Genomic DNA, 56,063 nt, shown 5'->3' on the forward strand with positions numbered 1-56,063 from the left:
ACACGGCGGCGACACATCGTTATCTGGAGCGTGTCGCCGAGGAGCATGCCGATATTCTCGAGGCGATTCTCGCCGGCGACTCGGACGCGGCCCGCGATGCGATGCGTCATCATCTGAGCCGTGCGAGTAATACCTATGCTTCTTATCGGACGTGACGCCTGGTTGGCGCATGGCGGCCCTTATCCTGCGACCTTGGCGTCTCGGATGGGGCCCGGGTCGACATGTTCATTCGAACGCTTGTGGGTAGCGACGCCTGGCGCGGGCCAGCCGATAGATGGTGATAGCGTTGGTAACGAATACCAGCGCCTCGGCGAGCATGCCGCCCACTGAGCCCACCAAGGCATGGCTGAGAAACCATGACAATGCTGCGAGCCCCAAGCAGATGCGCATGGATATGCCGTGGAATAGAAACATACCCACCGTTCCCACCGTCATCGCCACGATGGCAGGCACGTCTGCCCAACCTTGCCAGGTCAGCAGTGCCGCCAAGCCGCTGGCGACAAGCACGCCCGCCATGACACCCTTGCTGCCCGGATAGCGCCGGGCGAGTGCGATGCGCACGATCACCAGCACCGTCAACGCCGCTGCCGTCCAGCTCTCGAAGAGGATGAACTGCAACGCGAAGGCCACATTGGCGGAGAGCAATAGACCCATCAGCCGCTCATCCCGCTTACTGGCAAAGGCAAGCAGGCAGAGTATCAGCGAGATCACGCCAAAGAATTGCCCAGCGAGTGCGCTATAACTGTCAAGCATGCAGCGGCTGACTCCTTGTCATGGCCATATTCACTTAATCGCAGTTTGCGATAAGGGGCGCAAACCTTCGGCAAATATCGTGAGTGAGGTGATTAGTGAGTGGCCGGTTTTAGATCCAGCCTATCAATTTCAGTATGAACACTCCGGCGCTAAGGGTGAACAATGAGGCGACGGTAGTGATGACGATGATATTGGCGGCGAGTTTGGCGTTGGCGTGCGCGGCCTTGGCCATGACGAAACTCGCCGCAGCGCCGGGGCTACCGAAGAAGAGAAAGAGAATGCCCAGCTCGCGCCCACGATAGCCGAGCGCGAAGGCGCCCAATACGCCTAGAAGGGGGAGCCATACGACCTTCCAGAGGCTGGCATCCAGTGCAAGGCCGCTACTCTGTTTGACGGAGGTGAACGACAATGTACCGCCGATACAGACCAAGGCCAGCGGTAGAGACATGGCGCCGAAATAGTCGCCCGAGGTGAGCAGCCATGCGGGCAGGTCGATATGGAAATACGCAAAGGGAATCGCCAATAAGACACCCAGGATGAGCGGGTTCTTGGCAATATGTTTGAGAATCGCGCCGATGCCCGATCGTGCACCTGCGCTGTAATAGGCCAAAATGATCGCCGATAAGACGTTGTACACGATGATGATGCCGCCGACGAGGATGCTTCCTAGCGACAACCCGTAGTCGCCGTACTGGTTGGCGGCAAGGGCCAAGCCGACGATTCCGCAATTACCGCGGAAAGCTCCTTGCGTGAAAACGCCGCGCTCGGCATGGGGGCAGCGCCAGATGGACCAGCCCCAGGCAAGGAAGAAACTCAGTACCGAAAAGCCTAGGAAGTAGACGATCAGTCCCGGCTGCAGGGCGACGTCCAGATCGGCGCGCACGATACTCAGGAAAATCAGAGTCGGCATGGTGGCGCGAAACACCAATGCCGAGGCCATGGAAATGAAATGTGCGTCGATCCAGCCGATGCGTTTGAAGACGATTCCCAGAAACACCATGGCGAAGACGGGAAGCGTGACTTGCAGGGTATGCGAGAAGACGGCCAGCAGGTCCATGCGCGATCAGCTTCCTTGTCTTGCTAGTACGAAGCCCACGATGATGGCAGCGGCCACGACGAGCCAAAATAGGGTATTGCGCAGGCGAGTGGGACGGGGTGGTCGAGATTTTGGCACGCAGGATTCCTTGTTCCTTGGTCGGCTTGGGAAACGAAAAGGTTTATGGTAAACCCGTTAGCCTGCTAGGCCCAGTGCCGCGCTTCAAACGCCCCATGACCGATGAAGACGGTGGCGTGGCGAGCGGGCCCTCGATCGATCAATTATGGGAGTCCTCATGCGCGAACCCGAATCTCTGAATCTGGCCCATGGGCGCCTCGCGGCCCTGGCCTGGGGCGACGCTGACGCGCCCGTGTGGTTGGCGCTGCATGGCTGGTTGGATAACGCCGAAAGCTTTTCGCGCTTGGCCCCGTTGCTAGTCGAACGTCTGGGGATTCGCATCGTCGCGATCGACTTCCCTGGTCATGGGCGCTCGCAGCCGCGTGCCGAAGGCGGCGACTACCCGATCTGGGAATATACGTTGGACGTGTTGGACGCGCTCGATGCATTGGGGCTCGATAGTGCGCCGCTGCTCGCGCATTCGATGGGGGCGGCTGTCTCGTGTCTGGTGGCGGCCGCGATGCCGGAGCGTGTCGAGCGTCTGGTGCTGCTCGATGGCCTGGGGACATTGACTACCGAGGTCGACGATACCGCCAAGCAACTGCGCATGGGGTTGATCCAGCGCCGTCGCTCGCGTTCCACGGTGCCGCGCTATCCCGACGAGGCCACTGCGATCGCGGCACGCGTGGCGGGCGGTGTGACGCCCATCGATACCGACACGGCTACGCCCCTGGTGCGCCGCAACCTGGATGTGGAAGACGATGGCCACGTACGCTTACGCTCCGACGGTCGCTTGCTGCGCCCCTCGTTGGTGCGCTTTACCACCGAGCAGATGCTGTCGTTACTGAATAACATCGAAGCCCCGGTACTGTTGATCGAAGGCGAGCAGGGTATTCTCGCCGAGCGTGCCTACGCCCAACGTGCTCGTGACGCCATCGCTCGGCTCACGCGCGTGCTACTGCCCGGTGGACATCATCTGCATCTCGAAGCGCACGCCGTCGACGCCGTGGCCGAGGCTATCATCGCCGACTCGAATGAGACGACGAGGCGTCATGTTTGAAGGAGAAGGCTGACATGGGCAAGCGAGTGGCGTTGGTACTGGGCAGTGGTGGCGCGCGGGGCTATACGCATATCGGCGTGATCGACGAGCTAGTGGCCCGCGGATACGAGATCGCCGCCATTTCGGGCTGCTCGATGGGCGCCCTGGTGGGCGGTATTTATGCGGCTGGCCAGCTTGATCGATACCGCGACTGGGTGTGTCAACTGGATTACTTCGATGTGCTCAAGCTGGTCGACGTAACCTGGAGCCCGATGGGGGCGATGCGTGCCAGCAAGGTGATGAACAAGCTCGAGAGCCTGATCGGGGATATCCGCATCGAGGATTTGAGCATTCCGTTGACGACCGTGGCCACCGACCTCAATCGGCAGAAGGAAATCTGGTTCCAGAGCGGTCCGCTTTTGCGCGCGATCCGTGCCTCCATCGCGGTTCCTGGCATCATCACGCCGGTGCATCTGGATGGGCATGTTCTCGTCGATGGCGGTTTGCTCAACCCATTGCCGATCATTCCCACCGTGGCGGTTCACGCCGACCTGGTAGTGGCGGTCAACTCCACTGCGCAGACTTCCCGACAGGTGACGCTCGAGGAAATGCTGCCGCCCGAGGAAGCGGCCCAGGAAGAAGCACGCGAACGCGAGCGCGAATCGCGCGGACAAGGATTCGGCGGCTGGCTGGGCGGTGTGCGCGAGCGTGTGCAGCACATGTTCGGCAACGGCCAGGAAGACGGCGAGGATAGCGAGTCCTCCGAACAAGCGGCGACCGAACGCGCCTGGGGCAAGCTCGACATGATGCTGGCCTCATTCGATATCACTCAGGCGGCATTGGCTAAATACAAGGTGGCCGGGTATCCCCCCGATATCTTGATCGAGGTGCCCAAGAGCGTCTGCGGTGCCTATGAGTTTCATCGTGCCGAGGCGCTGATTCAACTGGGGCATCACCTGGCCGCGCAGGCCATCGACCGTTACGAGGGGGATCGCGACATGACCGTGACCGGAGGGGACGTGACTGAAGCCAAGTATCATCCACTGATGACCCCTGCCAGACGCAAGCCGAGTTGAAGCTTGGGTGTGTTAAAGCTTAGGTGTGTTACAACTTGGCTGTGTTGAAACTTAGATGTTGGATATTCGTGGCCGGTGGCGGTCGGTTATACGGCATCACCGCGCCGACGAAGCAGGATATAGACCGCCCCGGTTCCACCATCCGCATCGCGTGCCGAGCAGAAGGCGAGCACGGCGGGCCATTCGCGCAGCCATGCATTGACGTGGCTCTTGATGACGGGGTAATCATCGTCCTTACCCAGTAGCGATGCGCGGGCCTTGCCGTGTATGACGAGTACACAACGCCAGCGTTGCCCGTGGGCGTCGTGAAGGAACGTTTCGAGCTGCTCGCGCGCCTCGCTGACGGTGTAGCCGTGGAGGTCCAGGCCGGCTTCCCATTCGATATTGCCGCGCTTTAGTTGTGTCCGTGTGCGATAGGGAAGATCGGGGACCGCGAATTCCAGTGCCTCGCTGGGGCGCACCGGCTCGACGCGACCATCACTGGTGCGACTGGTGGGGGCTTGGGTGTCGGCGCTGGTGGCGGCGGCACGGCGCTCCGCCACGGCCTCGTCGTCGCTGCGACGCGGGCGTCCGGTATCGGCGCGGTTGGTATGCAGGCGGTGCACACCGGCGTCTTCCAGCGCTTGACGAAACACGTTGATCTCGGCGTCGTCGGGCTGGCCACGGCGTCGGCTCATGACGAAACTCCCCAGGCGGCACGGTCGGTTGAAAGGTTACCCAGTATAGCGACTTGCCCACGGCTGTGAACCGGCGCGCGCTCCGGGTACAATCGCCGATTCCATGGAACCGCTTAACAGGATGCTTCGTGCCCGCTTCCCGACCGACCGACGTTTCCACGCTGACCCTTGACGATGCGTCACTGGCCGAAGGGCTGGTGTCGCTGCGTGATTGCCTGCGCTGGGCGACCAGTGAATTCAATGCCCACCGCTTGCACTTCGGACATGGCACGGCGAGCGCATGGGACGAGGCGGTGGCACTGGTGCTGGGCGCGCTGCATCTGCCTTGGGATGTCGACCCGGCGGTGCTCGATGCCCGATTGTTGCCGATCGAGCGTCGCCGGGTCGTGAGCCTGGTGCGCCAGCGCATCGAGCAGCGCACACCTTTGCCGTATTTGCTGGGTGAGGCTTTCTTCGCCGGTTACCCTTTCGAGGTCGACGAGCGGGTACTGATCCCGCGCTCGCCGATCGCCGAGTTGGTCGAGGACGCCTTCGCAGCCTGGTTCCCCCAGTGGTCACCGACGCGGGTACTGGACTTGTGCGCCGGTTCCGGTTGTATCGGTATCGCCACGGCGCTTTACCTGCCCACGGCCGAGGTCGACCTGGTCGACATCAGCCCCGAGGCGCTGGCGGTGGCCAAGGCCAACATCGTGCATCACGATGTTGGTAAGCGCGTGCGTGCGGTGACCTCGGATTTGTTCGCCGGCGTTGCCGGTCAGCGCTATGACATCATCGTCTCCAACCCGCCCTATGTGGATGCGCGTGACCTGGCGGGCATGCCGGCCGAGTTTGGCCACGAGCCAAGCCTGGCTCTGGCGGCGGGCGACGATGGGTTGGATATCGTGCGCCGCATGTTGCGCGAGGCGCGTGAGCATTTGACCGACGATGGCGTGTTGATCGTCGAAGTGGGCAATTCCGCGCGGCATCTCGACGCGGCGTTTCCCGAAGTCCCGTTCTTGTGGCTCGAGTTCGAGCGGGGCGGCGAGGGCGTATTCGCGCTGACCGCTGCCGAGCTCGACCACTATGCGGCATCGTTCGCCTGATCGTTGAGGAGCGCGGAATGTCCGGCAATACCTTTGGCAAGTTGTTCACCGTCACGACCTTCGGCGAGAGCCACGGCGAAGCGCTAGGCGCCATCATCGATGGATGTCCGCCGGGGCTCGAGCTCGATGCCTCGGATTTGCAGCATGATCTGGATCGGCGTCGGCCGGGCACCTCGCGGCATACTACGCAGCGCCGCGAGCCCGATCAGGTACGCATCCTCTCGGGCGTTTTCGAGGGCGTTACCACCGGCACGCCGATTGGGCTTTTGATCGAGAATACCGACCAGCGCTCCAAGGACTACTCGAAGATCAAGGACCAGTTCCGCCCCGCGCATGCCGACTACACCTACCATCACAAGTACGGGATTCGTGACTATCGCGGCGGTGGACGTTCGAGCGCCCGCGAGACGGCCATGCGCGTCGCTGCCGGCGCTATTGCGCGCAAGTACCTAGCATCGCAAGGTATTCGCGTGCGCGGCTACATGAGTCAGCTGGGCCCCATTGGCATCGACTTCAAGCAGTGGGAAGCGGTCGATAGCAACCCGTTCTTCTGTCCCGACCCGGACAAGGTCCCTGAGCTCGAGGCCTTTATGGATCAGTTGCGCCGCGACCAAGACAGTGTCGGCGCGCGGATCACCGTCGTTGCCGAGGGCGTGCCGGTGGGGCTTGGTGAGCCGGTCTTCGACCGCCTGGATGCCGACCTGGCCCACGGCTTGATGAGCATCAACGCGGTCAAGGGGGTGGAGATCGGCGACGGTTTCGCCGCCGTGGCAAGCCGCGGCAGCGAGCATCGCGATGAGATGACGCCCGAGGGTTTCCTCTCCAACCATGCCGGGGGCGTGTTGGGTGGCATTAGTTCCGGTCAGGCGCTGGTGGCGCATCTGGCGCTCAAGCCGACCTCCAGCATCACTCAGCCGGGGCGTTCGATCGACATCCACGGTGAGGCCGTGGAGGTGGTCACCAAGGGACGGCACGATCCTTGTGTCGGCATTCGAGCCACGCCGATCGCCGAGGCGATGATGGCGCTCACATTGATGGATCACTTCTTGCGTCACCGCGCGCAGAACGCGGATGTCGAAGTGGACACACCACGCTTGTCGTGAAGGCTACTTGATAAGCGTCATGCATCACGAAGCCCGCCTTGCCCAGGCGGGCTTTTTCGTGGGGAACGCTCTCGTTTCGCGCAAGGCTCGCTACACTGAAAGGAGCAAGCAACGGGAGCGTCTCATGAAAGTCCATGTCGAGTTCGATCTCACCCCAGCCGAATTTCGCCAGGCGATGGGGTTGCCGGATGTCGAAGCCTTTCAACAAGAGTTGATGACCCATATTCGCCAGCAGATGGACGCTGGGGCGGAGGGCTACGATCCCTGGAGCCTCATGCAGCCTTTCCTACAGCAAGGCATGGCACAGGGTGTCGCCAATTTCGGGCACTACCAGCAGATGTTGATGGATATGCTGCGTCAAGCCGATACACAGGGTGACGAAACGGCTCACAATTCGAAACGAAAAAAGTCCTAGAGTCTTGACATATGGCAATTGCAAGCTCAAAGGGGTGGGACTATTATTTGTGCAGTGCAGCATAACGCGCACTGGCCTTGCCTAGATCCTCCAGGAGGAATCCGTCATGCAGGACAAAATGTTTAGTGCCTTCTCCGAACAGACGCGCGGCTTTTTCGAGCCCATGCGCAAGTTCAACGGTCTGATGCTGGACAACATGGAGCGGATGACCGAATACCAGCTCGATGCCATGAAGCGCTATAGCCAACTGGGCGTCGAGCGTATGCGGGCGGCTTCCGAGGTCAAGGATGCCGAGGACGCACGCGATTTCACCACCCAGCAGGCCGACATGCTGAATTCGCTTTCCAAGCAAATGCTCGAAGACGCCCGTGCGATGGCCGACATCAGCCTCAAGTTCAAGGCCGACCTGGAAGAGATGATGTCCGAAACGGGGCAGCAGGCTGCCGATCAAGCCTCTGAGAACATGAAGGCGGCGTCCGAACCCGCCAAGGCGGCGAGCAACAATAGCCAATCGTCCTCTTCACGCAGTAGCAGCACCAGCAAAAACAAAGAATAGAACAGCAGGCACCACGTGCCGTGTCCCCGGCAGTCGCGAAGACAGGCGGCTGCCGACGGCGCGCATGCGCGTGAACCGTTTTGCGATGCGGGGAGATGACGTATGTGGCAAGGGCCCGAGGAAGGCAATGATGCCTTCGCTGACCCGCACGCCTGGCAACGTCAGGTGAGCGAGTTCGGTGAGCAATACCAATCCCTCATGCAGGAAGCCTTCAATCGGTTGTGGCCCAGCGACGCGGGTGCTTCGGTGTATGCCGACATGCAGGAGAGTCTGCGTATCGGCGCCGAGGCCATGGTTTTCAATGCGCCGGCGGTCTATACCGTGCAGATGCGTCTGGCGCAGGATCAACTGCGTGTCTGGCAGAATGCTCTGCGGGAGCTCATGGGCGAGAATGTACCTGCAGTGATCGAGCCGAGTCCCGAGGATCGACGCTTTCGCGATGATGCCTGGCACTCGCATCCCTTCTATCGCTATATCCTTCAGCAGTATTTGCTCTTCGTGCGTGCCGTCGACGAGTTGTTGGCGAATCTCGGCGGATTGACGCCCGAGACACGCCATCAACTGGAATTCTATGCGCGGCAGTACGTCAACGCACTGGCGCCGAGCAACTTCGTCTCCACCAATCCTGAAGTGGTCCGCAAGACTCTCGAAACACGAGGACAAAACCTCGTCGAGGGCCTCAAGCGTTTGCGCGAGGATCTGGCCAATTCCGCCGAGGGACTCAACGTCGCGATGAGCGACCGCAGCGCCTTTCGGTTGGGTGAGAACCTTGCCATCACACCGGGCGAGGTGGTCTTCGAAAACGATTTGATGCAACTGATTCAGTACAACCCGAGTACCGAGGAGGTCTTCAAGACGCCGCTGCTGATCGTGCCGCCCTGGATCAACAAGTATTACGTGCTCGACTTGCGCCCGGATAACTCGCTGGTGAAATGGCTAGTGGCGCAAGGGCATACGGTGTTCATGATCTCATGGCGCAACCCCGGGCCCGAGCAGCGTTACCTGACCTGGGCCGATTACATGCAGTCGGGGCCGGTCGCCGCCATGGGCGCCATCGAGCAAGCCTGTGGTGAGAAATCCGTCAACCTGTTGAGTTACTGCATCGGCGGCACGCTGGCGGCGACCACGGTGGCGTATCTGACGAGTAGTCTGCGTGGTCGCAAGGTGCGTTCTGTGACCTACATGGCGACGCTGCAGGATTTCAGTGACCCCGGCGAGATTGGCGTGTTCCTCAGTGAGCCGGTGCTGGCGGGCATCGAACGTCAGCTAGCGCGTGACGGCTACCTCGATGGTCGTGCCATGGCGTTTTCCTTCAACCTGCTGCGCGAGAACGATCTTTTCTGGTCGTTCTATATCAGCAACTATCTCAAGGGCGAGGCGCCAGCGGCGTTCGATCTGCTGTATTGGAACAGCGACGGCACCAACCTGCCGGCGGGCACCCATGGTTGGTACCTGCGCCACATGTATCGCGAGAATCGTCTCGTCCAGCCCGGCGGCATAGAGCTCGATGGCGTCAAGATCGACCTACGGAAGATCTCGACACCGAGTTATTTCGTCTCCACGCGCGATGACCACATCGCCAAATGGCGAGGCAGCTATTTGGGAGCTCGACTGCCTAAGGGGCCGGTGACCTTCGTGCTGGGGGGCGCGGGGCATATCGCGGGAATCGTCAATCCACCGGCGAAACGCAAGTACGGCTACTGGACCCATGATGAGATCCCCGACGATCCCGATGCCTGGCTCGAGTCGGCGACGTTTCAGGAGGGATCCTGGTGGCCGCATTGGCAAGCCTGGATGACCGACAACCGCTATGCCGATCCCGACAAGACGGTCGCGGCGCGTCATCCGGGAGAGGGCGAACTGAAGCCCATCGAACCCGCCCCCGGCCGCTATGTGCGGCAGACGATTCCCGAGGTGTTGGGTGTTAAACCTGCTGAGGACGACAGCTCGTCGTCATGATGGCTGAGTGCCCTCAGCGCTTGACGGGAAAGAGGCGCACCGGGACCACCGGTGCGTCTCGCGACTGCAGGCGGTCGTCGCTGGGCGCGCAGCCGAAGAAGCGCCGGTAGGCACGGGAGAAATGCTCCAGAGAGCCAAAACCGGCGCAACTGGCGACTTCTGCCACGCTCAGGTCGGTCTGCTGCAGCAGTCGATGCGCGCGATTGATGCGCAGCCAGAGATAATAACGAATCGGCGTGACGCCGAGTTCTGCCTTGAAGCGCCGTTCCAACTGGCGAGCCGAGAGCCCGACGAGGGCGGCTAGTGCCGGCGCCGAGAGCGGCGTTTCCAGGGTGCGTCGCATGGTGCGAATCACCTTGCGCAACTGCGCCGACGTCTCGACATGGTGTTCGGGCGCCGCCGACAACTGTTCGCTGTCGTCGCGACGCTGGCGGCGTTCCAGCAAGTGATTGCGCAACTCCTCCATGTAGGGCGGCTCCACACGTGGCGTGAGCCAGGCGAACATCATGTCGAGCACGGCGGTGCCTCCGGCGCAGCTCAGCCGCTGGCCCGCGATGCGATAGAGGTCGCTGGTGGCCTGGATGCGCGGATAAAGCTCGCGAAAGCCTTCCAAATTATCCCAGTGCACGGCCACCTGATGCTCGTCGAGCACGCCCGCCGCGGCCAGTACTTCGCTGCCCATCTCGATGCCGCCCAACGCCACCCCGGCCGCCGCACACTGGCGAAGCCACATGGCGATACGCTTGTCGCCGGTATACGTCTTGGTCTCGAAACTGGCGAGGACGAACACGCTGTCCAGATCGGCCGGTGCCGGCCACTCGGTGTCCACGTTCAGGGGGACGCCGTTGGAAGCGGCGACCGTGGTATCGCTGCCCAATAATTGCCACTTGAAGCGCGGCTCTTGGGCCAGCCAGTTGATGATGAACAACGGATCCAGCATCGCCCCCAGACCGGCAAAGGAAAACTGCGGCATCAACAGGATCGCGATGCGCTCTGGGGTTGGCGTTGTGCGCTGCGTATTAATCACGATAGTCGGGGGCGTCGCGGTCGAGCAGGCGCATCAAGGCGGCAAGATGCATGTGCGCCGAGCCTTGCGTCAGATAGTCCTCCCATTGCTGGGCGGTCTTGCGCGCGACCTCGGGCGCGACGGGACGCACGGGAAGGCCGCTGGCACGGGCCACCAGATAGGAGCGGCAGGCGCGCTCGAAGTAATAGAGGTTGTCGAAGGCTTCGGCGACGTCGTGGCCGGTGGCGACCACGCCATGATTGCCGAGCAGGAGGATCGGCGCCGTGCCGGCCAACTGACCGAGGCGTTCCGCTTCTTCGTCGAGCCCCATGCCGTCGAACCCGGCATCGACATGCACTCGCTCGAAGAAGCGCATGGCGTTCTGTTCCACCGGGGGTAGCTCTGGCGTCTCCAGGCAGGCCAGGGCGGTGGCGTAGAGCGAGTGGGCATGCATCACGCATCCCACGCCGCGGCCCTGACGATGCATGGCGCCGTGAATGGCCCAGGCGGTGGGATCGATGGATTCGGGACGTTGTGCGGCGCTGGCATCCACCTCGACGAGGTCGCTGGCACGCATTTCCGCGAAATGACGCCCTTCGGGGTTGACCAGAAAGCGCCGGCCGTCCGCCTGGGTGGCCAGGCTGCAGTGATTGGCGACGCCTTCGTGCATGTCGAGGCGGGCCAGCCAGCGGAACGCGCAGGCCAGTTGTTCGCGGGGGGGTACCGGGAAGCTCGGTAGCGGTCGTCATGTATCGCTCCTGTGGCGATGGCGAAACCGAGGCCATCAATAGTGGATCCAGCGCGTCTTGAGCGCCATGTATTTGTGCATGCCGGCCAGCGCGTAGTCGCGGCCGATGCCGGATTGCTTCATGCCGCCGAAAGGCGTCTGCGGGCTGACGGCATCGACGCCATTGACCGTCACGGTGCCGGCCTGCAGGGCATCGCAAAGGCGATGGGCGCGTCCCAGGTCGGCGGTCCACAGGGACGCTGCCAAACCATACTGGCTGGCATTGGCCAATGTCACGCCCTGGTGCTCGTCGCTGAAGCACGTCACGCTGAGCACGGGACCGAAAATCTCCTCCTGGAAGAGCCGATGATGCGGTTCGACATCGGTGAATACCGTGGGGGCGACGAACAAGGCGCCGCCCGCCGCCTGCAGCGTCTCGCCGCCGCACAACAGCGTGGCCTCGCGCTTGCCGACCGCCAGATAGTCGCGAACCTTGTCGAACTGTGCCTGGCTGACGAGCGGGCCAAGCGTCGTCGCCGGATCGAGCGGGTCTCCCGGCACGAGCGTCGCGATACGTGCCTGCAGGGCCTCGAGGAAGCGCTCGGCGATGCCCTCTTGCAGCAACAGGCGCGAATGCGCCGAGCAGACCTGGCCGGCGTTGGTGAAGATACCGGCCACGGCGTTGTCCACGGCGGCCTCCAGATCGGGGCAATCGTCGAACACCAGATGCGGGCTCTTGCCGCCGCATTCCAGCCACACGGGTTTCATGTTGGATTCCCCCGAGTAGACCAGAAAGCGTTTGCCGATCTCGGTGGAGCCGGTGAAGCCGAGCGCGTCGACACCTGAATGCCGGCCCAGCGCTTCGCCGGCGACATGCCCGTATCCCGGCACGACATTGAGCACACCGGGCGGGAGGCCGGCCTGGGTCGCGAGTTCCGCCAGACGCAGCGCGGAAAGCGACGATTCCTCGGCGGGCTTGAGCACCACGCTGTTGCCGGCGGCCAGCGCGGGCGCCAGTTTCACCGCCGCGTTATGCAGGGGAAAGTTCCACGGGACCACGGCGGCAACGACGCCGAGAGGCTCGTGGGCCACCGTGGCCTGTACGTTATTGGGGCTGGGCGCGAGCTGGTCGTAGCATTTGTCCTGGAGCTCGCCGAACCAGTCGAAGAGCAGGGCCGCTTCCTCGACGTCGTCCAGGGCTTCGTGAATGCACTTGCCGACCTCCAGACTGTCGAGCAGGGCCAGTTCCTCGGCGTGGTCGCGCACCTGAGCGGCGAGCGCCTGCAGGCATCGGCGGCGTGTCGTCGGCTCGGCACGTGACCAGGCACCGAGCTCGAACGCGCGGCGTGCCGCGTCGACCGCGACATCGATATCCTCTGGGCCGCAGGCCGTGATATCTGCCAGCGACGTGCCCGTCATGGGGTTGATCGACGCGAGCGATTCACCCTGGCGCGTCATATAACGGTGACCGTCGATGTAGGCCGCGCCATCCAGCGAGAGGGCGGCGGAACGGTGTTGCCAGTCGGCGTGGGTGGTGGGTAGGGGAGAGGAAGACATAACGTACCTTGGCGATTGTTGAATGGGCGTGGAAAGCGCTCGCGCCGACCTTACAGGTCGAGCACCAGGCGTTCCCCCTTGGGACGCGAAACGCAGACGTAAATGATGTCGTTGGCGGCTTTTTCGGCATCGGACTGAAGAACGTCGCGATGCTCGACCTCGCCTTCGAGCACGGGGATGCCGCAGGTGCCGCAGGCGCCTTCGCAACACAGGCTGTCCGGCGCCGCGCCGGCGCGCGCGAGGCCGTCGAGCAGGGTTTCGTCCTCGGCGAGCGTGAACTGCATGTCGCTGCGTGCGAGCTCGATCCGGCAAGGCGTGGTACGCGCTGCCGGCGCTTGCGATGCGCCGCGGAAGCGTTCCATTTGCAGTGCGCCCGGGGGCCACGCCTGTGCCGCGTCGGTCAAGGCGCCCAGCAGGCTTTCGGGGCCGCAGGCATAGACCCCGGTCTCCGGCGCGTAGTTGCCCAGCAGCGCTCGCGGTGCGAGCCTTCCCTGCGTGGCGGAGGCGTGCAGGTGCAACTGCGATGCGGGCAGGAACGCGCGTAGTTCGTCGAGGAACGCCGCCTCGTCCCGGTGGCGCACCAGGTAATGCACCTCGACCGTATCGCCCCGCTCGACGAGTCGGCGCGCCATGGCGACGAGCGGCGTGATGCCGATCCCGCCTCCGATCAGCCGGTAGTGCTGCCGGTCGTCGGCGAGAGGGAAGCGATCCTGGGGCTCAGAGACGCGCAGCCGTGTGCCGATACCGGCCTGTTCAGCCAGGAAGGCGGATCCCCCGCGCGAGGCCGGATCATGCAGCACGCCGATGCGATAGCGACCGTGACGCGCGTCGTCCAGCAGCGAATAGTGACGTACCAGGCCATTGGGAAGGTGCACCTCGAGATGGGCACCCGCCGGGGCCGGCGGCAGGGCGTCGCCATCGGCGGCGGCCAACTCGATCTGGTAGATAGCGCTCGATAGCCGCTGGTGGCTCTCGATCACGACGTCGAATGGCGTCGCGGTCATGGCATGTCCTCCTCAACGTTGCTGGTGTTGCCAGTCGTCATGCAGCCAGAAGGGAGCATCCGAGGGCGCCGGCGGCGCATGGCCGAGGATCATGTCGCTGGCCTTTTCGGCGATCATGACGGTCGGCGCATTGGTATTGCCGCTGACCACGCGGGGCATGATCGAGGCATCGACCACACGCAGACCATTGATGCCATGCACACGAAGCTCGGGGTCGACCACGGCTTCCGGGTCGTCGGCTGGGCCCATCTTGCAGGTGCCGGCGGCGTGATAGCCGGTTTCGGTGGTAGCGCGCGCCCAGGCATCCAGTGCCTCGTCGCTCTGGCAGTCGGCACCGGGGGAAATTTCCTCGCCCCGCAAATCCGCGAATGCCGGCTGCTCGACCAGTTCCCTGACGCGACGCACGGCCGCGCGCATGTCGGCGCGATCGCGCTCGGTGGCCAGGTAGTTGAAGACGATCTCCGGCGCTCGTGCGGGGTCCGCGCTCCTGAGGCGCACGCGGCCCATGCTCGTGGGGCGCATCAAGTCGATGTGCACCTGGAACGCATGCTCGCGCAGGCTTTCGGTGGTGCCGGGCGCGATGGCCAGAGACATGAACGTCAACTGAATGTCGGGATGCTCGACCCCCGCCCGCGAGCGGATGAAGGCGCCGGCGTCGAACTGGTTGCTCGCCGCGAGGCCGCGCCGGTCGAGGAACCAGCGCATGCCCAGCCACCACTTGCGGGGGGCGTAGGTCCAAGGCGCATGCGAAACCGGCTGGCGGCAGCGGTACGCCACCACGGTATCCGGGTGGTCGCTGAGGCGGCGGCCCACGCCCTCGAGCGTATGCACGCGAGGAATGCCGCAGCGGGTCAGTTCGTCGTCGGGGCCGATGCCGGAGATCATCAACAACTGGGGGCTGTTGATGGCGCCGCCCGCCAGGATGACCTCGCGGGTGGCGCGTGCCCGGTGCAGAGTGTCGGCGTGGCGATATTCGATGCCTTCGGCACCGGTCTCGCCGATCAGCACGCGCTGGGCCAGTGCGTGGGTGACGACTGTCAGGTTGGCGCGCTTTTCGGCGCGCGCCAGGTAGCCACGCGCCGTGCTCCAGCGCCTGCCCGCGCGCGTCGTGCGATCGACACGACCGAAGCCTTCCTGACGATAGCCGTTGAGGTCGTCGCTGGCGGCATAGCTGGCTTCCTCCCCGGCGGCCAGGAAGGCTTTCGCCAGGGGATCCTCGGGGCGCCCGGCACTGACATGCAGCGGCCCCGTCTCGCCATGGTAGGCATCGGCCCCCAGTTCGTGGGTTTCAGCACGGCGAAAGTAGGGCAGGACGTGCCGGTAACCCCAGCCGGGACAGCCGGCGTCTTCCCAGACATCGTAATCGCGGGCATGACCGCGGATGTACACCATGCCGTTGATCGACGACGAGCCGCCTAGCGTGCGCCCGCGCGGCGTGGCAATGTGCCGTCCGTCGAGGTAGGGCTCGGGCCCCGACCAATAGTGCCAGTTGAAGCGTGGTCCATCGATGGCCGCCCCCATGGCGGCCGGCATGTCGATGGTCCATGAGCGATCGCGGGGGCCGGCTTCGAGCAGCAGCACCCGGGATTCGCCATCGGCGGTGAGCCGGTCGGCCAGCACGCAGCCGGCCGATCCTGCCCCGACGATGATGTAGTCGTAATCTCGATGAGTCGTCATGCAAGCATCCTGAGGCGAAGGGCGAGAGTTCAACGCGAGGCCTGGTAGGCGTCTTGTGCACTCGTATTACCATCCGCGGTGGTCACGCCCTCGAGCCAGGCGTTGACCCGCTCGGGATGCGACTGGATCCAGGTCGCGGCGACCGCTTCCAGCGGCTGGTCCTCGCGGCTGTAGGCGTAGACCCACTGGTCCTGGACGGCGATGGGCACGACCATGTTGTCGAGAAAGGCGATGACGTTGGGGTGGCGCTCGGCGAAGTCGCTGGCGACCACCGTGGACACCGAGCTGGCGTCGCCCCAGAGGTTCTCGGGGTCCTCCAGGTAGCGAATGTCGAAGTCGACGTTCATCCAATGCGGTTCCCAGCCCAGGAAGGCGACCCATTGCTCGTTACGGATGTCGCTTTCGACCTGCGACATCATGCCGGTCTCGCTGGACGCGGCGACCCGCCAGTCATCCAGGCCGTAGGTGCCGTCATCGATGGCGTTCTGCATCAATTCGTTGCCGACGTTGCCCGGCTCGATGCCATAAAAGGTGCGGCCGAAGCGTTCCGCGTGCTCGGCGAGATCGGCCATCGAGTGCACACCGGCGTCCCAGACGTATTCGGGCACCGCGAGCTGAAAGCGCGCGCCGTCGATGTTCTTGACGACTTCGACCAGCTCGCCGGCTTCCAGGCGAGGATCGAGCATGCCGCTTTGCGACGGCCGCCAGAGCGCCATGTTGACGTCGAGATCGCCGCTCGCCATGCCTTCCAGGATGATCGACGAGCTGGCTTCCCGCAGCGAGGTGCGATAGCCGAGCGTGTCCAGCAGTTGTCGCGCCACTTCCGACTTGACGGTGGCGCCGGGCCATTGCGGCGTGCCGAAGCGGACCGTGTCGTCCTCGGCCTGGGCGAGCCCGAAAGGCGCGAGCAGTAGCGCGCCCATGGCGCCGCCGAGCAACGTGGACGTCAAGCGGCCCAGCGGGGTGCGGTGTCGGGGGATAGCGGTCATGGGAGTCTCCTCGTGATGTGTTGTCGTTGTGTTGCCGTCAGGTGCGGCGAGCGGGCCTGCGCGAGCTCAAAAGCCGCACACGCCGCCACCGTCGACGGACAGGATGGCGCCATGGGTGAAACCGGCCTGGGGAGAGGCGAGATAGAGCACGGCATCGGCGATCTCTTGCGGTTTTCCCATGCGTTGCAGGGGCGCTCGTCGATGGGCCGCGTCCAGGTAGGCGTGTGGCTCGCCGCTGGCCTCGGCGGCGTGCTGGATCATGTCGGTCTCGACATTGCCCGGGCACACGCAGTTGATCCGTATGCGGCCGGCCAGCTCCAGGGCCAGGGCGCGGGTCAGGTTGACCACGGCGGCCTTGGCACCGGAGTAGACGCTGCTCGGTGGGAAGCCGATCAGGCCGGCATCCGAACCCAGGTTGACGACGTTGCCGCCACTGGCCTCCAGGTGCGGTAGCGCCGCCTGGAGGCAGAAGAAGGTGCCGCCCACGTTGACGCGGAACGTGCTGTCCCAGTGTTCCTGCGTGACCGCTTCGAAGGGCACTTCCTCGAAGACGCCGGCGCAATTGACCAGGATGTCGAGCCCACCGAGGCGCGCGACGGCAGTTTCCACGACCGCCCGGCACTCGGCCTGGGTGCCGATCTCGCCCACGGCGGATTCCACCGTGGCCGAGGCAAGCTCGGTATTCGCCAGCGAATCGCGGAACGCCTCGACGGAGGCCTCTCGGCGCGCGCCGATGGCGACGCGCGCCCCCTGTTCCAGAAAGCGCCGTGCCGTGGCGGCGCCGATACCGCGGGCGCCGCCGGTCACCAGCACGCGTTGACCGGTGAATGTCATGACGGCGCCTCCTGGGGCGTGCTGGCGTCACCGTGCAAGGCCTGGAACACCAGGCGGTGAAAGTGCAGCACCAGGTGCTCGCTTTCGTTGCTGCGTGCGGCATCGATCATGTAACGGCCTTGGTCGTAGCCCAGCGAGTGCAGGCCTTTCTGCACGCTGATGTTGAGCTCGATGTCCTCGGGGCCGAGTTCTTCGTTCATCCAGCGCATGCTGGCCTTGGTGACTTCCGGCAGCGTGTCGTGCGGGGTGTAATACCCGAAGCGCAGAATCGAACGCTCGGCATCCAGCGGGATGATCATGAACGTGCCCATGCACTGCGAGAACGGGAACTGGTAGAAGGTGTTGTGCGGCCAGATGCCGATGTTGAAAAAGCCGTCGCCGTTGCCGGGCGGGCGATCCAGCGACACGCCGTAAGCCTGCTTGGCATCGGCATTGGGCGGCGCGCCGTAGGTCCACCAGTTGTCGTGATGGGTCAGGCGGTAGCCATCGAAGTCGATCAGGGCGGCCAGGTCGACGTGGTGGGGCCCCGAAAGCTGGAAGTGATAGCCCTCGATGGAGTTGTCCATGATCACTTTCCAGTTGGCCGGGACGATGACGTCGTCTTCCTGGATCAACTGCATGGCGTCCAGATCCGGAATCGCCTCGCGTATGGCGGCCTCGGCACCGGGGAAGAGTGTCTGCATGTCGGTGGCGTTGGGATCGAGATTGAAGTAGACGCCCCCCGCGAAGACTTCCAGGCGCACCGGCGGAATGTGGTAATCATCGACATTGAAGGCCGCGATCCGGTCGCTGCGAGGTGCGGCGCGTAGGCTGCCGTCCAGCCCGTAGCACCAGGAATGATAGGCACAGCGGATGACGCCTTTCTGAACGCCGCGCGTCTCGTTGAGTAGACGGTTGCCACGGTGCTGGCAGACGTTATGAAAGGCATGCAACTCGCCTTGGCGGTCACGTATCACGATGACGCTCTGATCGAAGATCTCACGCACCACGAAGGCGCCGGGCTCGGCCAGCTCGTTGACATGACAGGCGAAATGCCAGGCACTCATGAAGATGCGGTCACGTTCGGCGGCAAACAGTTGTGGGTCGTAGAAATAACGGGACGGAAGAGTCAGTGCCTTTTCCGCGGGCTGCTCCGCCCACGCTTGGGGAGTCGTGTCGGTCATGTCCTGCCTCATGCAAGCGGTTTGTGTCGTTGGTCTGGCACAAGGCTAAGGCGGCGCCGAACAGCTCACATGATGTTTTCTGACACGACGTGGCGGACCGATTGATAATAAACGGCGTTTTTGCGTCGCTATAGATCAAATAAGAGTGACGAAAAAAGGCGAACCGCCTGGCTATCTTGCGGATGGTCTTGATCTTTCACGACATGGGGTTTCACGACCAGCCTCGGGCCGTCGTGTCCCGGGCGTCGTCGAGCATACCTAGCATAGCCCTGGCGGCATTGGAGAGAGTACGGCTCTTGTGGAACAGGTATCCCAGCGGACGCTGGATGGGACGATGATCGATGGGCATGACCTCGATCTCGTCGTCGATCATGGTCTCGGGCAATACGCTCCAGCCCAGGCCGATGGCGACCATCATCTTGAGGGTTTCGAGGTAGTTGGTGGATAGCGAGACGTTCACTTGCAGGCCGTCGCGGGCGAAGGTGTCCACCACGATGCCCCGGGTGAAGGTCAGATGCCCCGGCAGCACGGCGTCGTAATCGGACAGTGCCGACAGGGCGACCGTGTCGCGTCCGGCGAGGGCGTGCTCGCGTCCGCAGACGAAGCGCAGCTGGTCGATCCACACCGGCACCACCGTCAGCGCAGGATCGGGGACCGGGGCCAGCGTGACCACGGCGAGCTCCAGGTCGCCGTCCAGCACGCCTTGGTAGGCTTGTTCCGAGTCCAGGAAGCGCATGTCCATGCGGACGTCGGGATGCGCCTGAGTATAGGCCTTGAGCAGCGGTGGCAGACGGTGTAGGCCGACATGATGGCTGGTGGCCATGGTCAGGCTGCCGCTGACGTCGCCGCTGAGGTTGGAAAGCGCGCGGCGGCTGTCGTCGAACATCACCAAAATCTGGCGGGCACGCGGCAGCAGGGTGTGACCGGCCTCGGTAAGCGTCACGCGGCGGTTGAGTCGGTCGAAGAGCTGCGCGCCGACTTGCCCCTCGAGGCCCGCGATGCGCTTGCTGACGGCGGGCTGTGTCAGGTGGAGCTGCTCCGCGGCGAGCGAGAACGAGCCGTGATCGGCGACCGCGAGGAAGGCTTGCAGGCTTTGCGTATCCATGAACGCGCTCTCTTGGGAAGTATTCTATTTTGGAATCCAAAGCATAAATAACATGAATTGCGTTTATCCATAAGCCCCCTTAGGCTTAGGGGCATCAAGGTTGCGCCGGTTATCGCGGCGTGTAGCTAGCGACATGTTGCAAGGCGACATTTTGCAAGACGACATAGAGCGTCATCGCCCAATCTTCCCGGTCGGGAAGGCACGAGTGGAGGAGATTCCATGGCAGGCCAGACTCTTTACGACAAGCTCTGGTCGCGGCACCTGGTAAAGGAACGCGACGATGGCACGGCGTTGATCTACATCGACCGTCACCTGCTCCACGAGGTGACCTCACCGCAGGCCTTCGAGGGGCTGCGTCTCGCCGGACGCAAGCCGTGGCGGCTGGATACCAATCTCGCCACGCCGGACCATAACGTGCCGACCACGCTCAAGGAGCGTGCCGAGGGCAACGCGGGCATCGTTGACCCGGTCTCGCGCATTCAGGTCGAGACGCTGGATGACAACTGCACCAGCTTCGGCATCGAAGAGTTCCGCATCAACGATGCGCGCCAGGGCATCGTACACGTGGTCGGGCCGGAGCAAGGCGCCACGCAGCCGGGTATGACGGTCGTCTGCGGCGATTCTCACACCGCCACACACGGCGCCTTCGGGGCTCTAGCACATGGCATCGGTACCTCTGAGGTCGAGCACGTGCTGGCGACCCAGTGCCTGATCCAGCGCAAGATGAAGAACATGCAAGTGCGCGTCGAGGGCGAGCTGGGTCTCGGCGTGACGGCGAAGGACATCGTGCTGGCGGTGATCGGCAAGATCGGTACCGCCGGCGGCACAGGCTATGCCATCGAGTTCGCCGGTAGCGCGATTCGCGACCTGTCCATGGAAGGCCGCATGACCATCTGCAACATGGCCATCGAAGCTGGCGCGCGCGTAGGGCTGGTGGCGGTCGACGAGACCACGGTCGAGTATCTGCGTCGGCGTCCCTTTGCGCCCAGTGAGGAATACTGGGATGCGGCGGTCGCCGACTGGCGCGAGCTGGTCTCCGACGACGATGCGCCGTTCGACAAGGTGGTCGAACTCGACGCCGCCGAGATCGAGCCGCAGGTCACCTGGGGAACGAGCCCGGAAATGGTCGCCGGTGTCGGCGCGCAGGTACCGGATCCTGCCGCCGCCGGCGACGAGACTGTGCAGCGCGGCGTCTCGCGTGCCCTCGAGTACATGGGGCTTCACGCGGGGCAGCAGATCACCGATATCCAGCTCGACAAGGTCTTCATCGGCTCGTGCACCAACTCGCGCATCGAAGACTTGCGCGAGGCGGCCAAGGTCGCCAAAGGGCGCAAGGTGGCGGATTCCATCCAACTGGCGATGGTCGTACCCGGCTCCGGGCTGGTCAAGCGCCAGGCCGAGGAGGAAGGGCTGGACAAGATATTCCTCGAGGCGGGATTCGAATGGCGCGAGCCGGGGTGCTCCATGTGCTTGGCGATGAATGCCGACAAGTTGGGGACCGGCGAGCATTGCGCTTCGACGTCCAATCGTAACTTCGAGGGACGCCAGGGCTACGGAGGCCGCACGCATCTGGTGAGCCCCGCCATGGCTGCTGCCGCCGCCATCGCCGGGCACTTCGTCGATGTGCGCGATTTCGGGGCCGAGCGCGCCGCCAACGATGACAGCCAAGTACAGGAGGCGTGAGCATGCGACAGTTCGATCGTCATCAGGGCCTCGTGGCGCCCATGGATCGCGCCAACGTGGATACCGACCTGATCATTCCCAAGCAGTTTCTGAAGTCGATCAAGCGCACCGGCTTCGGCCCCAATCTGTTCGATGAGCTGCGCTACCTGGACGAGGGCTATCCGGGCCAGGACGTCGCCAACCGCCCGCTCAATCCGGATTTCGTGCTCAATCAGACGCGTTATCAGGGCGCCAGCGTATTGCTGGCACGCCGCAACTTCGGCTGCGGCAGCTCGCGCGAGCATGCCCCCTGGGCACTGGAAGACTTCGGGTTTCGCGTGATCATCGCGCCTAGCTTCGCGGATATCTTCTTCAACAATGCCTTCAAGAACGGCCTGTTGCTGATCACGTTCGACGAGGCCACGGTGGATCGGCTATTCCGGGAAGCCGAGGCCGAAGAAGGCTATCGCCTGGATGTCGATCTGGAAAAGCAGCAGGTCACCACACCCAGCGGCGAAGTGCTGACCTTCGAGGTCGACTCGTTCCGCAAGCATTGCCTGCTCGAAGGGCTGGACGATATCGGCCTGACCTTGAAGGACGCCGACGCTATCGATGACTTCGAAAAGCGTCATCGCCAGGCGCGGCCGTGGTTGTTCCGCCAGGCCGGATGACGCCGGCGGTCTTTGAATAACAACAACGCTGGACACAACCGATAGGGAGGCCCGGCTCAATGAGTCGGGATGGCAGGGAACGCCCATCTTCCCGTGGTCGGCGTCGCGGCGCCGGCCACCCACGAACCAATCATCACGTCATTCATGATGATGTGTCGAGTTGCGAGAGAGTACGCCATGAGTCGCAAGATTCTCGTTCTGCCGGGCGACGGTATCGGCCCGGAAATCACCCGCGAGGCGGTCAAGATCCTCAACGCGTGCCGCGAGGCGGGCCTGGAAGCCAGCGTCGAGGAAGGTCTGGTCGGCGGAGCGGGTATCGACGCCCATGGCGTGCCGTTGCCCGACGAGACGCTGGCGCGTGCCAAGGCGGCCGATGCGGTGTTGCTGGGCGCCGTGGGCGGCCCCCAGTGGGACAAGATCGAGGATCTGGCCAAGCGTCCGGAGAAAGGACTGCTGGGGCTGCGCAAGAACCTCAACCTGTTCGGTAACCTGCGTCCGGCGCTGTTGTATCCGCAATTGGCCTCGGCTTCGAGCCTCAAGCCCGAGATCGTCGCCGGGCTGGACATCATGATCGTGCGCGAGCTCACCGGCGGCATCTATTTCGGTCAGCCGCGGGGCATTGAGGAGCGCGACGGCGAGAAGGTCGGCTTCAATACCTATATCTACGCCGAGCACGAGATCGAGCGCATCGGCCGCGTGGCCTTCGAGATGGCGCGCGCACGCGGTGGCAAGCTCTGCTCGGTGGACAAGGCCAACGTGCTCGAGGCCACCATCCTGTGGCGCGAGGTCATGGAGCGACTGGCGCCGGAGTATCCGGATGTCGAACTGTCGCACATGTACGTCGACAACGCCGCCATGCAGCTGGTGCGCGCGCCGAAGCAGTTCGACGTCATCGTTACCGGCAACATGTTCGGTGATATCCTCTCCGACGCTGCGGCGATGCTGACGGGCTCGATCGGCATGTTGCCCTCGGCATCGCTCAACGAACAACGTCAGGGCATGCACGAGCCCTGTCACGGCAGCGCGCCGGATATTGCCGGGCAAGGCGTCGCCAACCCGTTGGCGACGATCTTGTCCGTGGCCATGATGCTGCGCTATTCCCTCGAGGCGCCGCAGCTCGCCGAGCGCATCGAACGCGCCGTGGGTTCGGTGCTCGATCAGGGGCTGCGTACCGCCGATATCGCCTTCGAGGGCACGGCCCCCGTCTCGACCCAGGCGATGGGCGATGCCGTGTTGGCGGCATTCCAGGCGCAATGAGCGCGGCTCACGTATCATGGCCGTACGCCCATTCGTAGATTTCAGGAGGACGACACATGCTTAGAGTCGGTTTTGTCGGTTGGCGAGGAATGGTGGGGTCCGTCCTCATGCAACGCATGCGCGAGGATGGCGATTTCAGCGGCCTCGAGCCGGTGTTCTTCACCACCTCCCAGGTCGGCCAGCCTGGCCCCGACATCGGGGTTGAAGTGCCGCCCCTCAAGGATGCCCGTGACCTGGAGGCCCTCAAGAGTCTCGACGTGGTGGTCACCGCTCAGGGTGGCGACTATACGGAAAGCGTCTACCGCCCGCTGCGCGAGGCCGGCTGGCAGGGCTATTGGATCGACGCCGCCAGCACGCTGCGCATGGCGGACGAGGCGACCATCGTGCTCGACCCGGTCAACCGCCACGTCATCGAGCGCAGTCTCGCCAATGGCGGCAAGACGTTCGTGGGCGGCAATTGCACCGTCAGCCTGATGCTGCTGGGCCTGGGCGGTTTGTTCGAGGCCAATATGGTGGAGTGGATGACCTCCATGACCTACCAGGCCGCATCGGGCTCGGGCGCCAAGCACATGCGCGAGCTACTTTCCCAGATGGGTGCCCTGCACGGTGCTGCGGCATCCTCGCTGGCCGATCCCGGCAGTGCGATCCTGGATATCGACCGTCAGGTGACGCAGACCATGCGCGGCGGTGATTTTCCCACCGAGCAGTTCGGTGAGCCACTGGCCGGCAGCCTGTTGCCGTGGATCGACAAGGCGATGGACAACGGTCAGAGCAAGGAAGAGTGGAAAGGCGGGGTCGAGAGCAACAAGATTCTCGCCACCGGTGACTCGCCGATTCCCATCGACGGCTTGTGCGTGCGCATCGGCGCGATGCGTTCGCATAGCCAGGCGTTCACCATCAAGCTCAAGCAGGATGTGCCGATCGACGAGATCGAGGATCGTCTAGCCAAGCACAACCAGTGGGCGAAGGTGATTCCCAATGAGAAAGACGCCACCTTGAGCGGCCTGACACCGGCGGCCGCTACCGGCACGTTGGACGTGCCGGTCGGGCGCTTGCGTAAGCTGGCCATGGGCGGCGAATATCTGTCCGCCTTTTCGGTGGGCGATCAGCTGCTGTGGGGCGCGGCGGAGCCGCTCAAGCGGATGCTGGGCATCCTCCGCGAGCAGCGTTGATCGGGTCGCCGGTCAGGCAATGAGAAGGGCGCCCAAGAACGGGCGCCCTTCTCGTTTTAGGCGAGTGTGCGACGTGTCAGAACTGCGCTTCCTCGGTAGAGCCCTTGAGCGCGGTCACCGATGATACGCCGCCTTGAATGATGTTGGTCATGTCGTCGAAGTAGCCGGTACCGACTTCCTGCTGGTGGGCGACGAAAGTGTAGCCACGCTCGGCCGCTTCGAATTCAGGCTGCTGGACCTTCTCGACATAATGCTTCATGCCTTCGCCTTGGGCGTAGGCGTGGGCGAGATCGAACATGTTGTACCACATGTTGTGAATGCCGGCTAAGGTGATGAATTGGTAGGTGTAGCCCATATCGGCCAGGGCTTTCTGGAAGCCGGCGATCTCGGCGTCGTCTAGATTCTTCTTCCAGTTGAACGACGGCGAGCAGTTGTAGGCCAACAGCTGATTGGGATATTCGCGGTGGATCGCATCGGCGAAACGCTTGGCCTCGTCGAGATCCGGCTTGGCGGTTTCGCACCAGATCACATCCGCGAAGGGCGCGTAGGCCAGGCCTCGGGCGATGGCTTGATCGAGCCCGGCGCTGACCCGGTAGAAGCCTTCGGCGGTGCGCTCGCCGGTGATGAAGGGCTTGTCGTAATCATCCACGTCGGCGGTAATCAGATCGGCGGCGTTGGCATCGGTGCGCGCGATGACTAGCGTCGATGTGCCTGCCACATCGGCAGCCAGTCGTGCAGCGACCAGTTTCTGCACGGCTTCCTGGGTCGGCACCAGCACCTTGCCCCCCATGTGGCCGCATTTCTTGACCGCGGCGAGTTGATCCTCGAAATGCACGCCGCTGGCACCGGCACGAATCATCGCCGTCATCAGTTCATAGGCGTTGAGCACGCCGCCGAACCCCGCCTCGGCGTCGGCGACGATGGGCGCGAAGTAATCGACGAAGTCGGCATCGCCGGGGTTGGCGCCTTTCTGCCACTGGATCTGATCCGCGCGGCGGAAGCTGTTGTTGATACGCTCGACGACCTTGGGCACCGAGTCCACCGGGTAGAGCGACTGGTCGGGGTACATCGACAGGTAGCTGTTGTTGTCGGCGGCGACCTGCCAGCCTGAGAGATAGATCGCTTCGATACCCGCCTTGACCTGTTGCATGGCTTGGCCGCCTGTCAGCGCGCCGAGACAGTTGACGTAGCCTTTGCGAGCCTCGCCGTTGACTAGGCGCCAGAGCTTTTCGGCGCCTATCGTGGCGAGCGTATGCGCTTCATTGACGCTACCACGAAGCCTTACGACTTCCTCGGCACTATACGGACGCGTGACGTCCTTCCAGCGCGGATTCTCGTTCCAATCCTTTTCCAATGCGGCGATTTGCTGTTCGCGTGTCTGGGACATGTCGCTTGCCTCTTGGTCATCGTGAGCGTTTAGAGCGTGCCCGAAAGGGCATTTCACGTTCAGCCGAAGTACGATATTTTCCGCTGCGGTACGCGTAATGACGCGGATATTGCGCTGCGGTAAAACAACCGTTTTAACCTCGGCTTTAGAGAAAATATGACGCACACAAGGCGTGGCAACAATGCCTAGTTAGGCGCAGGAAACGTTGTAGTTTGACTACATGACGCCCGAATGGCGCGGCATCATGTAGCTTTTTTCCGAGGGGTAAGAAAGGTCCAAGACAACTTATTGAAAACGCAGGCTCATATGGTAATGGGGGATGTTGGCATCGAGGAACTCATCGCCATACGCGGTAAAGCCCAAACGTTCGTAGAAAGGGATCGCGTAGGTCTGAGCATCCAAATGCACGGTATGGTGGCCGGCTTCGCGGGCCACCACGAGAATCGCTTCCATCAAATGCAGGCCTAGCCCTTGGCCGCGGGCTTCCTCGAGAATCGCCACGCGCCCGATATGGCCATCCGGCAAGAGGCGCGCCGTGCCCACGGCGCGATCATCGACATGGAGCAGGAAATGCAGACATTGCGGGTCGCGGCCATCCCACTCTTCCGACTGGGGAACGTTTTGCTCCTCGATGAACACGACCTTGCGGATCGCGCTACACGCCGAACCCAGCGTCTCCCAGTCACCGTTGGTGATATGCCGTTCACTCATCGTCGTTTTCCTGCGTCTCGTCTTGCCAGTGGAGGCTGCCTTGACTGACCAGCTTGGCGAGTAGCGTCAGCGCCTGATCATCGAGGTGAGATGCCAGCGTGGCGGCATGCAGTGGCGTGGTATCGGCCAGCAGACGCGCGAGACCAGGCGGGCAGTCATGGCCGTCGCCATCCGTGAACAGCGTGGTGCGGCCGTTCTCCTCGTGAAATGCGAAGCGCGAGCCCAGGGCGCGTTCCAAGTAGTGTCCCTGTGACAGCCCCTCGGTGATGGCGTCGCTGTCGGTGGGTGTCTCGAGGGGCGCGAGCTGATCGGCATACTTGGGTTGGGTCATTACGCGTCCGAACCATTGTGTCATCTGCGCCGGATCGTCGATCACCGACAGCACCAAGGTGCGCAGACGCGCGATGGCGTCGTCATCGACGCGGCCGGCGTGTTCGATGGGGCGCAGATCAGGGTCGGTGTAGCGCGAGGTCTCGGACTGCATTTCACCGAGATAGTCGGCGAACGAGGTGATGATTTCGTCGGTTGAGGGCGCGCGGAAGCCGATCGAGTAGGTCATGCAGTCGGCGCTCTGGCTGACCCCGTGATGGGCGATACGCGGTGGCAGATACAGCATGTCGCCGGGCTCGAGTACCCAGTCCTCGCCAGGGGCGACCTCGAAGCGTTCGAGCATGCGCAGGTCGACGCCTGAGACGATGGGGGCGTCGTCGGGCTGCTCACCACCGAGTTGCCAGCGCCGCTGACCGCTGCCCTGGAGCAGGAAGACATCGTAGCTGTCGACATGGGGGCCGACACTGCCCTCGGGCGGCGCGTAACTGACCATGACGTCGTCGAGGCGCCAGCGCGGCAGGAAATCGAAGGCTTCGAGCAGGGCAGCGACCTCGGGCACGTAATGATCGACGGCCTGGACCAGTAGGGACCATTCCCGGTCGGGCAGGCGCGCGAAGGTGGCATCATCGAAAGGCCCATGGCTGACCTGCCACGGCTTGTCGGGGCCATGCGCCTCGACGAGTCGGGCTTCGATGCCGTCTTCACAGGCCAGGCCGGCGAGTTCCTCCGGGGCAAGCGGCGACTCGAAGTCAGGGAATGCGCCACGAATCAGCAGCGGTTTTTTCTGCCAGTAGTCACGCAGGAAAGTCTCGGCGGTCAAACCGCCGAGTATCGATAGGGGAGTGTCGCTCGACATAAGAATCTCGGGACTCGAAAGGGATGAGTGGGCAACCGCGACCATGTGTGAAGCTTGAAGAGCGGCGCTGCGCGCCTGGAAGCCGGAAGAAACGGCTTGGCACCGTTGGTAGCGAGTTCATGATGCCTTCCAGCTTCCTGCTACTTATAGCTTGCGAGCTTGCTCGCTGGCATTCCCGATATAGGTGGCCGGGGTCAGTGCCTTGAGCTCGGTCTTGACGTCGTCGGGCAATTCCAGGCTGTCGATGAAGGCCGCGAACCCGGCCTGGTCGACTCGCTTGCCGCGCGTCAGGGTCTTGAGCTTTTCATAAGGCTTTTCGATACCGTAGCGGCGCATCACGGTCTGGATCGGCTCGGCGAGGACTTCCCAGTTCTGATCGAGGTCCTCGTCGAGGCGGGCCGGATTGGCCTCCAGCTTGCTGACCCCTTTGAGTGTGGCCTGGTAGGCGATCAGCCCGTATGCCAGGCCTACGCCGAGGTTGCGCAGTACCGTGGAATCGGTCAGGTCGCGCTGCCAGCGAGAAATCGGTAGCTTCTCGGCGAGGTGGCCGAGCAGGGCGTTGGAGAGGCCGAGATTGCCCTCGGAATTCTCGAAATCGATGGGATTGACCTTGTGGGGCATGGTCGAAGAGCCGATCTCGCCCTCGACGGTCTTCTGCTTGAAGTAGCCCAGCGAGATATAGCCCCACACGTCGCGGTCGAAGTCGATCAAGATGGTGTTGAAGCGCGCGATGGCATCGAACAGTTCGGCGATGTAGTCGTGCGGCTCGATCTGCGTGGTATAGGGATTGAAGGTCAGCCCCAAGTTCTCGACGAAAATGCGTGCGTTCTCGACCCAATCGATTTCCGGATAGGTGGTGAAGTGGGCGTTGTAGTTGCCCACTGCGCCGTTGATCTTGCCGAGGATCTCGGCGGCTTCGATCTGCTTGAGCTGGCGGCGCAGGCGATACGCCACGTTGGCCATTTCCTTGCCCAGCGTGGTGGGGCTGGCGGTCTGGCCGTGGGTGCGCGAAAGCATGGGTTGCTCGGCGTGCTCGTGGGCCAGGCGCTCGACCGCGGTGACGATCTCACGCAGCGTGGGCAACAAGGTGTCGAGGCCACCGCGCAGCATCACCCCGTGGGAGAGGTTGTTGATGTCCTCACTGGTGCAGGCGAAATGGATGAACTCGGTGACCGCATGCAGCTCCGGAAAGTCGGCGACCTTTTCCTTCAGGAAGTACTCCACCGCTTTGACGTCATGGTTGGTGGTACGCTCGATCTCCTTGATGCGTTCGGCGTCGGCGACCGAGAACTCACTCACCAGCTGGCCGAGAAAGGCCGTGGCCTGTGCCGAAAGCGGCGGCACTTCAGTAATCTGCGGATGTGCGGCGAGACGTTCCAGCCAGCGGACTTCGACGGTCACGCGGGCACGAATCAGGCCATACTCGCTGAAATGCTCGCGCAGGGCCGCAGCCTTGGCACCATAGCGACCATCGACGGGGGATAGGGCGGTGAGAGCGGAAAGTTCCATGGATGTCGTCTTCCGGGTCGTGGATCGAATCGCGCGGCGAGGACCGTTAGCGGTCGTCGAGGGCATTGAGTGATTTCTTGATGGACTGACGCTGAAGCAGCAGCTTCCAGCGGCGGCCGCCTTGCTGGTGCCAAAGCAGGGCGAAACGTACGCCCGTCAGCAAAGCAGCTCGCACGCGCTCGGGCATCATCCTGCTTTGCAGCAAGCTGGGGTCGCCTTGGACGACGATGCGGTAACGAAACGTGGACAGCGTGTCCTGATAGAGCTGACCGAGACTGGCGATCACGTTTTCGTGCGTCTCGCCGAAATGCTTGGCTTGGCCCTGAACGCGCCCCAGACGCTCTCCCAGCGAGGCTAGCATGGCATCGTCCTTGCGCAGCTTCTGCATCAGCAGCACCAGCGAGAAGCCGTAACGCATCACGGCGGGGTCGTTGCGCTGGCGATCCATCACCGCGCTGAGGGTGTCGATGCCCAGACGCAGATTGTTGTGATGGCCGCCGTAGATCGCCGCGAAGCTTTCTGGGTTGGTTTCCAGCGTGGCATGAATCAGCGTGTTCCAGGCGCGTTCGTCGCACTGCCCAGTACGGGCCAGCTCGTCGACTACCGCGGCGGCCTGGAAGACCCCCGCCAGGGCCAGGGCCTGGCGAGCGACGGCGCTTTGTGGTGCGCTTTGAATCGGGGTGGGCGTCATGCGGCGTTGTCTCCTTGGCGCGCGTGTCGGTTCCATGTCTGGCGAATGACGCCGCCGCCCAGGCAGATATCATCTTCGTAGAGCACCAGCGACTGGCCCGGTGTGACGGCGCGCTGGGGATCGTCGAAGAATGCTTCGATACCGCCGTCTTCGAGCACGCGAACCTGACAGGCGACGTCCTGCTGACGGTAGCGGGTCTTGGCTTGGAGACGTGCTTCCGGTGCCGGCGGCTGACCGGCGACCCACTCCACGGGCTCGGTGCTCAGGCTGTCGGTGTACAAAAGCGGATGGTGCTTGCCCTGCACGGCGACCAGGACGTTACGCTCGAGGTCCTTGGCGGCCACGTACCAGGGGGCGTCAGGATGGTTGGGCAGGCCGCCGATGCCCAGGCCCTGGCGCTGTCCGAGGGTGTAATACATCAGCCCCATGTGCTCGCCAATGACCTCTCCCTCGGGCGTTTCGATCGTGCCAGGCTGTGCGGGCAAGTACTGCTTCAAGAAGTCGCCGAAGCGCCGCTCACCGATGAAGCAGATGCCGGTAGAGTCCTTCTTGCGCGCGGTGGCCAGACCATGGCGCTCGGCGATGGCGCGGACCTCGCTTTTCTCCATCTCGCCGACCGGGAACAGCGTACGCGCGATGGCGACTTCCGGTACGGCGTGCAGGAAGTAGCTCTGGTCCTTGTTGGCATCCAAGCCTTTGAGCAGGCGCACGCGACCGTCACGCTCGCCGTTGCGCACGTAATGCCCGGTAGCGATGCGTTCGGCGCCAAGCATTTCGGCGTATTCGAGGAAGACCTTGAACTTGATCTCGCGGTTGCAAAGGATATCCGGGTTGGGCGTCCGCCCGGCCTTGTACTCGGCGAGGAAATGTTCGAAGACGTTATCCCAGTACTCGGCGGCGAAGTTCGCGGTATGTAACCGAATGCCGAGCTTGTCGCACACGGCCTGGGCATCGGCAAGGTCGTCCTTGGCGGTGCAGTACTCGGTGCCGTCGTCCTCGTCCCAGTTCTTCATGAACAGGCCTTCGACCTCGTAGCCCTGCTCCAGCAGGACGAGGGCGGTCACGGACGAATCGACGCCGCCGGACATGCCGACGATGACTTTGCACGCGGTAGCGGCCCCCGCGGTGGAGGATTCCGTGGCGTGAGACATGGTCACTCTCGAATGGGTTGAGGATGGATTGATGTTCGGGGCGATATTATACCTGAAACCGGCTTCGTGCTTCGAGCTTGAGCCATCAGCGCTCGTGAATTGAGCCATCAGTGCTCGTGAATTGAGCCATCAGCGCTCTTGAATTGAGCCATCAGCGTTCGTGAATCACATCGAGCGGAAACTGGCGTCCGGCCTTGGCGTCGCGTATGCGCTTGAGCACCAGCGGGCTGCGCAGGCGGTGCGCGCGTTCTAGCGCCTCGATTTCGTCGAGCGTGAGCCAATGTGCGGCGACGATGCCACTGTCCAGGTCGTTGCCCAGATGCGCCAGGGGAATTCCCACGAAGGCATGGCTGTGAAACGTCAACTCATTGGGGGCGGTATACACGTAAAGCCCCAGATAGCCGGTCAACGTGATGTGCCAGGCAGCTTCCTCGCGGGTTTCGCGTTCGGCAGCCTGGGTCAGACGCTCGCCGGGTTCGAGGTGGCCGGCGGGCTGGTTGAAGAGGCTGAACGGGCCGCCCTTGTCCTCCTCGACCAGCAGGTAACGGCCCGCGCGTTCGACGACGCTGGCAACAGTGACGTGTGGCGTCCAGCGGCTCATCGACGCCTCCGTTGGCGCTTATCGGGTGTGCGGGCCTGGGGGCGCGGCGCATGCAACGTCTCCTTACGCCAGGCGCCCGGCGCGAGGTCGTCGAGGCGCCACGGACCAATGGCGACGCGGACCAACCGCAGCGTAGGATGACCGACATGTGCCGTCATGCGGCGGACCTGCCGGTTGCGGCCTTCGTTGAGGACGATTTCGAGCCAGGCGGTGGGAATGGCCTCGCGGTAGCGTACCGGCGGTTGGCGTGGTGCGATACCGGGTGCCTCGAGACGCCGCACCTGGGCGGGACGCGTTGGGCCATCTTTTAGCGTGACGCCGCTGCGCAGCGCATTTAGGGTCGTTTCCCCGGGCGCGCCTTCGACTTGCACCCAGTAGGTTTTGGGCTGCTTGTGACGCGGATGGCTGATGCGGTGGGCCAGGGCGCCGTCGTCGGTCAGCAGGAGCAGGCCCTCAGAGTCGTAATCGAGACGCCCGGCGGGGTATACCTCGGGGACGTCGATGACGTTGGCGAGCGTTGCCCTGCCTTGCGTATCGGTAAACTGCGAGAGCATTTGATAAGGTTTATGCAGCAGGTACAGCGAACTCATGGGCGGTCTCGGACCTTTCGACAAGCAGCGGCGATGGGCAAAGCCTACTCCGCACTCGGGGCGCGATGCCATACTTGCTCCTGTCAGGAGTGGGCTTTTTCGTGGTGTCTACCTTGTATCCATGCCCAGCCGGCCGCACATTGAAGAGACCGAAGATAGGCGGCGGTGATGGCCCCAGGGCTTCGTATTGCCTATCCGGCGCGCACTTACGGAAATTTCCATCTATGTTTGAAACAGAAAGCCCATTCGTACCTCGAGCGCCTGACGCGGCGGTCATCCTTGGCATGACACGACCGCCTGGCGAGGATCCCCACGAAGACCCGGAGGGCGACGTATCGGTCCAGTCGGCGGACCCAGAGCTGGCTAAGCCGCCGATGTACAAGGTCGTGCTGCACAACGATGACTTCACTCCCATGGAGTTCGTCGTCGAGGTGCTGCAAACCTTCTTTGCGTTGGAGCGGGAGAAAGCCGTGCAGATCATGCTTGTCGTGCATACTCATGGCAAGGCGACCTGCGGCATCTTTACCCGTGATATCGCGGAAACCAAATGTCATCAAGTCAACGAGTACGCACGCGAATGTCAGCATCCGTTACTGTGCGATATCGACGAGGCGGACTGAGACGGCACTACTACGTTAAGTCGTGGTCCAAGGTAGCACTTGCATAACCTCTGTTTGTGCCCGATTGTGAAAGTGCCGACAGACGCCATAGGCGGCTAAGAGGGGATTGCCATGTTGAGCAAAGAACTTGAACTCACCCTGAACACGGCCTTCACCGTGGCGCGCTCCAAGCGCCACGAGTTCATGACCGTGGAACACCTGCTGCTGGCGTTGTTGGACAATGCCTCCGCGGCCGATGTGTTGCGAGCCTGCGGCGCCAATCTCGAAAAGCTGCGCGCCGATCTGCAGGACTTCATCAATTCCACCACCCCCTTGATTCCCGACGATCAGGAAGATCGTGAAACGCAGCCCACGCTGGGCTTCCAGCGCGTACTGCAGCGCGCCGTCTTCCATGTGCAATCCTCGGGGAAATCGGAAGTCACGGGGGCCAACGTCCTGGTCGCGATCTTCTCAGAGCAGGAAAGTCAGGCCGTCTACTTCCTCAAACAACAGAATGTTGCGCGCGTCGATGCGGTGAATTACATCGCGCATGGCATTTCCAAGGTTGCCGGACATGGGCAGTCTCCTTCCTCTCATGAAAGTGAAGAGGCCGAAGAGGGCGTGTCGGAGGGTAGCCCCCATCCGCTGACGGGCTATGCCACCAACCTCAACGAACAGGCGCGCCTGGGCAAGATCGATCCGTTGATCGGTCGCGACCATGAGCTGGAGCGCGTGATTCAGATCCTTGCGCGGCGGCGCAAGAACAATCCGTTGCTGGTGGGCGAGGCCGGTGTCGGCAAGACCGCCATCGCCGAAGGCCTGGCCAAGCGTATCGTCGAGGAAGATGTCCCCGATGTGATCAGCGATGGTGTCGTCTACTCGCTGGACATGGGGACCTTGCTGGCCGGCACCAAGTACCGGGGTGACTTCGAGAAGCGGCTCAAGGGGCTGCTGGCCGAGTTGCGCAAACAGCCTAACTCGATCTTGTTCATCGACGAGATTCATACCGTGATCGGTGCCGGCGCCGCATCGGGCGGCGTCATGGACGCCTCCAACCTGCTCAAGCCGCTGCTGTCTTCGGGCGAGTTGCGCTGTATCGGCTCGACCACTTTCCAGGAGTATCGTGGCATCTTCGAAAAGGATCGTGCCTTGGCGCGGCGCTTCCAGAAAGTCGACGTGCCCGAGCCGACGGTGGACGACACCATTCGCATCCTCAAGGGGTTGCGTGGACGCTTCGAGGAGCATCACGCGCTCAAGTACACCGATGGTGCGCTGGACAGCGCGGTGCGTCTGGCGGATCGTTATATCAACGATCGCTTCCTGCCGGACAAGGCCATCGATGTGATCGACGAGGCGGGGGCGCATCAGCGGTTGTTGCCGCCGGAAATGCGCGTCTCGACCATCGATGTCGACCAAGTCGAGGCAGTGGTCGCCTCCATTGCACGGATTCCGCCGAAGAGTGTCTCCAGTTCGGACCGCACCTTGTTGTCGAATCTCGAGCGCGATCTCAAGATGCTGGTATTCGGTCAGGATGAAGCCATTACCAGCCTCTCGGCGGCGATCAAGCTATCGCGCGCGGGGCTGAAATCGCCCGACAAGCCAGTGGGCAGCTTCCTGTTCTCGGGGCCGACCGGTGTCGGCAAGACCGAGGTGGCGCGCCAGCTGTCGCAGTTGATGGGCATCGAACTGGTGCGCTTCGATATGTCCGAGTACATGGAGCGCCACACGGTGTCGCGTCTGATCGGCGCTCCTCCCGGCTATGTCGGATACGACCAAGGCGGCTTGCTGACCGAGGCGATCACCAAACAGCCGCATTGCGTGCTGTTGCTCGACGAGATCGAGAAGGCGCACCCCGAGGTCTTCAACCTGCTGCTGCAGGTCATGGATCATGGCCGCCTGACGGACAACAACGGTCGTGAGGCCGATTTCCGCCATGTGATCGTGATTATGACCTCGAATGCCGGGGCCGAGCAGATCGCTCGGCGCTCCATCGGCTTCCAGACACAGGATCACTCCTCGGATGCCATGGAAGTGCTGCGTAAGACCTTCTCGCCCGAGTTCCGCAATCGCCTGGACGGCATCATCCAGTTCCATGGCCTGGCGCCCTCGGTGGTGCGCAACGTGGTCGACAAGTTCCTGGTTGAACTCCAGGCGCAACTCGACGAGAAACGCGTTCAGTTGGATGTCGATGAATCGGCGCGAGCCTGGCTTGCCGAAGAGGGCTACGATCCGGAAATGGGGGCGCGTCCGATGGCGCGTGTCATCCAAGAGAAGCTCAAGAAGCCGCTTGCCGAGATGATCTTGTTCGGCGACCTCGCCGAGCACGGCGGCGTAGTCTACGTCACCATTGAAGAAGGCGAGCTACACTTGGAGACGGAGGCGGCTGTGGCCTGAGCAACCGCTCAACTCACACCGTAACGCCGCACGCTTCACGCCCTGTCGTCATGACGGGGCGTTTTTCGTGGGCGCAGTGGCAAGCCGACAGCGCGAGTGCGCCGTGATGATGGCTCAGCGGGCGCGGTAGACGATGCGACCCTTGGAAAGATCGTACGGGGTCAGTTCGACCTTGACCTTGTCGCCGGTCAGAATGCGGATGTAGTTCTTGCGCATCTTGCCGGAGATGTGGGCCGTCACGACGTGCCCGTTTTCCAGTTCGACTCGGAACATGGTGTTGGGAAGGGTATCGACCACGACACCTTCCATTTCAATATGGTCTTCACGTGCCATATTAGGCGTTTCCTCGTATTGCGTTGAAAGCTTCTTCGTAAGTGCGCCACGGTTTGCGTTGCCGTTGCCAGCACTAATTACCGACCGTGGTCAGCGTCGATTTTGAAGATAGCCCGATATTCTGCCGCATGCCGAGGGTTAAGGCAAAAATCATGTGCATGATGTTACGCTGACATCATGATGAGGGAGTATCGGATAGGGGGATTCGACGCCGCCAATATCGGCCATCGAGGTATTCTAGAGGCTGAAAATCCTGCTTGTAGCGCATCTTGCGACACTGGCGAATCCAGTAGCCGAGGTAGACGTGGGGGAGCTCGAGCCGACGCGCCAGCTCGATCTGATGGAGGATCGAGTAGGCGCCAAGAGAGCGGCGCTCGAATTCCGCCCCCGGGTCGAAGAAGGTGTAAATGGCCGACACGCCATGGCTCAGAAGATCCGTCGCCGCCACGGCAAGCAGTTGGCCCTCCAGACGAAATTCGATCAAGCGTGCGTAGGGGTGATCCAGGGTCAGGAAGGTGCGGTATTGCTCGTGGCTGGGCGGGAACATGTCGCCATCGGCGTGGCGGGTGCGAATGTAACGTGCATAAAGCGCATAATGTTCTTCATGGAAAGCTGCCGGCCGTATGCGTGTTTCGAGGTCGGCATTACGTGACATCAGCTTACGCTGCGTGCGAGAGGCCGCGAAGTCTTGCACCGGGATACGCACTGAAATGCAAGCCCGGCATCCCTCGCAGTGTGGGCGATAGAGATGGCGGCCACTGCGCCGAAAGCCCAGCAACGACAGCGCGTCGTAGACGCCTTGACCTGGCTGTTCCTGAGGGTCCAGAAATAGCGTGGTCGCCTCGCGGTCTGGTAGATAACTGCATCCATGCGGGACCGTGAGGAAGAAACGCAGATCTCGCGTGAGTTGGGACGGCGTGTTGCTGCTCACGTTGGCTTCGGCTCTTCGACTGGGAAATGATCGGGCGTAGAGGAAGACCACAGCATCGGTGATCCATGACTCTCCACATATTGGTCAAGGTAGTCGATGAATGTTGAACGGGCGATGCTGCGTGCGCCAAGACTGGCCAGATGGGGCGTATGCACCTGACAGTCGATCAGTCGCCCGCCGTGTGCTGCCAGATGCCGTGCAAGATGCACCAGCGCCACTTTCGACGCATCGGCGACGCGGCTGAACATCGACTCGCCGAAGAACACGCCGCCCAGACCGATCCCGTAGAGACCGCCGACCAGCTCGCCATCGCGCCATACCTCCACCGAATGGGCAATGCCTTCAGCATGCAAGCGGCAGTAGGCGTGGCGCATCTCCGGGGTGATCCAGGTGCCTGCGTAGTCTTCGCGAGGGGCGGCGCAAGCGTCGATGACAGCGCTGAAAGCGTGGTCGAAGGTTACCGTGAAACCGGCGTTGCGCAGGCGCTTGGCGAGGCTGCGGCGCACGTGAATCTCGTCAGGAAACAACACCAGACGTGGGTCGGGACTCCACCACAGGATGGGTTCACCCGGTGCAAACCATGGGAATATGCCGCGTCGATAGGCGCAGCGCAACCAGTCCGGCGAAAGCTCGCCGCCGGCAGCAAGCAGCCCGTCGGGCTCGCGTAACGCTTGTTCGACGGGTGGGAAACCGACCCGGTGGGGAGGTAACCAAGGCAACATGGGCATGCGTCTCTGCTGATATCGTTCAAGAGGGAGTTTCAGCGTACGCCAGGTATGGCATCGATAACTACCCGCTTCGCCTCCCAGCCGCGTGGCGTCGCCCTTTCGCGACAACGAGAGGTATGGTTTTTCCCCTGTGACGCAGCGCATGGGGTGGGTATGATGGCAAACCAGAAAAGCCCATCGGATGAGATGCGAGCCGTTTTTTCGTACGTGAACGATAGTGGACGGCACGCGTCGGGTAGTGTCGGCAACATTAGGTATCGCCATACGTGGCGCAAGGGGGATGGCCACTTGAGTGTCAATGGAAAACGCAACGAGCGTGGACAAACAGCGTCCCAGGCCAAGGAGCAGGCGCGCCGAGTCGTAATGCATTTGCAGGGCGTGACGCGCGAAGGTGCGGCCATCGTGCTGCTTGCTATCTGTGTCTTTCTCCTGTTGTCGCTTTTCAGCTATGTGCCTGGCGACCCGGGCTGGTCACATAGTGGCCCCAATCAAACGATCAATAACTGGATGGGCCCCGTCGGGGCGTGGTTGTCGGATGTGTTGTATTCGCTATTCGGTGCTAGCGCCTTATGGTGGCCAGGCATGTTCGGCTTCGCGGCCTGGCGGATGCTGCGTGCACGGGAAGTGAACATCGCCTGGGACCCGACGGTGCTTTCGGTACGTACCAGCGGCCTGGTACTGCTATTGCTGAGCACGACCACCTTGGGGGCGCTGCATTTCTATCATCCCGACAGCGAACTGCCTTACGCGGCGGGTGGTATTCTCGGCGAAGGGCTGGTCGGTGCCCTGCAGCCCTTGCTCAACATGCAGGGCACCACACTGGTCTCGCTGGTGGCTTTCATGTGCGGTTTTACCCTGTTCACCGGCATGACCTGGCTGGCAGTCATGGATGAACTCGGGCGTGCCATGTATCGCCTGCTGGCGTGGAGCATTGCCAAGTGGCGCGGGAGTCGGCAACGTCTCGCTCAGCGGCGTGATGCCTACGACGATGACGACATGGACGCCGCCGAGGCTGATGCGCCATTGGAGGAGGATGAGGCGCCGGCGGACGAGAAAAAACGCCCCTCGTGGTGGCAGCGCTGGCGCGCGTCACGGCGCGCCCCGCAATTGGCAGGTGCGACCTCTGAGCCATCGTATGCAACGGCCAGTGAGCGCCGTGTGGAACCGTCCTTCGAGACCACCGAGCCCACGCTTGAAACCTCTGCTTGGCGTAATGATGGCAAAACCGATATCCCCTGGGATGTTCCTGAGCATACGCCCTCTGCCAAGCGCCCGGATGCTGCCTATACGGCCCGCCAGCGTGCCGATGACGAGCGGGCCGGCTTCGCCGCCTCGGGTGCACCACAGCGCCATGCGGCCACTACCACAGCGCCGCATGATCGCTCTCTCAACGAGCGTGGCGAGAGCGAGAAACCTCGCCCCACGGAGCATGCCTCCGATGAGCCTGACGTGACGTCTCAGACGCCGTCCCAAGCGGATACGAGCTCTACGGCCTCGATGCGCGCCGATGTTACCCGACGGCGTGTTCCTGAACCCATCCCGGAGCCGCTGACCGCTGACGACGATGACGACGTTCCGCTCGGCGATTGGGGCATCCAGGCCCGCCGCGACGATGATGACGTCGGAACGGCGCCCCCCGCCACGTCAGCACGCGAGTCGGATGACGCTTCGACGACGGCGTCCGAGGATGCCACGTCGCCGGAACCCGCGCCCGAAGCGCCGTCGGAGCCGCCACGCCCCCGCATCAGCTGGGACGACGAAGCCCCGGAAGCACGCTCATCGGCACCGGCCTCGGCGCCGCCCGAGCCCGAGGTGCCGGATGCGCCTTCGGAGGATCTGTCACGGTCAGCGCCGCGTGGCCAGGTAGAAAGCGCCCCCGGGGAAGCGCCCGACGTGCGCACGGCCGAGCCGTCGGCGAGCGAGCCGGAAGGCGATGATGAGGCTCCGGCATTGTGGACGGTGGAGCATCTGCAGAATCAGCGTCCCGAGACCGTACCATCGACCGAGCCCGAGGGGGCGTTGCCCACGTTGCGGCTGTTGACGCCGACCGGTGAGCAAAAACCCAATTATACCGATGAGCAGTTGGCGGACATGGCCGAGCTGCTGGAAACGCGGCTGCGTGAGTATGGTGTCAAGGCAGAGGTCGTCGACACCTGGCCGGGCCCGGTCATCACCCGTTTCGAGATCAAGCCCGCCGCTGGGGTCAAAGTCTCCAAGATCAGCAATCTATCGAAGGACTTGGCGCGTTCGCTGATGGTCAAGAGCGTGCGCGTGGTGGAGATCATCCCTGGGCGTCCCACGGTAGGGATCGAAATCCCCAATCCTAACCGCGCCATGATTCGGCTGCGCGAAGTACTGGACTCGGATGTCTACCAGCAGGCCGATTCGCCGGTCACCATGGGGCTGGGGCAGGATATCGGCGGTAATCCCGTGGTCACCAATCTCAATAAGATGCCACACCTGCTGGTGGCCGGGACCACGGGGTCGGGCAAGTCGGTGGGCGTCAATGCCATGCTCATCTCGATGTTGCTCAAGGCGACGCCGGATGAAGTGCGCATGATCATGGTCGATCCCAAGATGCTGGAACTGTCGGTCTACGACGGCATCCCGCATCTGCTGGCGCCGGTGGTTACCGACATGAAGGAAGCCGCCAACGCATTGCGCTGGTGCGTGGCCGAGATGGAGCGTCGCTACAAGCTGATGGCGGCGATGGGGGTGCGTAACCTGGCCGGCTTCAACGCTAAGCTCGACGAGGCCGAACGCCATGGCGCCCAGGTTGCCGATCCGCTATGGGAGCCGCAGCCGTGGGAAATGCATCAGCAGCCCCCGGTACTAGAGAAGTTGCCGTACATCGTGGTCGTGATCGACGAATTCGCCGACATGTTCATGATCGTCGGCAAGAAGGTCGAAGAGCTGATCGCCCGGCTGGCGCAAAAAGCTCGTGCTGCGGGGATCCATTTGATCCTTGCCACTCAGCGTCCCTCGGTCGATGTGGTCACCGGCCTGATCAAGGCGAATATTCCGACGCGGATGGCGTTCCAAGTCTCCTCCAAGGTCGATTCGCGCACCATTCTCGACCAAGGCGGAGCGGAGAACCTGCTCGGCCACGGCGACATGCTTTATCTACCGGCCGGCGCCGGCATGCCGACGCGTGTGCATGGGGCCTTCGTCGACGACGATGAAGTGCACCGTATCGTCGAGGACTGGAAACGGCGCGGCGAACCGGAATACGTCGATGAGATCCTTTCGGGAGGCGTCTCGGCCGATGCCTTGACTGGGCTCGAGGCGGAAGGTGGCGATGGTGACGACCCGGAGCGAGACGCGCTCTACGATGAAGCCGTGCAGTTCGTCACCGAGTCACGTCGTGCCTCGATCTCGGCGGTGCAGCGCCGCTTCAAGATTGGCTATAACCGGGCTGCACGCCTGGTCGAGACCATGGAGTCGGCAGGCGTCGTGTCGTCGATGGGCACCAACGGGGCCCGCGAAGTGCTGGCATCGCCGCCCGCCGCCGATCATTGAGCGCGTAAGCGCTCTAGAGGCCAGTAAAAAGTGCAAAGACGATGGACGTCGCCTCGTGCGAAGCAACTTTTTCGCCCGAGTTGGCGTCACATCGAGTAATGCAGGATGAGCAAACAAGGAGTGGTAATGAGAACATTCAAGCTGGCCTTGGCCCTGGGCGCGGCACTCGCGTTACCTAGTATGGCGCAAGCGGATGGTGTGGAGCGTTTGACGGACTTGTTGGAGCCGCTGGAAAGTTATTCGGCGGATTTCGAACAGCAGATCCTCGATGGAAGCGGCCAGCGCCTTCAGAAGGTCGAAGGTCACATGTGGTTGTCCCGCCCCGGCAAGTTTCACTGGGAAGTCGATGCTCCATACCAGCAGGTCGTCGTCTCTGACGGCGATAAGGTGTATCTCTACGACCCCGACCTACAACAGGTCAGCGTTCGCCCGCTCGATACGCGGGTGACGCATACGCCAGCGTTGTTGCTCTCGGGAAGCGCCGAGGCCCTGACCGAGAACTATGAGGTGACCAGTCGCCAAGAATCCGGAAGCGAAACCTTCACGCTCATACCGAAGGCGCCCGACACATTGTTCGAGAGTCTCGAGCTTACCTTCGAGGATGATCGCCTGGAGGGCTTGCAGATGGAAGACAGCACCGGTCAGCGTACAGCGATTAACTTCGATGACATCGACGTCAACGAAGACATTTCGGCATCGCGTTTCGAATTCGAAATTCCCGATGGGGCGGACGTCATCCGCGAAGGCGGTTGACCGACGTCGTCTACTGATACGCCAGGTCCGCGTGGCTTGGCGTTTTGCGTTTCATAGCACGCTTGCCGAGAGTTCTTGCGGCAGGCGAGTATCCAGACGAGGAGGAAGGCCATGCATGTCATCGTCGATTTATGCGTCGTGCCGCTGGGGGTAGGCGTTTCGGTGGGAGAACATGTCGCGGCTTGCCAGCGCGTCATCGAGGCCTCAGGGCTCGAGTACCGCATGCACGCCTATGGCACTAACATCGAGGGCCCGTGGGACGATGTCATGGCGGTGGTCAAGGCGTGTCATCAGCGCGTGCACGAGATGGGCGCGCCGCGCATTACCACGACGTTGAAGATGGGAACCCGCACCGACCGCGAGCAACACATGGATGACAAGGTGGCCAGTGTCGAGCGGCACCTGCAGTCGCCTTGATTTGGGTCCATGAGACGCGTCTAGAGTAGTGGCTGAGCCTCTGGCGAGGGCGGCATCAGCCAAGCGCTGCTCATGTCGAGCAGGTGGGCAGTCAAAGCGTCCAATGTGTCGCCGCCGTGACGCCAGTGATGCCAGTACAACGGCACATCGATGTAGCTATCTGCGTCGAGATCGACCAGACGCCCCTCACGTAGTTCGCGTTCCACCTGCCGTTCGGGAATCAAACCGTAGCCCATGCCGGCCAAGGCCAGATGCACGAAGCCTTCCGAGGACGGGCACAGGTGGTGCGGAAAGGATTCCTTATAGCCTCGCATCTCCAGATAACGATGCTGAAGGCGGTCATCGGGCCCAAACACGATGGCAGGCGCCTTGCGCAAGGCATCGTGCGTCAGCCCTTCGCTGAAATGGCGTGACACGTAACCGGGGCTGGCGATGGCACGGTAGCGCATGCTGCCCAGGGCGTGCGCGCGGGCACCTTGAACGGGGCGCGGTGTGGCACAGATGCAGCCGGCGACCTCGCCATCGCGCATGCGCTTGAGCGCAACGTCCTGATCCTCGACGATCAAGTCCAATAAAACGCCTTGGCGCCGACAGAAGTCGCCGGTGGTCGGCGACCACCAGGTGGCCAGGCTGTCGGCATTGATGGCGAGGCGCAGGCGTTGTTCGCGTTCACCCAGCGCGGGGATCTGATCGAGCAGGTCATGCTCGAGCAACCGAACCTGTTGCACATGGTTGAGTAGCCGTCGACCCAATGGGGTCGGGGCGAGCTTGGGCGCGCGGACCAGCACCGGTTGTCCGAGGCGTGCTTCGAGCAATTTGATGCGTTGCGAGACGGCGGACTGGGTGAGTCCCAGGTAATGCGCGCCGCGTTCGAACCCTCCCTGGTCGACCACGACGGCCAGTGCTTCAAGAAGTTTGTAATCGAGCATCAGTAAACGTTATCACCCATTCCTTGAATTAATTTAACTTATCTATGTAGTCAAGCGTATTCTGCGCCACTTATCAATGTCTTCCTGGTGAAAAGGAGGGAACGGATATGTGGGGCTCCTGGCTCAATGGTCTGTTCGTGGGGGCGGGGTTGATCATCGCCATCGGCGCGCAGAATGCTTTCGTACTTCAACGCGGACTGATGCATGAACATCCCTGGTGGGTAGCGACCGTATGTGCATTGTGCGATCTGATACTTATCGGTGCGGGCGTGCTGGGGCTGGGTGCCTTGTTGACATCGCATGCGGGGCTCATGCAAGTGGCGCGCTGGGGCGGCGTGGCGTTCTTGAGCTGGCAGGCGTGGCAAGCCTGGTGTCGCGTGCGTCGGCCTTCCTCGCTCAAGGCCGATGGTGAGACACGACCTCGCTTGTGGGGTGTGTTGATGGCGACGCTGGCCGTGACCTTGCTCAATCCGCATGTGTATCTGGATACGGTGATCATGCTCGGCGCTATCGGTGCACAGCAAGCAATGCCAGAAGCCTTCGTGATCGGTGCGGCCATGGCTTCTTTTGGATGGTTCTTCGCTCTCGTGGGAGGTGCGGGCTGGTTGGCGCCGCGTCTGGCCAACCCGCGTGCCTGGCAGGCCATCGAAGGTGGGATCTGCGCCATACTGTTATTAGTGGCATGGCAACTGGCGACGGCGCCCTTGGGTGCTGCCTGAGCTTGCTACCAATGTCATCCCATAAGATTCAAACGAACGCTTGACTTGGTGCTTGGCGGCGCTTAATTTCAAACGAATGTTTGATGTCCTCGGGATACCTGCCCGTACCGTTCAGGAGCTTCAAGATGCCCAGTTATCAGGCGCCGCTACGCGATTTTCGTTTCGTGATGGACGAGATTCTCGATTATCCCCGTCATTATGCCCAATTGCCCCAGGCTGATGAGGTCACCCCGGATGTGGTGAGCGCGATTCTGGAAGAGGGCGCACGCTTCACACGCGAGGTGCTACTGCCGCTCAACCGAACCGGTGACGAGCAAGGGTGTCGACTCGAAGGTGGCGAGGTGCTGACGCCTTCGGGATTCAAGGAGGCCTATGCCCAGTACGTGGAAGGCGGCTGGCCGAGTCTAGCCGGCGATACGGCCTATCACGGTCAAGGGTTGCCGACCTCGCTTGGCATGATGCTCTCGGAGATGGTGTGTTCGAGCAATCTGGCGTGGGGCATGTACCCGGGGCTTTCCCAGGGCGCCGCCGATGCGCTTCGCCATCATGGTAGCGTCGAGCAGAAAGCGCAGTATCTGACCAAGCTCAATGATGGCACTTGGACGGGCTCCATGTGCCTGACCGAGCCGCAATGTGGCACCGACCTTGGCCTGATCAAGACCCGGGCGCGTCCCGACGAGGCGGGGGGTTATCTCATCACCGGGACCAAGATCTTCATCTCCGCGGGCGAGCATGACCTGGCCGAGAACATCGTGCACCTGGTCCTGGCCAAACTGCCCGATGCACCGGAGGGTACCAAGGGGATTTCCCTATTCGTGGTGCCCAAGTATCTGCCAGATGCCGAGGGCGAAGCCGGTGAACGCAATGCCGTAAGCTGCGGTGCCCTGGAGCACAAGATGGGTATTCACGGTAATGCCACTTGCGTGATGAACTTCGATGGCGCACGGGGGTATCTCGTTGGCGAACCCCACAAGGGGCTAGCTTGCATGTTCACCATGATGAACGTGGCGCGCATCGGCGTTGGCATCCAGGGGTTGGGGCTGATGGAGGTGAGCTTTCAGAATGCCTTGGCCTACGCCCGTGATCGTCTGCAGATGCGTGCACTGTCCGGTGCGCGAGAAACTGACAAGCCAGCCGATCCGATCATCTCGCATCCCGATGTTCGCCGCATGCTGCTGACCCAGAAGGCGCTGGCCGAGGGCGGTCGCATGCTGGTGCTGCATGCCGCGCAACTCGCGGATCGGGTCGAAGGCGCGACCTCCGACGTCGAGCGCGAAACGGTCGAAACCGAGCTGGGCTTGCTGACGCCCATCGTCAAGGCGTTTTTGACCGAGGTGGGGTTCGAGGCTACCAATGAAGGCGTGCAGGTCTTCGGGGGGCACGGCTACATCCGCGAATGGGGTATGGAGCAGTACGTGCGGGATGCCCGCATTACACGGCTCTACGAAGGCACCACGGGTATCCAGGCCCTCGACCTGCTCGGCCGCAAGGTGCTGATGAGCCAGGGAGAGGCCTTGAAGCCCTTCACCAAGCAGATTCACAAGTTCTGCAAGGCCCATGAAGCGAACGATGCCATGGCGGAGTTCGTCATGCCCTTGGCGAAGCTCAACGCCGAGTGGGGCGATCTGACCATGGCGGTCGGCATGAAGGCCATGCAGGATCGCGAAGAAGTGGGCGCCGCAAGTGTCGATTACCTGATGTATTCCGGCTACGTCACTCTGGCGTTTTTCTGGGCCCGAGCGGCGCAGGCAGCGCATCAAGCCCTGGCCAGTAACCCCGACGATGCGGCGTTCTATCGTGCCAAACTCGAGACCGCCCGCTTCTATTATCAGCGTTTGTTGCCGCGTACCCGCGCGCATGCCGAGATGATACGCGCCGGTAGTGAGACGTTGATGGCCATGCAGGCTGAGGACTTCGGGCTCGGTTTCGCCATGTGATCGTAGCCTCGGGCTCGCATACCTGAACGATGCTTGGCGGACCTTTGTGGGGTCCGCCTTGTTTGTCTATTGCGAAAGGGGATGGAGTTTGTGCAAGTAACCCCTGCCAGGCAGAATAACACCTTGGTTTCGTCAAGGATGCGAACGCACCATGTCCCCCGGACAAGATCCCGGTTCCCAGAACCTCCCTCTCAACTTGATGCTGACCTTGGCGTCTTTGGTGATCATCGTTGGCGGCATGCAGGCCGGCGCCGACTTGCTGATTCCCATATTGCTGTCGCTGTTCATCGCCGTTATTTGCACATCGCCGGTGCATTGGCTGCATGAGCGCGGTCTGGGCATGCGGTTGTCGGTGTTGGTCACGTTGCTGATACTCGGCGTGTTGGTGACCCTGTTGGGTGCACTGCTCGGCAATAGTTTCACGACCTTCATGGACGCCTTGCCCAAGCTGCAGGAGCAGCTGCAAGAGCACTATCTGACCGTGCTGCGATGGCTGGCGGGGCAGGGGATATCCATTGATCCCAAGGGTGTCTCCGAGCTTCTCGATGCCTCTCGGGCGACCGATTGGGTTCCCGTCTTCCTTGGCAGTGTGGGTAATTTGCTCTCGCAGAGCGTTGTGATCATGCTGTTGGTGATCTTCATGCTGTTCGAGACATTGGAGTTTCGCAACAAGGTCTCGCAAGCCTTGCTCAATCCGGCGCCGAGCCTACAGCGTTTCACCGAGTTCAGTCGCAATCTCAAGCGCTACCTAGCCATCAAGACGGTAATCAGCTTGGTGACCGGCGTACTGGTGTGGGGCACGTGCATGTTGATCGGTGTCGACTTCGCGCTGTTGTGGGGAACCTTGGCGTTCTGTCTCAACTATATCCCCAATATCGGCTCGGCCTTGGCGGCCGTTCCTGCCGTGCTCTTGACCTTGGCGATGCCGGAAGGTGGCCCCTTCAAGGCGATGCTGCTGGCGGGTGCCTATCTGGCGATCAATTTCCTCATGGGAAATATCATCGAGCCCCGGGTCATGGGACGCACGATGGGACTTTCCACGTTGGTGGCGTTCTTGTCGCTGGTGGTATGGGGATGGATCTTCGGGCCCGTGGGCATGTTGCTGTCGGTACCACTGACCATGACGCTCAAGATTGCCCTGGATAGTCATCCCGAAACGCGTTGGTTAGCGAAATTACTGAGCCCTTCTGAACGCGTGCGCCGCCGTCGTGCCGAGATGATATCCCCGGAACCGCCTCCCGAGTAACCATGCCCCCGACCACGCCTGTAACGACAATCGCCCCGCATGAGCGGGGCGATCGTTGGCATACTTCGACAGCTTAACGCCGTGACTTCAGGCGTTCTGATCGATGAACTGTGTCAGTTGTGACTTGGACTGTGCGCCGACCAAGGAAGCCACCTTGGCGCCGGACTTGAACATCATCACGGTCGGAACACCGCGCACGCCTTGCTCGGCGGCGATTTCCGGTGCGTCGTCGACATTAATGCTGACGACCTTGAGACCACCGGCTTTTTCATCGGCGACTTCATCGACTACGGGGGCCATCATCTTGCAAGGACCGCACCACGGTGCCCAGAACTTGAGCAGTACGGGCTGTTCGGCGTTGACGACTTCCTGCTCGAAGTTAGCGGAGGTGACATCGACATTATTAGCCATTACGAATCTCTCCAGTATTCCATTGCGCTTTTGCGAGCGTAGATGAGGCGATGGTAGCCGCTGACCATGGCCCTGGCAAATGCCCCATCGGTATGGTGACAATAGCATCAGCCTATCATGTTGGCGCTTTTCCACGCACCACCACGGTGCGGTATTGCCAGGATGTCGACGCTCTTCTACTCTCGCACCATATGCTTTAAAGTAATCACAAATTTAAATTTTATGCCATAAAAGATTGCCAGGTCGGGAGGCATCGCTCATGAAACTCCAGCAACTGCGCTATATCTGGGAAGTTGCCCGGCACAACCTCAATGTCTCCGCCACCGCGCAGAGTCTGTTTACTTCTCAGCCGGGTATTTCCAAGCAGATACGCTTGCTGGAGGATGAGCTGGGGGTGGAAATCTTCGCGCGTAGCGGCAAGCACCTGACCCGCGTGACTCCGGCCGGTGAGGCGATCATCGAGCTGGCCGGCAAGGTGCTACGCACCGTCGACAATATCAAGCACGTCTCGCAGGAGCACAGCGACGAGCGGCGCGGTAGCCTATCGATCGCCACTACACATACCCAGGCGCGTTATGCCTTGCCGCCGGTCATTCACGAGTTCCGGCAAAAGTATCCTGATGTCGCCTTGCACATGCAGCAGGGCACACCCAAACAGATCGCCCAGATGGTCAGTGAAGGGCAGGCCGATTTCGCGATCTGCACCGAGTCGCTGGAGCTTTTTACTGACTTGGTGCTATTGCCATGCTATCGCTGGAACCGCTGCGTGCTGGTTCCTCAAGATCACCCCTTGGCGTCGGTAGAAACATTGACGCTCGAAGCCTTGGCCGAGTATCCGCTGGTGACCTACCTGTTCGGCTTTACCGGCCGCTCGCAGCTCGACGATGCTTTCAAGGCACATGATCTGACGCCCAACGTGGTACTCACTGCCGCCGATGCCGATGTCATCAAGACTTACGTTCGCCTGGGGCTCGGCGTTGGGATTGTGGCGCACATGGCGGTCGACCCTGTCGTTGATCGTGACTTGGTGGCACTCGATGCCAGCCACTTGTTCGCCAGCTCGACGACCAAGATCGGCATTCGTCGTGGCACCTTCATGCGCGGCTTCATGTTCGACTTCGTCAATCGCTTCGCCCCCCACCTCGATCGAGACAGCATTGAAGCTGCGCTGGCGGCGGGGCCGCGTCACGAGCAGGTTCTGTTTGAAGGCATCGAGTTGCCGGTGCGCTGAGAGCGGCCTGTTAATACGAGAATGCCGATGCCCCGTGGAGGCGGCATCGGCATGGCTCGCATTCGTGTCATCTATTCGATGGTTAGACTCAGCGTCTAGTGCTGAAGGTGCAGCCCGCACTCGCGCTTATCTTCCACCTTGGTGGGGTCGAAGTAATCGAAGTTGTTGGGCAAGTCGTGCTTCTGTAGGTATTGATACATGTCCTTGGCCGTCCAATGCAGGACCGGGGCGACCTTGATCAAGCCATCCTGATTAATCGATACCGGCTGCATCTGGGCACGCTCGGCGGTGTCTTCGGCGCGCAGCGCGGTGAGCCAGACACGCGGTGCGGCCTCGCGCAGCGCCCGCTGGAACGGCTCAAGCTTGACTTCCTCGGTGAACGCCGCGTGGCGCGGATCGTCGATAGTCGGAAACTCACCCTCGACGGCATCGCGATGCCCGCGTGAACGTCGGGGGTGATAAATCGTCAAGTTGAGGCCCAACTGTTGGCTGGTCTCTTCTGCGAAGCGATAAGTGGCCTCGGTGTTGTAGCCGGAATCCATCCAGACCACGGGGATGTCCGGCTGTACCTGCGTGATCATATGCAGGATCACCGCTTCGAAGGGCCGGAAGTTGGTAGTGCAGATCGCCTTGCCATCGAGCGAGAGCGCCCAGCGAACCAGAGCCTCTGGGTCGTGACCAAGCTCGCGATTGATGGCATCGATATCGAGCGACATGATGATCTCCTGTGGAAGGTGGCGTGAAGTCTGTCGACTTCGACGAATGGCCATACCCTAGCAAATCGCCAAAACGATCCCCCAATATCGATTGGTTCGAAGCTTATATGCCTTTAACGAAGGCAGTGATTGTCCTGTTAGAACCTAACTGCATGAACGTGAGCGGTCATCGTCCCAGGGGGTGAATCGCTGTAAGGGGCGTAATACGGGGCGGCTCGTCGTCCGGCCATTCGATGTGTGCCTCGATGGCATAGACATCGCGCAGACGTGCATGGGTCAGGACGTCGCCGGGAGTGCCGCTGGCGGCGACACGGCCTGCCTTGAGCATCCATACATGCTGGGCGAAACGCGCCGCCAAGCTCAGGTCATGAATGGCGATGACGATGATGATATGGCGCTGCGCAGCGAGGCGGGTCAGCCAGTCGAGCACCTGCAATTGATGATGAAGATCCAGCGCGCTGGTCGGTTCGTCGAGCAGTAGCAGTGAGGGTTCGCGCGTCACGGCTTGGGCAATGGCGACTCGTTGTCGCTGCCCGCCCGAGAGCTGGTTCAGTTCGCGCTCGGCCAGCGGCTCCAACTCAAGAGCCTGAAGCGTCGCCTGCACCTTGAGCAGTGCGCATTCATGCGGTTCGTGAATGCAAGTACGGCGCGCCAGCAAGACGGCTTCGAACACACTGAGCACGGCACGTGAGCCGAGCTCTTGAGGTAAGTAATAAAGATACCGGGAACGTCGTTCGAGCGATAGCGTCATCAATTCCTGGCCATGCAGCATGAGCGAGCCGTCGGCGCGCTCGAGACCGGCGATGGCCTTGAGCAGTGTCGATTTTCCCGCGCCGTTAGGGCCGACCAGAGCGGTGATCTCGCCGGGGCGTGCCTCGAGACCGGCGATGCCCTCGAGGACGGATGTGCTACCCAAGTAGCAATCGAGACGGCCGAGCGTGAGCGTCATCCCCACATCTCCTTGCGGCTGCGTAGGATCAGCGAGACGAAAAACGGTAGCCCGATGAGTGCGGTGAGCAAACCGATGGGCAGCAGAATGCCGGGCACCAGGGTTTTTGAGAGGATCGAGGTGACGGACATGATCAATGCCCCGCTGAGTGCGGACATGGGCAGAAAGACGCGTTGGTCCTCGCCGACCAGCAAACGCGCGATATGCGGGCCCACCAGGCCGACGAAACCGATCGTCCCAACGAAGGCCACGGCGGTGGCGGCCAGCAGCGAGCAGCACAGCAGGATGCGCAGTCGCAAGCGCGCGACATCGATGCCCATCGCCTGGGCATGAAGGTCACCCAGCCGCAGCGCGGTGAGTCGCCAGCCAGCATGCAGAAATACCGGCAGCGTCACGCAAAGCGCCAGCGTCGCCAGGCCGACCTTGCTCCAACTGGCCTTGCCGAGACTGCCCAGTGACCAGAATACCAGTTGTTGTAGGGCCTCTGCGGAGGCGACGTACTGCATCAATCCGAGCATGGCGTTGAAGAAGAACATGATGGCGATGCCCATCAACACCAAGGTCTGCACGCTAACACCTCGCAAGCGGCTGACACCCCAAATGACCAGCGACGCGGCCAGGGCCAGCAAGAACGCGTTGCCGGTGACCAGTAACGTATCGGCGAAGGGCACGATGCCCACGCCGAGGGTGATGGCGAGCGCAGCGCCGACACTCGCCGCCGAGGAAATGCCCAGCGTGAACGGGTCGGCCAGGGGGTTGTTGAGGATGGTCTGCATTTCGGCGCCGGCGAGAGCCAGGCTGACACCGACGACTATGGCCATCAACGCCACCGGCAGACGAATGTTCCACACGATGACGCGCAGCGCGTCCGATGCATCGCCTGGCGCGACGAGGGTCATGAGCACATCGCGCAGCGAGTAGTGGCCCGGGCCGGTGGCGATATCGACGATAACCATGGCAAGCGTCAGCACGGCGACGCCGACGATGAGACGACGCTGGCGCCGCCGCCGCGTGCGATACCGGGTGACACTATTGATGGCAGAGGACTCAGGCATTGCGGTTGTCATTCGCTCAGGATACGCGATTCGTCGCGCTCATGGGCCCCATCGGCGCCGAGCGCCTCCATCAAACGCGAGATCTTTGCCAGTGTCTCCTGATACTCGGCCTCCTCGTCTGAGTCGGCGACCAGACCACCGCCGCCCCACAGGTGGAGTTGACCGGCATCCGCCACGGCGGTGCGGATGGCGATAGAGGTGTCCATTCGCCCGCGCGTATCGACGTAGCCGATGCTCCCGCAATACACGCTGCGGCGACTGGGTTCGAGGTTGTCGATGAGTTGCATGGCGCGGACCTTGGGCGCGCCGGTGATCGAACCGCCGGGAAATGCTGCTCCCAGCAGATCAAGCGCATGCCGTGTCTCATCGAGCTCACCGGTCACCACGCTGACCAGGTGGTGGACGTTGGCGTAGCTCTCCAGGCCGCATAATTGGGGGACGCGGACGCTTCCCGGCTGACAGACGCGCCCCAGATCGTTGCGCAGCAAGTCGACGATCATCACGTTTTCGGCGTTATCCTTGAGGCTGTCGCTCAGCTCGCGGGCGTAGTGCTGATCTTGAGTAGAGGTGTTGCCGCGCGGCCGAGTGCCCTTGATGGGACGCGTTTCCACGCGTCCTTCGACGACTTCGAGGAAGCGTTCCGGCGACAACGATAGAATGCCCTTGTCGTCCCAGGCGAGATAGGCGCCATAAGGCGTCGGCGTTGCTTGGCGCAGCCGCCGATAGGCGTGCCATAAATCGCCTTGGTAGTGGGTGCTGAAACGCTGGGCCAGATTGATCTGGTAACAGTCGCCGCTGCGGATGTAATGCTGCACGGCACGGAAGCGCTCGCCGTAAGCGGCGCGGTCGAGTTCACCTCGAAAGGGGGCCAGCAGCTTAAACGGCGGGGCTGGCGATGGCGTGGCTTGTAGCCATGCCAACACTTGGGCGCGGCGCGCCGGCGTAGCCACGAGCCAGGCTTGGCGGGTGTGATGATCGTGGATGAGGGCCCAGTCGTAGAGTCCGACACGGCTGTGGGGCAGCGTGACCGCCTCGCAAGCATGGCCTGAAAACGCCTCCAGATGCCGCCCGAAATCGTAGCTCCAGTAGCCGATCAAACCGCCTAGAAACGGCAGTTCACTCGTCATGTCGGTGGCGGGAAGACGCTCGAGCAAGGCACGCTGAGCGGCGAGCGGATCATCGGGAAGGTTCGCGACGTCACTAGTGACCTGGCCGTCTCGGTTCACTTCCAGCCATGCGATGGGGTCGCTGGCGAGAATGTCGTAACGCCCGCCGGGGGCCGCTGGGAAGCCACTATCCAGCAGTACGGCGTCGGGGCGACGGCGCAGACGCTCGAAGCGTGCCAGTGGATCGCCATGATAGGGCAGGGGCGTCAATTCGAGTGTCGGCATCGGTGCAGCTTCCTGTCGCGGGCGACTCATTTTAGGGAAGCTGGCCGGATTTGTCCGCCCATGAGCGTGTGCGGATAATGACGGCCATTCAACGCCCCAGAGGCGCGACACATAGAGGATGATGAATATGACAACGTCGCTGGACGAGGGCGAGTTGCGGCAAGGCACGCTGGCGCGCCCGGATCAGCAGTGCCATTGGCGTCGCCTCGAGCGTCGAGCAGGCGCGGGGAAGGTCGTCATGCTGCACGGTGCCGGAGTGGCGGCCGAGCTGACCTGGAGACCGATGGTGACGTATCTCGATGCCTGGCGGACGTTCCTGATGCCCGACTTGCGGGGCATGGGGGCGACGCGTGCGGCGGATGGCCGTGAGCGGCCTTTCTCGCTGGATGAAGTCGTCGACGATGTCGAAGCCTTGCTCGACGCCCAGGATATCGATCAATGCGATGTCATGGGCTATTCGTTTGGCGGGCTGGTAGCGATGCGGCTCAAGCAGCGCTTGGGTACCCGCATCGGACGTATGATGCTGCTCGAGCCGGCACTTCTGGAGCGCGAAGACCGCGCGACCATGGTGCGAGTGCGCGAGGGCTATGCCGAGGCGGCACGTGCCATGCGCGAGGCGTCGACGCCGGAAGCAGGTATCGTCGCCTTTCTGGATTTGATTGCACCACATCGCTCGCGCAACCCACGGGCCGAGCGCATGATGATACGCCGCCTCGCGCACCGCCCACTGGGGTTCGCCAATGCGCTGGATTGCGTGACCGATGCCGTCCGGCATCTCGACCGCGATGCCTTGCTCGAGGCGCAACATGATGTGACGAGTGTCGTGGGAGGCAAAAGCCTCGCGGCCATGCAAGCCTATCACTCAACATTGGCGCAGCGACGGTCCGACTGGCGCTACATTGAACTGCCGGGCACTGACCATTCTCTGCCGTTTCAAAAACCCCGGCGGCTCGCCGGCCTGTTGCAAGAAGCACCTTCATTTAACAAGGGTGAAGATGGTTGATTGTCGACAACATGCTCACCGGTGAGTGCTGGTTATGCGGCGAAAGGTGTAGTAGCGCCAGGCTTCAGGCAGTTGACCCTTTTGGGGTAGATTACTAAAGTAATACTTATTCTTTATTGTCGACAATTAAATGACGCTTCCTACTTTACCTCATAACGCTGATTCTCATGATGCTTGGCAATCGGCGACTGGTCATGACGACGCTCCCGAAGTGCGCACACTTGCCGAGCGCGTCTTTCACCAACTGCAAAGCGCCATCGTGCGGGGTGAACTGGCCCCCGGAGCCAAGATCACCGAGCCGGGGTTGGCCAAGACCTATGGCATCTCTCGTGGCCCGTTGCGCGAGGCAATGCGTCGCCTGGAAGCCCACCGCTTGATCGAGCGTATCCCGCATGTCGGTGCACGCGTAGTCAAACTCTCCATGCGCGAACTGCTGGAGTTGTTCGATCTGCGCGAAGCCCTGGAGAGCATGGCGGCGCGTCTGGCAGCGCGACACATGACGGCGCCGGAAATCGCCGGACTGCGCGATGTGCTGGCAGTTCACGAGCGTCAGGAGGACCTGCAGCGCGACGAGGCCTATTTCCAGCGAGAGGGTGACCTGGATTTCCATTACTGCATCGTGCAGGGCAGCCACAATCGCATGCTGATGACCATGCTGTGTGACGACCTTTATTACCTAGTGCGCCTTTACCGCACGCAATTCAGTGCCAGCGGCGCCCGTCCGCAGCGTGCCTTCGTCGAGCATCATCGTATCGTCGACGCCATCGAGGCGGGCGACGAGGAGCTGGCCGAACTCTTGATGCGTCGCCACGTCAGCGCGTCTCGCGAGAATGTCGCCAAGCATTATGCCGAGACACTCGATGAGGAGCAGGCGTCCCAAACCCGTTTCGAGGAGAATACGACGTCATGAGCCATCCCACACCGGGCGTCCGCTTCCGCGCCGCGCTCGACGCGCATCGTCCCTTGCCGATCGTCGGCACCATTAACGCGTATACGGCTCTCATGGCCGAAAAGGTCGGGCATCCGGCGATTTACCTCTCCGGGGGCGGCGTGGCCAATGCGTCCTTCGGCTTGCCCGATCTGGGCATGACCACGATGAACGATGTCGCCGAGGACGCACGGCGTATTACGGCGGCCTCAGACACGCCGCTGCTGGTCGATATCGATACGGGGTGGGGCGGGGCATTCAATATCGCGCGCACCATCAAGGAAATGCAGCGCGCTGGCGTGGCGGCGGTGCACCTGGAAGACCAGGTCGCGCAGAAGCGCTGTGGACACCGGCCCAACAAGGCCATCGTGTCGCAGCAAGAGATGGTGGACCGCATCAAGGCGGCAGTCGATGCGCGTCTGGATGACGATTTTTATTTGATTGCGCGTACCGATGCCTTCCAGAAGGAAGGCTTGGAAGCGGCCATCGAGCGCGCCAATGCCTGTCTCGAAGCCGGTGCCGATGCCATCTTCGCCGAGGCCGTGCATAGCCTCGAGGACTACCGTGCATTCTGCACGGGCGTCAATGCGCCGATTTTGGCCAATATCACCGAGTTCGGCGCCACGCCATTGTTCACTCAGCAGGAACTGCATGACGTGGGCTGCCGCATGGTGCTGTATCCGCTGTCGGCCTTCCGTGCCATGAATGCCGCGGCACTCGAGGTGTATCGCAGCATTCACGACAATGGGCATCAGCGCGATGTCCTCGACAAGATGCAGACGCGCGATGAGCTTTACGAGTTTCTCGATTACCACGCCTTCGAGCGCAAGCTGGATGCCTTGTTCGACGAGGACCAGTGAAACGGTAGGTGTGGCTGGCGCTATCAGCGTAAGGCAACAACGATAACGATCTGGCACAAGGAGGCTCGCCATGGCGGATAACACGCCCACCAGTACCGGCTTGCGCGGCATGAGCGCCGGCAGCACTGCGTTATGTACCGTTGGCCAGTCCGGCTCCGGGTTGACGTATCGTGGCTATGACATTCACGACCTCGCTGAGCACGCGCGCTTCGAGGAAGTCGCCTATTTGTTGTTCAAGGGCAAGTTACCTAACCAGAAGGAGCTGGACGCCTACGTGGCCAGGCTCAAGTCGCTGCGCGGCCTTCCCGCATCGCTGAAGGCGGTGCTCGAGCAGATTCCCGCTGATGCCCATCCGATGGACGTGATGCGTACCGGGGCCTCGATGCTGGGCAATCTCGAGACGGAGGAAGGCTTCGCCGAGCAGCAGGATAAAAGCGACCGGATGCTGGCGGCGTTCCCCTCGATCATTAACTACTGGTATCGCTTCAGCCATGACGGCGTGCGCATCGATACCGAAACCGACGATGACTCGGTGGGCGGCCATTTCCTGC

The 56,063-nt window shown here is 62.2% G+C and carries 54 protein-coding genes (1 of these 54 running past the window's edge); 25 read left to right on the forward strand and 29 right to left on the reverse strand.

Annotated features, from left to right (window positions below):
• The first annotated feature begins 23 nt into the window (after window positions 1-23).
• Window positions 24-155 (forward strand): FCD domain-containing protein, encoded by a 132-nt coding sequence (locus L1075_RS12990; RefSeq protein ID WP_281504186.1) that lies wholly within the window; start codon window positions 24-26, stop codon window positions 153-155.
• 70 nt (window positions 156-225) lie between these two features.
• Here L1075_RS12990 and L1075_RS12995 read toward each other — a convergent pair whose 3' ends face one another.
• Entirely contained in the window at window positions 226-753 is a 528-nt protein-coding gene (locus tag L1075_RS12995; protein ID WP_246895679.1) for a YgjV family protein, read from the reverse strand.
• Between the two features lie 109 nt (window positions 754-862).
• Complete coding sequence (locus tag L1075_RS13000) at window positions 863-1,810, reverse strand: AEC family transporter (protein WP_082021296.1); 948 nt, start codon at window positions 1,808-1,810, stop codon at window positions 863-865.
• A gap of 274 nt (window positions 1,811-2,084) precedes the next feature.
• Between L1075_RS13000 and L1075_RS13005 the strand changes: the two genes are divergently transcribed.
• Both L1075_RS13005 and L1075_RS13010 read left to right on the forward strand, forming a co-directional pair.
• Window positions 2,085-2,966, forward strand: a complete 882-nt coding sequence (locus L1075_RS13005) for an alpha/beta fold hydrolase (protein ID WP_040242313.1) — start codon at window positions 2,085-2,087, stop codon at window positions 2,964-2,966.
• Between the two features lie 14 nt (window positions 2,967-2,980).
• A complete protein-coding gene (locus L1075_RS13010; RefSeq protein ID WP_246895678.1) occupies window positions 2,981-4,021 on the forward strand; it encodes a patatin-like phospholipase family protein in 1,041 nt (346 codons plus the stop codon).
• An 86-nt stretch (window positions 4,022-4,107) separates the two neighbouring features.
• Here L1075_RS13010 and L1075_RS13015 read toward each other — a convergent pair whose 3' ends face one another.
• The gene (locus L1075_RS13015; RefSeq protein ID WP_246895677.1) at window positions 4,108-4,698 is read right to left on the reverse strand and encodes a Smr/MutS family protein; all 591 of its coding nucleotides are present in this window, start codon (window positions 4,696-4,698) and stop codon (window positions 4,108-4,110) included.
• Window positions 4,699-4,826: 128 nt separating this feature from the next.
• Here L1075_RS13015 and prmB point away from each other — a divergent pair, with 128 nt between their 5' ends.
• The 5 genes from prmB to phaC all read left to right on the forward strand — a co-directional run bounded on the left by prmB (window position 4,827) and on the right by phaC (window position 9,813).
• The gene (gene prmB, locus L1075_RS13020) at window positions 4,827-5,780 is read left to right on the forward strand and encodes a 50S ribosomal protein L3 N(5)-glutamine methyltransferase (protein WP_246895676.1); all 954 of its coding nucleotides are present in this window, start codon (window positions 4,827-4,829) and stop codon (window positions 5,778-5,780) included.
• Between the two features lie 17 nt (window positions 5,781-5,797).
• Window positions 5,798-6,883, forward strand: a complete 1,086-nt coding sequence (gene aroC / locus L1075_RS13025) for a chorismate synthase (RefSeq protein ID WP_246895675.1) — start codon at window positions 5,798-5,800, stop codon at window positions 6,881-6,883.
• A 124-nt stretch (window positions 6,884-7,007) separates the two neighbouring features.
• On the forward strand, window positions 7,008-7,298 hold the full coding sequence (locus tag L1075_RS13030; protein WP_246942237.1) for a hypothetical protein: 291 nt from the start codon (window positions 7,008-7,010) through the stop codon (window positions 7,296-7,298).
• Between the two features lie 106 nt (window positions 7,299-7,404).
• Window positions 7,405-7,854, forward strand: a complete 450-nt coding sequence (locus L1075_RS13035) for a phasin family protein (RefSeq protein ID WP_040242304.1) — start codon at window positions 7,405-7,407, stop codon at window positions 7,852-7,854.
• A 102-nt stretch (window positions 7,855-7,956) separates the two neighbouring features.
• Window positions 7,957-9,813 (forward strand): class I poly(R)-hydroxyalkanoic acid synthase, encoded by a 1,857-nt coding sequence (gene phaC / locus L1075_RS13040; RefSeq protein ID WP_246895363.1) that lies wholly within the window; start codon window positions 7,957-7,959, stop codon window positions 9,811-9,813.
• 13 nt (window positions 9,814-9,826) lie between these two features.
• Here the strand turns inward: phaC and L1075_RS13045 are convergent, their stop codons facing one another.
• From L1075_RS13045 to L1075_RS13085, 9 genes are all read right to left on the reverse strand, one after another.
• On the reverse strand, window positions 9,827-10,786 hold the full coding sequence (locus tag L1075_RS13045) for a GlxA family transcriptional regulator (RefSeq protein ID WP_246895364.1): 960 nt from the start codon (window positions 10,784-10,786) through the stop codon (window positions 9,827-9,829).
• 46 nt (window positions 10,787-10,832) lie between these two features.
• Window positions 10,833-11,489: a class II aldolase/adducin family protein gene (locus L1075_RS13050; protein ID WP_246942239.1), complete on the reverse strand. Its 657-nt coding sequence runs from the start codon at window positions 11,487-11,489 to the stop codon at window positions 10,833-10,835.
• A gap of 114 nt (window positions 11,490-11,603) precedes the next feature.
• Window positions 11,604-13,103, reverse strand: a complete 1,500-nt coding sequence (locus L1075_RS13055) for an aldehyde dehydrogenase (protein WP_246942241.1) — start codon at window positions 13,101-13,103, stop codon at window positions 11,604-11,606.
• Window positions 13,104-13,153: 50 nt separating this feature from the next.
• Window positions 13,154-14,107: a PDR/VanB family oxidoreductase gene (locus tag L1075_RS13060; RefSeq protein WP_246942242.1), complete on the reverse strand. Its 954-nt coding sequence runs from the start codon at window positions 14,105-14,107 to the stop codon at window positions 13,154-13,156.
• 12 nt (window positions 14,108-14,119) lie between these two features.
• On the reverse strand, window positions 14,120-15,784 hold the full coding sequence (locus L1075_RS13065; protein ID WP_246942244.1) for a choline dehydrogenase: 1,665 nt from the start codon (window positions 15,782-15,784) through the stop codon (window positions 14,120-14,122).
• A 29-nt stretch (window positions 15,785-15,813) separates the two neighbouring features.
• Entirely contained in the window at window positions 15,814-16,773 is a 960-nt protein-coding gene (locus L1075_RS13070; protein WP_246942246.1) for an ABC transporter substrate-binding protein, read from the reverse strand.
• Window positions 16,774-16,839: 66 nt separating this feature from the next.
• On the reverse strand, window positions 16,840-17,607 hold the full coding sequence (locus L1075_RS13075; RefSeq protein ID WP_011507749.1) for an SDR family NAD(P)-dependent oxidoreductase: 768 nt from the start codon (window positions 17,605-17,607) through the stop codon (window positions 16,840-16,842).
• A complete protein-coding gene (locus L1075_RS13080; RefSeq protein WP_246942248.1) occupies window positions 17,604-18,770 on the reverse strand; it encodes an aromatic ring-hydroxylating oxygenase subunit alpha in 1,167 nt (388 codons plus the stop codon). The genes L1075_RS13075 and L1075_RS13080 overlap by 4 nt, the downstream gene beginning before the upstream one ends.
• Window positions 18,771-18,981: 211 nt before the next feature.
• Entirely contained in the window at window positions 18,982-19,875 is an 894-nt protein-coding gene (locus tag L1075_RS13085; protein WP_075369060.1) for a LysR family transcriptional regulator, read from the reverse strand.
• A 219-nt stretch (window positions 19,876-20,094) separates the two neighbouring features.
• Here L1075_RS13085 and leuC point away from each other — a divergent pair, with 219 nt between their 5' ends.
• The 4 genes from leuC to asd all read left to right on the forward strand — a co-directional run bounded on the left by leuC (window position 20,095) and on the right by asd (window position 24,637).
• Entirely contained in the window at window positions 20,095-21,558 is a 1,464-nt protein-coding gene (gene leuC, locus L1075_RS13090) for a 3-isopropylmalate dehydratase large subunit (protein WP_246895372.1), read from the forward strand.
• A gap of 2 nt (window positions 21,559-21,560) precedes the next feature.
• Window positions 21,561-22,208, forward strand: coding sequence for a 3-isopropylmalate dehydratase small subunit (gene leuD, locus L1075_RS13095; protein ID WP_040242292.1), 648 nt, complete (start codon window positions 21,561-21,563; stop codon window positions 22,206-22,208).
• 177 nt (window positions 22,209-22,385) lie between these two features.
• Window positions 22,386-23,465: a 3-isopropylmalate dehydrogenase gene (gene leuB / locus L1075_RS13100; protein WP_246942250.1), complete on the forward strand. Its 1,080-nt coding sequence runs from the start codon at window positions 22,386-22,388 to the stop codon at window positions 23,463-23,465.
• 56 nt (window positions 23,466-23,521) lie between these two features.
• Window positions 23,522-24,637, forward strand: coding sequence for an aspartate-semialdehyde dehydrogenase (asd, locus tag L1075_RS13105; protein WP_040242289.1), 1,116 nt, complete (start codon window positions 23,522-23,524; stop codon window positions 24,635-24,637).
• A 76-nt stretch (window positions 24,638-24,713) separates the two neighbouring features.
• Here the strand turns inward: asd and aceA are convergent, their stop codons facing one another.
• From aceA to L1075_RS13145, 8 genes are all read right to left on the reverse strand, one after another.
• The gene (gene aceA / locus L1075_RS13110; protein WP_040242286.1) at window positions 24,714-26,024 is read right to left on the reverse strand and encodes an isocitrate lyase; all 1,311 of its coding nucleotides are present in this window, start codon (window positions 26,022-26,024) and stop codon (window positions 24,714-24,716) included.
• Window positions 26,025-26,309: 285 nt separating this feature from the next.
• On the reverse strand, window positions 26,310-26,735 hold the full coding sequence (locus L1075_RS13115) for a GNAT family N-acetyltransferase (RefSeq protein WP_246895373.1): 426 nt from the start codon (window positions 26,733-26,735) through the stop codon (window positions 26,310-26,312).
• Complete coding sequence (locus tag L1075_RS13120; RefSeq protein WP_040242281.1) at window positions 26,728-27,921, reverse strand: ribosomal protein uL16 3-hydroxylase; 1,194 nt, start codon at window positions 27,919-27,921, stop codon at window positions 26,728-26,730. Before L1075_RS13120 ends, L1075_RS13115 begins: the two co-directional genes overlap by 8 nt.
• A 144-nt stretch (window positions 27,922-28,065) precedes the next feature.
• On the reverse strand, window positions 28,066-29,430 hold the full coding sequence (gene purB / locus L1075_RS13125) for an adenylosuccinate lyase (protein WP_246895374.1): 1,365 nt from the start codon (window positions 29,428-29,430) through the stop codon (window positions 28,066-28,068).
• A 46-nt stretch (window positions 29,431-29,476) separates the two neighbouring features.
• Window positions 29,477-30,121, reverse strand: a complete 645-nt coding sequence (gene hflD, locus L1075_RS13130) for a high frequency lysogenization protein HflD (RefSeq protein ID WP_040242277.1) — start codon at window positions 30,119-30,121, stop codon at window positions 29,477-29,479.
• A complete protein-coding gene (gene mnmA / locus L1075_RS13135; RefSeq protein WP_246942252.1) occupies window positions 30,118-31,272 on the reverse strand; it encodes a tRNA 2-thiouridine(34) synthase MnmA in 1,155 nt (384 codons plus the stop codon). Before mnmA ends, hflD begins: the two co-directional genes overlap by 4 nt.
• A gap of 151 nt (window positions 31,273-31,423) precedes the next feature.
• Window positions 31,424-31,873: an NUDIX hydrolase gene (locus tag L1075_RS13140; protein WP_246895376.1), complete on the reverse strand. Its 450-nt coding sequence runs from the start codon at window positions 31,871-31,873 to the stop codon at window positions 31,424-31,426.
• Window positions 31,870-32,463, reverse strand: a complete 594-nt coding sequence (locus L1075_RS13145) for a pseudouridine synthase (protein WP_246895377.1) — start codon at window positions 32,461-32,463, stop codon at window positions 31,870-31,872. Before L1075_RS13145 ends, L1075_RS13140 begins: the two co-directional genes overlap by 4 nt.
• A 224-nt stretch (window positions 32,464-32,687) precedes the next feature.
• Here L1075_RS13145 and clpS point away from each other — a divergent pair, with 224 nt between their 5' ends.
• Window positions 32,688-33,083 (forward strand): ATP-dependent Clp protease adapter ClpS, encoded by a 396-nt coding sequence (gene clpS / locus L1075_RS13150; RefSeq protein ID WP_378092899.1) that lies wholly within the window; start codon window positions 32,688-32,690, stop codon window positions 33,081-33,083.
• Between the two features lie 111 nt (window positions 33,084-33,194).
• A complete protein-coding gene (gene clpA, locus L1075_RS13155; RefSeq protein WP_040242266.1) occupies window positions 33,195-35,456 on the forward strand; it encodes an ATP-dependent Clp protease ATP-binding subunit ClpA in 2,262 nt (753 codons plus the stop codon).
• Between the two features lie 114 nt (window positions 35,457-35,570).
• Here the strand turns inward: clpA and infA are convergent, their stop codons facing one another.
• The 3 genes from infA to aat form a co-directional block, all read right to left on the reverse strand.
• Window positions 35,571-35,789 carry a translation initiation factor IF-1 gene (gene infA / locus L1075_RS13160; RefSeq protein WP_011507732.1) on the reverse strand — a complete coding sequence of 73 codons (219 nt, stop codon included), beginning with the start codon at window positions 35,787-35,789 and terminating at the stop codon, window positions 35,571-35,573.
• Window positions 35,790-35,964: 175 nt separating this feature from the next.
• Window positions 35,965-36,720 (reverse strand): arginyltransferase, encoded by a 756-nt coding sequence (locus tag L1075_RS13165; protein ID WP_040242263.1) that lies wholly within the window; start codon window positions 36,718-36,720, stop codon window positions 35,965-35,967.
• On the reverse strand, window positions 36,717-37,442 hold the full coding sequence (gene aat, locus L1075_RS13170; protein ID WP_052445055.1) for a leucyl/phenylalanyl-tRNA--protein transferase: 726 nt from the start codon (window positions 37,440-37,442) through the stop codon (window positions 36,717-36,719). Before aat ends, L1075_RS13165 begins: the two co-directional genes overlap by 4 nt.
• A 294-nt stretch (window positions 37,443-37,736) precedes the next feature.
• On the opposite strand from aat, the gene L1075_RS13175 reads away from it, so the two are divergent.
• The 3 genes from L1075_RS13175 (at window position 37,737) to L1075_RS13185 (ending at window position 42,137) form a co-directional block, all read left to right on the forward strand.
• Entirely contained in the window at window positions 37,737-40,967 is a 3,231-nt protein-coding gene (locus tag L1075_RS13175; RefSeq protein ID WP_378092904.1) for a DNA translocase FtsK, read from the forward strand.
• 126 nt (window positions 40,968-41,093) lie between these two features.
• The gene (lolA, locus tag L1075_RS13180; protein ID WP_040242260.1) at window positions 41,094-41,720 is read left to right on the forward strand and encodes an outer membrane lipoprotein periplasmic chaperone LolA; all 627 of its coding nucleotides are present in this window, start codon (window positions 41,094-41,096) and stop codon (window positions 41,718-41,720) included.
• 111 nt (window positions 41,721-41,831) lie between these two features.
• On the forward strand, window positions 41,832-42,137 hold the full coding sequence (locus L1075_RS13185) for an MTH1187 family thiamine-binding protein (protein ID WP_097024111.1): 306 nt from the start codon (window positions 41,832-41,834) through the stop codon (window positions 42,135-42,137).
• 20 nt (window positions 42,138-42,157) lie between these two features.
• Here L1075_RS13185 and L1075_RS13190 read toward each other — a convergent pair whose 3' ends face one another.
• Window positions 42,158-43,066 (reverse strand): LysR family transcriptional regulator ArgP, encoded by a 909-nt coding sequence (locus tag L1075_RS13190; RefSeq protein ID WP_075369076.1) that lies wholly within the window; start codon window positions 43,064-43,066, stop codon window positions 42,158-42,160.
• Window positions 43,067-43,173: 107 nt separating this feature from the next.
• Here L1075_RS13190 and L1075_RS13195 point away from each other — a divergent pair, with 107 nt between their 5' ends.
• The 3 genes from L1075_RS13195 (at window position 43,174) to L1075_RS13205 (ending at window position 46,968) form a co-directional block, all read left to right on the forward strand.
• Window positions 43,174-43,785, forward strand: a complete 612-nt coding sequence (locus L1075_RS13195; protein WP_246942254.1) for a LysE/ArgO family amino acid transporter — start codon at window positions 43,174-43,176, stop codon at window positions 43,783-43,785.
• 125 nt (window positions 43,786-43,910) lie between these two features.
• Window positions 43,911-45,722 carry an acyl-CoA dehydrogenase C-terminal domain-containing protein gene (locus tag L1075_RS13200; RefSeq protein ID WP_246942256.1) on the forward strand — a complete coding sequence of 604 codons (1,812 nt, stop codon included), beginning with the start codon at window positions 43,911-43,913 and terminating at the stop codon, window positions 45,720-45,722.
• Between the two features lie 151 nt (window positions 45,723-45,873).
• Window positions 45,874-46,968, forward strand: a complete 1,095-nt coding sequence (locus tag L1075_RS13205) for an AI-2E family transporter (protein ID WP_246895381.1) — start codon at window positions 45,874-45,876, stop codon at window positions 46,966-46,968.
• Window positions 46,969-47,055: 87 nt separating this feature from the next.
• Here the strand turns inward: L1075_RS13205 and trxA are convergent, their stop codons facing one another.
• Window positions 47,056-47,379, reverse strand: a complete 324-nt coding sequence (trxA, locus tag L1075_RS13210; RefSeq protein ID WP_075369080.1) for a thioredoxin — start codon at window positions 47,377-47,379, stop codon at window positions 47,056-47,058.
• 259 nt (window positions 47,380-47,638) lie between these two features.
• Here trxA and cysB point away from each other — a divergent pair, with 259 nt between their 5' ends.
• On the forward strand, window positions 47,639-48,610 hold the full coding sequence (gene cysB / locus L1075_RS13215) for an HTH-type transcriptional regulator CysB (RefSeq protein ID WP_040242243.1): 972 nt from the start codon (window positions 47,639-47,641) through the stop codon (window positions 48,608-48,610).
• A 95-nt stretch (window positions 48,611-48,705) separates the two neighbouring features.
• Here the strand turns inward: cysB and L1075_RS13220 are convergent, their stop codons facing one another.
• The 4 genes from L1075_RS13220 to pabB all read right to left on the reverse strand — a co-directional run bounded on the left by L1075_RS13220 (window position 48,706) and on the right by pabB (window position 52,721).
• Complete coding sequence (locus L1075_RS13220; RefSeq protein WP_246942257.1) at window positions 48,706-49,326, reverse strand: phosphoadenosine phosphosulfate reductase domain-containing protein; 621 nt, start codon at window positions 49,324-49,326, stop codon at window positions 48,706-48,708.
• Window positions 49,327-49,492: 166 nt separating this feature from the next.
• Entirely contained in the window at window positions 49,493-50,275 is a 783-nt protein-coding gene (locus L1075_RS13225) for an ABC transporter ATP-binding protein (protein WP_246942259.1), read from the reverse strand.
• Window positions 50,272-51,330 (reverse strand): FecCD family ABC transporter permease, encoded by a 1,059-nt coding sequence (locus L1075_RS13230; RefSeq protein WP_246942261.1) that lies wholly within the window; start codon window positions 51,328-51,330, stop codon window positions 50,272-50,274. The genes L1075_RS13225 and L1075_RS13230 overlap by 4 nt, the downstream gene beginning before the upstream one ends.
• An 8-nt stretch (window positions 51,331-51,338) precedes the next feature.
• Window positions 51,339-52,721 (reverse strand): aminodeoxychorismate synthase component I, encoded by a 1,383-nt coding sequence (gene pabB, locus L1075_RS13235; protein ID WP_246942264.1) that lies wholly within the window; start codon window positions 52,719-52,721, stop codon window positions 51,339-51,341.
• A 127-nt stretch (window positions 52,722-52,848) separates the two neighbouring features.
• On the opposite strand from pabB, the gene L1075_RS13240 reads away from it, so the two are divergent.
• The 4 genes from L1075_RS13240 to prpC form a co-directional block, all read left to right on the forward strand.
• Window positions 52,849-53,724: an alpha/beta fold hydrolase gene (locus tag L1075_RS13240; protein ID WP_246942265.1), complete on the forward strand. Its 876-nt coding sequence runs from the start codon at window positions 52,849-52,851 to the stop codon at window positions 53,722-53,724.
• Window positions 53,725-53,854: 130 nt separating this feature from the next.
• The gene (locus L1075_RS13245) at window positions 53,855-54,634 is read left to right on the forward strand and encodes a GntR family transcriptional regulator (protein ID WP_052444980.1); all 780 of its coding nucleotides are present in this window, start codon (window positions 53,855-53,857) and stop codon (window positions 54,632-54,634) included.
• The gene (gene prpB, locus L1075_RS13250) at window positions 54,631-55,512 is read left to right on the forward strand and encodes a methylisocitrate lyase (RefSeq protein ID WP_246942268.1); all 882 of its coding nucleotides are present in this window, start codon (window positions 54,631-54,633) and stop codon (window positions 55,510-55,512) included. The genes L1075_RS13245 and prpB overlap by 4 nt, the downstream gene beginning before the upstream one ends.
• A gap of 70 nt (window positions 55,513-55,582) precedes the next feature.
• Window positions 55,583-56,063, forward strand: the 5' portion of a protein-coding gene (prpC, locus tag L1075_RS13255; RefSeq protein ID WP_246942270.1) for a bifunctional 2-methylcitrate synthase/citrate synthase. Its footprint extends 647 nt past the window's final position; 481 of the gene's 1,128 nt are visible here — the first part of the coding sequence; the start codon lies at window positions 55,583-55,585; its stop codon lies beyond the right edge, outside the window.

This window comes from Chromohalobacter beijerinckii, assembly GCF_023061185.1.
GTDB classification, from domain to species: domain Bacteria; phylum Pseudomonadota; class Gammaproteobacteria; order Pseudomonadales; family Halomonadaceae; genus Chromohalobacter; species Chromohalobacter beijerinckii.

Bases quoted from the DNA above. Each gene is read 5' to 3' on its own strand.
- L1075_RS12995 (WP_246895679.1), bottom strand. From the start codon at position 753: ATGCTTGACAGTTATAGCGCACTCGCTGGGCAATTCTTTGGCGTGATC.
- L1075_RS13000 (WP_082021296.1), bottom strand. From the start codon at position 1,810: ATGGACCTGCTGGCCGTCTTCTCGCATACCCTGCAAGTCACGCTTCCC.
- L1075_RS13005 (WP_040242313.1), top strand. From the start codon at position 2,085: ATGCGCGAACCCGAATCTCTGAATCTGGCCCATGGGCGCCTCGCGGCC.
- L1075_RS13010 (WP_246895678.1), top strand. From the start codon at position 2,981: ATGGGCAAGCGAGTGGCGTTGGTACTGGGCAGTGGTGGCGCGCGGGGC.
- L1075_RS13015 (WP_246895677.1), bottom strand. From the start codon at position 4,698: ATGAGCCGACGCCGTGGCCAGCCCGACGACGCCGAGATCAACGTGTTT.
- aroC (WP_246895675.1), top strand. From the start codon at position 5,798: ATGTCCGGCAATACCTTTGGCAAGTTGTTCACCGTCACGACCTTCGGC.
- L1075_RS13030 (WP_246942237.1), top strand. From the start codon at position 7,008: ATGAAAGTCCATGTCGAGTTCGATCTCACCCCAGCCGAATTTCGCCAG.
- L1075_RS13035 (WP_040242304.1), top strand. From the start codon at position 7,405: ATGCAGGACAAAATGTTTAGTGCCTTCTCCGAACAGACGCGCGGCTTT.
- phaC (WP_246895363.1), top strand. From the start codon at position 7,957: ATGTGGCAAGGGCCCGAGGAAGGCAATGATGCCTTCGCTGACCCGCAC.
- L1075_RS13045 (WP_246895364.1), bottom strand. From the start codon at position 10,786: ATGCCGCAGTTTTCCTTTGCCGGTCTGGGGGCGATGCTGGATCCGTTG.
- L1075_RS13050 (WP_246942239.1), bottom strand. From the start codon at position 11,489: ATGCACGAAGGCGTCGCCAATCACTGCAGCCTGGCCACCCAGGCGGAC.
- L1075_RS13055 (WP_246942241.1), bottom strand. From the start codon at position 13,103: ATGTCTTCCTCTCCCCTACCCACCACCCACGCCGACTGGCAACACCGT.
- L1075_RS13060 (WP_246942242.1), bottom strand. From the start codon at position 14,107: ATGACCGCGACGCCATTCGACGTCGTGATCGAGAGCCACCAGCGGCTA.
- L1075_RS13065 (WP_246942244.1), bottom strand. From the start codon at position 15,784: ATGACGACTCATCGAGATTACGACTACATCATCGTCGGGGCAGGATCG.
- L1075_RS13070 (WP_246942246.1), bottom strand. From the start codon at position 16,773: ATGACCGCTATCCCCCGACACCGCACCCCGCTGGGCCGCTTGACGTCC.
- L1075_RS13075 (WP_011507749.1), bottom strand. From the start codon at position 17,607: ATGACATTCACCGGTCAACGCGTGCTGGTGACCGGCGGCGCCCGCGGT.
- L1075_RS13080 (WP_246942248.1), bottom strand. From the start codon at position 18,770: ATGACCGACACGACTCCCCAAGCGTGGGCGGAGCAGCCCGCGGAAAAG.
- L1075_RS13085 (WP_075369060.1), bottom strand. From the start codon at position 19,875: ATGGATACGCAAAGCCTGCAAGCCTTCCTCGCGGTCGCCGATCACGGC.
- leuC (WP_246895372.1), top strand. From the start codon at position 20,095: ATGGCAGGCCAGACTCTTTACGACAAGCTCTGGTCGCGGCACCTGGTA.
- leuD (WP_040242292.1), top strand. From the start codon at position 21,561: ATGCGACAGTTCGATCGTCATCAGGGCCTCGTGGCGCCCATGGATCGC.
- leuB (WP_246942250.1), top strand. From the start codon at position 22,386: ATGAGTCGCAAGATTCTCGTTCTGCCGGGCGACGGTATCGGCCCGGAA.
- asd (WP_040242289.1), top strand. From the start codon at position 23,522: ATGCTTAGAGTCGGTTTTGTCGGTTGGCGAGGAATGGTGGGGTCCGTC.
- aceA (WP_040242286.1), bottom strand. From the start codon at position 26,024: ATGTCCCAGACACGCGAACAGCAAATCGCCGCATTGGAAAAGGATTGG.
- L1075_RS13115 (WP_246895373.1), bottom strand. From the start codon at position 26,735: ATGAGTGAACGGCATATCACCAACGGTGACTGGGAGACGCTGGGTTCG.
- L1075_RS13120 (WP_040242281.1), bottom strand. From the start codon at position 27,921: ATGTCGAGCGACACTCCCCTATCGATACTCGGCGGTTTGACCGCCGAG.
- purB (WP_246895374.1), bottom strand. From the start codon at position 29,430: ATGGAACTTTCCGCTCTCACCGCCCTATCCCCCGTCGATGGTCGCTAT.
- hflD (WP_040242277.1), bottom strand. From the start codon at position 30,121: ATGACGCCCACCCCGATTCAAAGCGCACCACAAAGCGCCGTCGCTCGC.
- mnmA (WP_246942252.1), bottom strand. From the start codon at position 31,272: ATGTCTCACGCCACGGAATCCTCCACCGCGGGGGCCGCTACCGCGTGC.
- L1075_RS13140 (WP_246895376.1), bottom strand. From the start codon at position 31,873: ATGAGCCGCTGGACGCCACACGTCACTGTTGCCAGCGTCGTCGAACGC.
- L1075_RS13145 (WP_246895377.1), bottom strand. From the start codon at position 32,463: ATGAGTTCGCTGTACCTGCTGCATAAACCTTATCAAATGCTCTCGCAG.
- clpS (WP_378092899.1), top strand. From the start codon at position 32,688: ATGTTTGAAACAGAAAGCCCATTCGTACCTCGAGCGCCTGACGCGGCG.
- clpA (WP_040242266.1), top strand. From the start codon at position 33,195: ATGTTGAGCAAAGAACTTGAACTCACCCTGAACACGGCCTTCACCGTG.
- infA (WP_011507732.1), bottom strand. From the start codon at position 35,789: ATGGCACGTGAAGACCATATTGAAATGGAAGGTGTCGTGGTCGATACC.
- aat (WP_052445055.1), bottom strand. From the start codon at position 37,442: ATGTTGCCTTGGTTACCTCCCCACCGGGTCGGTTTCCCACCCGTCGAA.
- lolA (WP_040242260.1), top strand. From the start codon at position 41,094: ATGAGAACATTCAAGCTGGCCTTGGCCCTGGGCGCGGCACTCGCGTTA.
- L1075_RS13185 (WP_097024111.1), top strand. From the start codon at position 41,832: ATGCATGTCATCGTCGATTTATGCGTCGTGCCGCTGGGGGTAGGCGTT.
- L1075_RS13190 (WP_075369076.1), bottom strand. From the start codon at position 43,066: ATGCTCGATTACAAACTTCTTGAAGCACTGGCCGTCGTGGTCGACCAG.
- L1075_RS13195 (WP_246942254.1), top strand. From the start codon at position 43,174: ATGTGGGGCTCCTGGCTCAATGGTCTGTTCGTGGGGGCGGGGTTGATC.
- L1075_RS13200 (WP_246942256.1), top strand. From the start codon at position 43,911: ATGCCCAGTTATCAGGCGCCGCTACGCGATTTTCGTTTCGTGATGGAC.
- L1075_RS13205 (WP_246895381.1), top strand. From the start codon at position 45,874: ATGTCCCCCGGACAAGATCCCGGTTCCCAGAACCTCCCTCTCAACTTG.
- trxA (WP_075369080.1), bottom strand. From the start codon at position 47,379: ATGGCTAATAATGTCGATGTCACCTCCGCTAACTTCGAGCAGGAAGTC.
- cysB (WP_040242243.1), top strand. From the start codon at position 47,639: ATGAAACTCCAGCAACTGCGCTATATCTGGGAAGTTGCCCGGCACAAC.
- L1075_RS13220 (WP_246942257.1), bottom strand. From the start codon at position 49,326: ATGTCGCTCGATATCGATGCCATCAATCGCGAGCTTGGTCACGACCCA.
- L1075_RS13225 (WP_246942259.1), bottom strand. From the start codon at position 50,275: ATGACGCTCACGCTCGGCCGTCTCGATTGCTACTTGGGTAGCACATCC.
- L1075_RS13230 (WP_246942261.1), bottom strand. From the start codon at position 51,330: ATGCCTGAGTCCTCTGCCATCAATAGTGTCACCCGGTATCGCACGCGG.
- pabB (WP_246942264.1), bottom strand. From the start codon at position 52,721: ATGCCGACACTCGAATTGACGCCCCTGCCCTATCATGGCGATCCACTG.
- L1075_RS13240 (WP_246942265.1), top strand. From the start codon at position 52,849: ATGACAACGTCGCTGGACGAGGGCGAGTTGCGGCAAGGCACGCTGGCG.
- L1075_RS13245 (WP_052444980.1), top strand. From the start codon at position 53,855: ATGACGCTTCCTACTTTACCTCATAACGCTGATTCTCATGATGCTTGG.
- prpB (WP_246942268.1), top strand. From the start codon at position 54,631: ATGAGCCATCCCACACCGGGCGTCCGCTTCCGCGCCGCGCTCGACGCG.